54 protein-coding genes, 1 other RNA gene and 1 pseudogene (1 of these 56 running past the window's edge) are annotated in these 54,870 nt (G+C 68.8%); 42 read left to right on the forward strand and 14 right to left on the reverse strand.

Going from position 1 to position 54,870, the window contains the following annotated elements; all coding sequences use genetic code 11:
- The 5 genes from ACPYIS_RS05205 to ACPYIS_RS05225 form a co-directional block, all read left to right on the forward strand.
- Positions 1-477 carry the 3' portion of a LysR substrate-binding domain-containing protein gene (locus tag ACPYIS_RS05205; protein WP_424859840.1) on the forward strand. Its footprint begins 441 nt before the window's first position, so only the last 477 of its 918 coding nucleotides appear in the window; the start codon falls outside the window, past its left edge; it ends in the stop codon at positions 475-477.
- Positions 478-568: 91 nt separating this feature from the next.
- On the forward strand, positions 569-1,471 hold the full coding sequence (locus ACPYIS_RS05210; RefSeq protein ID WP_299018669.1) for an amino acid ABC transporter substrate-binding protein: 903 nt from the start codon (positions 569-571) through the stop codon (positions 1,469-1,471).
- An 86-nt stretch (positions 1,472-1,557) separates the two neighbouring features.
- Entirely contained in the window at positions 1,558-2,313 is a 756-nt protein-coding gene (locus tag ACPYIS_RS05215; protein ID WP_299018671.1) for an amino acid ABC transporter permease, read from the forward strand.
- Between the two features lies 1 nt (position 2,314).
- The gene (locus tag ACPYIS_RS05220; protein ID WP_424859839.1) at positions 2,315-2,986 is read left to right on the forward strand and encodes an amino acid ABC transporter permease; all 672 of its coding nucleotides are present in this window, start codon (positions 2,315-2,317) and stop codon (positions 2,984-2,986) included.
- A gap of 54 nt (positions 2,987-3,040) precedes the next feature.
- Positions 3,041-3,778, forward strand: coding sequence for an amino acid ABC transporter ATP-binding protein (locus ACPYIS_RS05225; RefSeq protein WP_299018682.1), 738 nt, complete (start codon positions 3,041-3,043; stop codon positions 3,776-3,778).
- A 76-nt stretch (positions 3,779-3,854) separates the two neighbouring features.
- Here the strand turns inward: ACPYIS_RS05225 and ACPYIS_RS05230 are convergent, their stop codons facing one another.
- The 5 genes from ACPYIS_RS05230 to ACPYIS_RS05250 are packed head-to-tail and all read right to left on the reverse strand — an operon-like array spanning position 3,855 to position 6,989.
- Positions 3,855-4,844: a sulfurtransferase gene (locus ACPYIS_RS05230; protein ID WP_299018674.1), complete on the reverse strand. Its 990-nt coding sequence runs from the start codon at positions 4,842-4,844 to the stop codon at positions 3,855-3,857.
- Between the two features lie 34 nt (positions 4,845-4,878).
- Entirely contained in the window at positions 4,879-5,508 is a 630-nt protein-coding gene (locus ACPYIS_RS05235; protein WP_424859838.1) for a DUF6969 family protein, read from the reverse strand.
- Positions 5,509-5,537: 29 nt separating this feature from the next.
- On the reverse strand, positions 5,538-5,783 hold the full coding sequence (locus tag ACPYIS_RS05240) for a hypothetical protein (RefSeq protein ID WP_299018678.1): 246 nt from the start codon (positions 5,781-5,783) through the stop codon (positions 5,538-5,540).
- Positions 5,784-5,816: 33 nt separating this feature from the next.
- On the reverse strand, positions 5,817-6,473 hold the full coding sequence (locus ACPYIS_RS05245; RefSeq protein ID WP_424859837.1) for a DUF6691 family protein: 657 nt from the start codon (positions 6,471-6,473) through the stop codon (positions 5,817-5,819).
- Between the two features lie 3 nt (positions 6,474-6,476).
- A complete protein-coding gene (locus ACPYIS_RS05250) occupies positions 6,477-6,989 on the reverse strand; it encodes a YeeE/YedE thiosulfate transporter family protein (protein WP_424859836.1) in 513 nt (170 codons plus the stop codon).
- An 86-nt stretch (positions 6,990-7,075) separates the two neighbouring features.
- On the opposite strand from ACPYIS_RS05250, the gene pyrC reads away from it, so the two are divergent.
- The 3 genes from pyrC (at position 7,076) to htpX (ending at position 9,991) form a co-directional block, all read left to right on the forward strand.
- Positions 7,076-8,122, forward strand: coding sequence for a dihydroorotase (gene pyrC / locus ACPYIS_RS05255; protein WP_424859835.1), 1,047 nt, complete (start codon positions 7,076-7,078; stop codon positions 8,120-8,122).
- 38 nt (positions 8,123-8,160) lie between these two features.
- Positions 8,161-9,051, forward strand: coding sequence for an endonuclease/exonuclease/phosphatase family protein (locus ACPYIS_RS05260; protein WP_424859834.1), 891 nt, complete (start codon positions 8,161-8,163; stop codon positions 9,049-9,051).
- A gap of 70 nt (positions 9,052-9,121) precedes the next feature.
- Positions 9,122-9,991 (forward strand): protease HtpX, encoded by an 870-nt coding sequence (gene htpX, locus ACPYIS_RS05265; RefSeq protein WP_299022506.1) that lies wholly within the window; start codon positions 9,122-9,124, stop codon positions 9,989-9,991.
- A 63-nt stretch (positions 9,992-10,054) separates the two neighbouring features.
- Here the strand turns inward: htpX and ACPYIS_RS05270 are convergent, their stop codons facing one another.
- Positions 10,055-11,917: an NAD(P)/FAD-dependent oxidoreductase gene (locus ACPYIS_RS05270; protein WP_424859833.1), complete on the reverse strand. Its 1,863-nt coding sequence runs from the start codon at positions 11,915-11,917 to the stop codon at positions 10,055-10,057.
- 87 nt (positions 11,918-12,004) lie between these two features.
- Between ACPYIS_RS05270 and rnpB the strand changes: the two genes are divergently transcribed.
- An RNA gene (rnpB, locus tag ACPYIS_RS05275) (RNase P RNA component class A) lies at positions 12,005-12,342 on the forward strand.
- Here the strand turns inward: rnpB and ACPYIS_RS05280 are convergent.
- Positions 12,337-14,016, reverse strand: coding sequence for an MBL fold metallo-hydrolase (locus ACPYIS_RS05280; protein WP_424859832.1), 1,680 nt, complete (start codon positions 14,014-14,016; stop codon positions 12,337-12,339). The two genes, rnpB and ACPYIS_RS05280, sit on opposite strands and share 6 nt — an antisense overlap.
- Before the next feature lie 118 nt (positions 14,017-14,134).
- Between ACPYIS_RS05280 and ACPYIS_RS05285 the strand changes: the two genes are divergently transcribed.
- The 32 genes and pseudogenes from ACPYIS_RS05285 (at position 14,135) to ACPYIS_RS05440 (ending at position 46,422) form a co-directional block, all read left to right on the forward strand.
- Positions 14,135-14,806, forward strand: a complete 672-nt coding sequence (locus tag ACPYIS_RS05285; protein ID WP_409934446.1) for an OmpA family protein — start codon at positions 14,135-14,137, stop codon at positions 14,804-14,806.
- Complete coding sequence (dapF, locus tag ACPYIS_RS05290; RefSeq protein WP_299022457.1) at positions 14,806-15,684, forward strand: diaminopimelate epimerase; 879 nt, start codon at positions 14,806-14,808, stop codon at positions 15,682-15,684. The genes ACPYIS_RS05285 and dapF overlap by 1 nt, the downstream gene beginning before the upstream one ends.
- Positions 15,685-15,737: 53 nt before the next feature.
- Positions 15,738-16,451 (forward strand): DUF484 family protein, encoded by a 714-nt coding sequence (locus ACPYIS_RS05295; RefSeq protein ID WP_424894987.1) that lies wholly within the window; start codon positions 15,738-15,740, stop codon positions 16,449-16,451.
- Entirely contained in the window at positions 16,435-17,460 is a 1,026-nt protein-coding gene (locus ACPYIS_RS05300) for a tyrosine recombinase XerC (protein ID WP_299022453.1), read from the forward strand. The genes ACPYIS_RS05295 and ACPYIS_RS05300 overlap by 17 nt, the downstream gene beginning before the upstream one ends.
- A 73-nt stretch (positions 17,461-17,533) precedes the next feature.
- Entirely contained in the window at positions 17,534-17,962 is a 429-nt protein-coding gene (locus ACPYIS_RS05305; protein ID WP_299022451.1) for a DsrE family protein, read from the forward strand.
- A gap of 163 nt (positions 17,963-18,125) precedes the next feature.
- A pseudogene (locus ACPYIS_RS05310) lies at positions 18,126-18,254 on the forward strand (helix-turn-helix domain-containing protein); the annotation flags it as partial.
- A gap of 187 nt (positions 18,255-18,441) precedes the next feature.
- Positions 18,442-18,939: a hypothetical protein gene (locus tag ACPYIS_RS05315; protein ID WP_299020737.1), complete on the forward strand. Its 498-nt coding sequence runs from the start codon at positions 18,442-18,444 to the stop codon at positions 18,937-18,939.
- 2 nt (positions 18,940-18,941) lie between these two features.
- Positions 18,942-19,571: an IS607 family transposase gene (locus tag ACPYIS_RS05320; RefSeq protein WP_299020734.1), complete on the forward strand. Its 630-nt coding sequence runs from the start codon at positions 18,942-18,944 to the stop codon at positions 19,569-19,571.
- Complete coding sequence (locus tag ACPYIS_RS05325; RefSeq protein ID WP_299020731.1) at positions 19,565-20,788, forward strand: RNA-guided endonuclease InsQ/TnpB family protein; 1,224 nt, start codon at positions 19,565-19,567, stop codon at positions 20,786-20,788. The genes ACPYIS_RS05320 and ACPYIS_RS05325 overlap by 7 nt, the downstream gene beginning before the upstream one ends.
- A 45-nt stretch (positions 20,789-20,833) precedes the next feature.
- Positions 20,834-22,018 (forward strand): class I SAM-dependent rRNA methyltransferase, encoded by a 1,185-nt coding sequence (locus ACPYIS_RS05330; RefSeq protein ID WP_299020725.1) that lies wholly within the window; start codon positions 20,834-20,836, stop codon positions 22,016-22,018.
- Between the two features lie 21 nt (positions 22,019-22,039).
- Complete coding sequence (locus ACPYIS_RS05335; protein WP_424859830.1) at positions 22,040-23,110, forward strand: CobW family GTP-binding protein; 1,071 nt, start codon at positions 22,040-22,042, stop codon at positions 23,108-23,110.
- A gap of 21 nt (positions 23,111-23,131) precedes the next feature.
- A complete protein-coding gene (gene dksA, locus ACPYIS_RS05340) occupies positions 23,132-23,983 on the forward strand; it encodes an RNA polymerase-binding protein DksA (RefSeq protein ID WP_424859829.1) in 852 nt (283 codons plus the stop codon).
- A gap of 47 nt (positions 23,984-24,030) precedes the next feature.
- Positions 24,031-25,719: an STAS domain-containing protein gene (locus ACPYIS_RS05345; RefSeq protein ID WP_424859828.1), complete on the forward strand. Its 1,689-nt coding sequence runs from the start codon at positions 24,031-24,033 to the stop codon at positions 25,717-25,719.
- A gap of 5 nt (positions 25,720-25,724) precedes the next feature.
- Positions 25,725-26,303, forward strand: a complete 579-nt coding sequence (gene hslV / locus ACPYIS_RS05350) for an ATP-dependent protease subunit HslV (RefSeq protein ID WP_299020714.1) — start codon at positions 25,725-25,727, stop codon at positions 26,301-26,303.
- An 8-nt stretch (positions 26,304-26,311) separates the two neighbouring features.
- Positions 26,312-27,619, forward strand: a complete 1,308-nt coding sequence (gene hslU, locus ACPYIS_RS05355; protein WP_424860139.1) for an ATP-dependent protease ATPase subunit HslU — start codon at positions 26,312-26,314, stop codon at positions 27,617-27,619.
- Positions 27,620-27,855: 236 nt separating this feature from the next.
- Positions 27,856-28,284, forward strand: coding sequence for a division/cell wall cluster transcriptional repressor MraZ (gene mraZ / locus ACPYIS_RS05360; RefSeq protein ID WP_299020681.1), 429 nt, complete (start codon positions 27,856-27,858; stop codon positions 28,282-28,284).
- A 16-nt stretch (positions 28,285-28,300) separates the two neighbouring features.
- A complete protein-coding gene (gene rsmH, locus ACPYIS_RS05365; RefSeq protein ID WP_424859827.1) occupies positions 28,301-29,248 on the forward strand; it encodes a 16S rRNA (cytosine(1402)-N(4))-methyltransferase RsmH in 948 nt (315 codons plus the stop codon).
- Positions 29,239-29,529 (forward strand): cell division protein FtsL, encoded by a 291-nt coding sequence (gene ftsL, locus ACPYIS_RS05370; protein ID WP_299020687.1) that lies wholly within the window; start codon positions 29,239-29,241, stop codon positions 29,527-29,529. The genes rsmH and ftsL overlap by 10 nt, the downstream gene beginning before the upstream one ends.
- Positions 29,530-29,552: 23 nt before the next feature.
- Positions 29,553-31,289 carry a peptidoglycan D,D-transpeptidase FtsI family protein gene (locus ACPYIS_RS05375; RefSeq protein WP_299020699.1) on the forward strand — a complete coding sequence of 579 codons (1,737 nt, stop codon included), beginning with the start codon at positions 29,553-29,555 and terminating at the stop codon, positions 31,287-31,289.
- Positions 31,286-32,848, forward strand: coding sequence for a UDP-N-acetylmuramoyl-L-alanyl-D-glutamate--2,6-diaminopimelate ligase (locus tag ACPYIS_RS05380; RefSeq protein WP_424894986.1), 1,563 nt, complete (start codon positions 31,286-31,288; stop codon positions 32,846-32,848). Before ACPYIS_RS05375 ends, ACPYIS_RS05380 begins: the two co-directional genes overlap by 4 nt.
- Before the next feature lie 11 nt (positions 32,849-32,859).
- Positions 32,860-34,293: a UDP-N-acetylmuramoyl-tripeptide--D-alanyl-D-alanine ligase gene (locus ACPYIS_RS05385; RefSeq protein WP_424894985.1), complete on the forward strand. Its 1,434-nt coding sequence runs from the start codon at positions 32,860-32,862 to the stop codon at positions 34,291-34,293.
- Positions 34,283-35,461, forward strand: a complete 1,179-nt coding sequence (gene mraY, locus ACPYIS_RS05390; RefSeq protein ID WP_299020694.1) for a phospho-N-acetylmuramoyl-pentapeptide-transferase — start codon at positions 34,283-34,285, stop codon at positions 35,459-35,461. Before ACPYIS_RS05385 ends, mraY begins: the two co-directional genes overlap by 11 nt.
- Entirely contained in the window at positions 35,458-37,014 is a 1,557-nt protein-coding gene (locus tag ACPYIS_RS05395; RefSeq protein WP_424859825.1) for a Mur ligase family protein, read from the forward strand. The genes mraY and ACPYIS_RS05395 overlap by 4 nt, the downstream gene beginning before the upstream one ends.
- Before the next feature lie 92 nt (positions 37,015-37,106).
- Positions 37,107-38,309: a putative lipid II flippase FtsW gene (gene ftsW, locus ACPYIS_RS05400; RefSeq protein ID WP_424894984.1), complete on the forward strand. Its 1,203-nt coding sequence runs from the start codon at positions 37,107-37,109 to the stop codon at positions 38,307-38,309.
- A complete protein-coding gene (murG, locus tag ACPYIS_RS05405; RefSeq protein ID WP_424859823.1) occupies positions 38,306-39,391 on the forward strand; it encodes an undecaprenyldiphospho-muramoylpentapeptide beta-N-acetylglucosaminyltransferase in 1,086 nt (361 codons plus the stop codon). The genes ftsW and murG overlap by 4 nt, the downstream gene beginning before the upstream one ends.
- On the forward strand, positions 39,388-40,830 hold the full coding sequence (gene murC / locus ACPYIS_RS05410; RefSeq protein WP_299021930.1) for a UDP-N-acetylmuramate--L-alanine ligase: 1,443 nt from the start codon (positions 39,388-39,390) through the stop codon (positions 40,828-40,830). Before murG ends, murC begins: the two co-directional genes overlap by 4 nt.
- A complete protein-coding gene (locus ACPYIS_RS05415) occupies positions 40,827-41,819 on the forward strand; it encodes a D-alanine--D-alanine ligase (protein WP_424859822.1) in 993 nt (330 codons plus the stop codon). The genes murC and ACPYIS_RS05415 overlap by 4 nt, the downstream gene beginning before the upstream one ends.
- A 1-nt stretch (position 41,820) precedes the next feature.
- Positions 41,821-42,672, forward strand: coding sequence for a cell division protein FtsQ/DivIB (locus ACPYIS_RS05420; RefSeq protein WP_299019173.1), 852 nt, complete (start codon positions 41,821-41,823; stop codon positions 42,670-42,672).
- 7 nt (positions 42,673-42,679) lie between these two features.
- On the forward strand, positions 42,680-43,909 hold the full coding sequence (ftsA, locus tag ACPYIS_RS05425; protein ID WP_299019175.1) for a cell division protein FtsA: 1,230 nt from the start codon (positions 42,680-42,682) through the stop codon (positions 43,907-43,909).
- A gap of 20 nt (positions 43,910-43,929) precedes the next feature.
- Positions 43,930-45,156: a cell division protein FtsZ gene (gene ftsZ, locus ACPYIS_RS05430; RefSeq protein ID WP_299019177.1), complete on the forward strand. Its 1,227-nt coding sequence runs from the start codon at positions 43,930-43,932 to the stop codon at positions 45,154-45,156.
- Between the two features lie 139 nt (positions 45,157-45,295).
- Positions 45,296-46,219 (forward strand): UDP-3-O-acyl-N-acetylglucosamine deacetylase, encoded by a 924-nt coding sequence (gene lpxC / locus ACPYIS_RS05435; protein ID WP_299019179.1) that lies wholly within the window; start codon positions 45,296-45,298, stop codon positions 46,217-46,219.
- A 26-nt stretch (positions 46,220-46,245) separates the two neighbouring features.
- Complete coding sequence (locus ACPYIS_RS05440) at positions 46,246-46,422, forward strand: hypothetical protein (protein WP_299019181.1); 177 nt, start codon at positions 46,246-46,248, stop codon at positions 46,420-46,422.
- A 25-nt stretch (positions 46,423-46,447) separates the two neighbouring features.
- Here the strand turns inward: ACPYIS_RS05440 and ruvC are convergent, their stop codons facing one another.
- From ruvC to ACPYIS_RS05475, 7 genes are all read right to left on the reverse strand, one after another.
- On the reverse strand, positions 46,448-46,996 hold the full coding sequence (ruvC, locus tag ACPYIS_RS05445) for a crossover junction endodeoxyribonuclease RuvC (RefSeq protein ID WP_299019183.1): 549 nt from the start codon (positions 46,994-46,996) through the stop codon (positions 46,448-46,450).
- Between the two features lie 28 nt (positions 46,997-47,024).
- On the reverse strand, positions 47,025-47,765 hold the full coding sequence (mtgA, locus tag ACPYIS_RS05450) for a monofunctional biosynthetic peptidoglycan transglycosylase (RefSeq protein WP_299019185.1): 741 nt from the start codon (positions 47,763-47,765) through the stop codon (positions 47,025-47,027).
- On the reverse strand, positions 47,765-48,643 hold the full coding sequence (locus ACPYIS_RS05455; protein WP_424859821.1) for a TonB family protein: 879 nt from the start codon (positions 48,641-48,643) through the stop codon (positions 47,765-47,767). The genes mtgA and ACPYIS_RS05455 overlap by 1 nt, the downstream gene beginning before the upstream one ends.
- A 24-nt stretch (positions 48,644-48,667) precedes the next feature.
- Positions 48,668-50,746 carry a ribonuclease catalytic domain-containing protein gene (locus ACPYIS_RS05460; protein WP_425973960.1) on the reverse strand — a complete coding sequence of 693 codons (2,079 nt, stop codon included), beginning with the start codon at positions 50,744-50,746 and terminating at the stop codon, positions 48,668-48,670.
- A 121-nt stretch (positions 50,747-50,867) separates the two neighbouring features.
- Positions 50,868-51,539 (reverse strand): 7-cyano-7-deazaguanine/7-aminomethyl-7-deazaguanine transporter, encoded by a 672-nt coding sequence (locus ACPYIS_RS05465; RefSeq protein WP_299019074.1) that lies wholly within the window; start codon positions 51,537-51,539, stop codon positions 50,868-50,870.
- A 93-nt stretch (positions 51,540-51,632) separates the two neighbouring features.
- A complete protein-coding gene (gene radA / locus ACPYIS_RS05470; protein ID WP_424859819.1) occupies positions 51,633-53,042 on the reverse strand; it encodes a DNA repair protein RadA in 1,410 nt (469 codons plus the stop codon).
- Positions 53,043-53,048: 6 nt separating this feature from the next.
- Positions 53,049-53,675, reverse strand: a complete 627-nt coding sequence (locus tag ACPYIS_RS05475; RefSeq protein ID WP_424859818.1) for a YqiA/YcfP family alpha/beta fold hydrolase — start codon at positions 53,673-53,675, stop codon at positions 53,049-53,051.
- Positions 53,676-53,699: 24 nt separating this feature from the next.
- Between ACPYIS_RS05475 and rodA the strand changes: the two genes are divergently transcribed.
- Positions 53,700-54,857, forward strand: coding sequence for a rod shape-determining protein RodA (gene rodA / locus ACPYIS_RS05480; protein WP_424859817.1), 1,158 nt, complete (start codon positions 53,700-53,702; stop codon positions 54,855-54,857).
- Positions 54,858-54,870 lie beyond the last annotated feature (13 nt).

Here is a 54,870-nt window from a genome sequence, read left to right on the forward strand (position 1 = left end):
CACCACGCCTCCCAGCCCATCGAGCTCGACGGCACCCGCTACGAGATGCTGCCGCTGGGGCGCGAGGTTCTGGCCCCCTTCAGCCGCCCCGGGCCCGATGGGCAGCCGTTGATGCGCCTGCCGGGCACGGCGCGCGCCCCGGTGCCCTACCTGGCCTATGCGCCGGGGGCGTATCTGGGCCGGGTCGTGGACTGGGTGCTGCGCCAGGCGGGTGAGCCCGCGCACCTGGACCGCGTGTACGAAACCGACATGGCCGAGAGTCTGAAGGCGATGGCCATCGAGGGCCATGGGTTGGCCTTTTTGCCCACCAGCGCGGTGCAGCCGGCGCTGGCCGATGGCCGGCTGGTGCCGGCGGCACCTGCTACCGGATGCTGGCAGGGTGAGCTCGACATCCGCCTGTATCGGGCGCGCGGGGCGCGGCCCAAGGCGGCTGCGCAGCGGTTCTGGGACGACGTGTGGCGCTTGGCCGGCAGCTAGCCGGTGAGACGGCAGGGTTTTTCCCGTCCGCTGGCATGGCGAATGCTTGTAAGATTCGCGTCACCAACCACCACTCTGAAAGGACTGCCGCATGAAAAAACCATTGCTGGCACTGGCTCTGACGGCCTTGGCGGCCACCGCTGCCCTGGCGCAGGCCAACGATACCCTGGGCAAGATCAAGTCTACCGGCACGGTCACCATGGGCGTGCGCGAATCGTCGGGCGTGCTCTCGTACACGCTGGGCGATGGCAAGTACACGGGCTACCACGTCGAAATATGCCAGCGCGTGCTGGGCGACATCCAAAAGCAGCTCGGCTTGGCCAAGCTCGACATCAAATACCAGCCGGTCACGTCGCAAAACCGCATTCCGTTGGTGCAAAACGGCACCGTCGACATCGAGTGCGGCTCCACGACCAACAACCAGGCGCGCCAGCGCGACGTGGCGTTTGCCGTGACCACCTTCATCGAGGAGGTGCGCATCGCGGTCAAGGCCAACTCGGGCATCAACTCGATCAAAGACCTCAACGGCAAGAACGTGGCCACCACCACTGGCACCACGTCGGTGCAGACGCTGCGCCGCCACGAGCGCGCCGGTGGCGTGGACTTCAAGGAGGTCTACGGCAAGGATCACGCCGACAGTTTCTTGCTGCTGGAGTCGGGCCGTGCTGACGCCTTCGTGATGGATGGCTCCTTGCTCGCAGGGCTGATCGCGCGCTCCAAGAACCCGTCTGACTTCAAGATCGTGGGTGAGGTGCTCAGCGTCGAGCCGATCGCCATCATGTTCCGCAAGGACGATCCGGCCTTCAAGAAGGCGGTCGATGACTCCATCATCGCCATGATGAAGTCGGGCGAGCTGGCCAAGATCTACGACAAATGGTTCATGCAGCCCACCCCGCCCAACGGCGTGCGCATGAACATGCCCATGAGCGACGCCCTCAAGGCGGCGATTGCCAACCCCAACGACCGACCGATGGAGGCCTACCAGGCCAAGTGACGGCCTGACGAAGGCGGTGCACACGCAACCCCGGGCACCCCACGGTGCCCCGGGGTCTTTTGTTTGGTTTCTTGGGAGCCTTCCGCATGCAATGGGATTGGCAAGTCTTCTGCGAAGACACCCTCACGCGCGAGCTGCAGCCGCGCTGTTTCGGGCAGGGGGGTGACATCACCTACCTGGAATGGATGCTGTCGGCCTGGGGCTGGACGGTGTCGGTGTCTGTGTTGGCGCTGGTGTTGGCGCTGGTCACGGGCAGCCTGATCGGCACGCTGCGCACGCTGCCGGGCGCGCCGTGGCTGGTGCGCCTGGGCAATGCGTGGGTGGAGCTGTTTCGCAACATTCCGCTGCTGGTGCAGATTTTTTTGTGGTATCACGTGATCCCGGCGCTGGTGCCGGCGCTCAAGGGGGTGCCCGGTTTCGTCCTGGTCGTGGTGGCCCTGGGACTGTTCACCTCGGCGCGCATTGCCGAGCAGGTCAAGTCCGGCATCCAGTCGCTGCCGCGCGGGCAGCGGGCCGCGGCGCTGGCGCTCGGGCTGACGCAGGCGCAAGCCTACCGCTACGTGCTGCTTCCCATGGCGTTTCGCATCATCATCCCGCCACTGACCAGCGAGACGATGAACATCTTCAAGAACTCGTCGGTGGCGTTTGCGGTGTCCGTGGCCGAGCTGACCATGTTTGCGATGCAGGCGCAGGAGGAGACCGCGCGCGGCATCGAGATTTACCTCGCGGTCACGGGGCTGTACATCGTGTCGGCCTTCACCATCAACCGGGTGATGGCGGCTATCGAGCGCCGCGTGCGCGTGCCCGGTTTGATCGCCGCCGGCGGCGCGGGGGGGCACTGAGATGCTCGACAACCTCGACTGGTCCTTCTACAACTGGGACGTGCTCAGCGGCTTCGTGCTCAAGGGGCTGCAGTTCAGCGTGATGCTGACGGTGGTGGCCACGCTGGGCGGGGTCGCGTTTGGCACGGTGCTGGCGCTGATGCGGCTGTCGGGCCGTCCGTGGCTGGCGTGGCCGGCTACGGTGTACGTCAACGGCATGCGCAGCATCCCGCTGGTGATGGTGATCCTGTGGTTCTTCCTGCTGGTACCGCTGGTCATCGGTCGCCCGCTGGGGGCGGAGTGGTCGGCGGTGATCACCTTCATCGCGTTCGAGGCGGCGTATTTCAGTGAGATCGTGCGTGCCGGTATCCAGTCCATTCCGCGTGGCCAGGTTTATGCCGGCCAGGCGCTTGGGCTGACCTACGGGCAGAACATGCGCTACGTCATCTTGCCGCAGGCGTTTCGCAACATGCTGCCGGTTTTCCTGACGCAGACCATCATCCTGTTTCAGGACACGTCGCTGGTGTATGCGATCGGGGCGTATGACTTGCTCAAGGGCTTCGAGGTGGCGGGCAAGAACTACGGCCGCCCCATCGAGGCGTATCTCGCGGCGGCCGTCGTGTACTTCGTGATCTGCTACAGCCTGTCGGCGCTGGTCAAGCGGTTACATGCGCGCATCGCCATCATCCGCTAAACGGCGCTGTTGCCCCCTTTCGTCGTAAAAAAGGACGTCGTCATGGAACGACCGATGATCGAACTGAAAAACGTCTCCAAATGGTACGGCCCGGTGCAGGTGCTCAGCGACTGCTCCACCACGATCCACAAGGGTGAAGTGGTGGTGGTCTGTGGCCCGTCGGGCTCGGGCAAGTCCACGCTCATCAAGACCATCAACGCGCTCGAGCCCATCCAGAAGGGCGAAATCTGGGTCAACGGACAGCCGGTGCACGACCCGAAAACCAACCTGCCCAAGCTGCGCGCGCAGGTGGGGATGGTGTTTCAGCATTTCGAGCTGTTTCCGCACCTGACGGTGACCGAAAACCTGACGCTGGCGCAAATCAAGGTGCTCGGCCGCTCGCCGGAGGACGCGAAAAAGCACGGCTTGAAGTACCTGGAGCGCGTCGGGTTGCTCGCGCACAAGGACAAGTATCCGGGCCAACTCTCGGGCGGTCAGCAGCAGCGCGTGGCGATTGCGCGCGCGCTGTCGATGGACCCGATCGTGATGCTGTTCGACGAGCCTACCTCGGCGCTGGATCCGGAGATGGTGGGAGAGGTACTGGACGTGATGGTGAGCCTGGCGCAAGAGGGCATGACCATGATGTGCGTGACGCACGAGATGGGGTTTGCGCGCAAGGTCAGCCACCGCGTCATCTTCATGGACGTGGGCGGCAAGATTTTGGAAGATTGCCCGAAGGAGGAGTTTTTCGGCAACCCCGAGGCGCGTCAGCCGCGCACCAAAGACTTCCTCAACAAGATCCTGTCGCACTGACGGTTGTGGCGTGACGCGGGTGGCCAAGAAAAAGGCCGCCCGCGGGCGGCCTTGGGCTGTGGGTGGCCAGGGGCGCTCACATGGCGGCGGGCACGGGTGCCGTCATGGCGCGCTTTTCCAGCGTCCACTGGTGCAGCGAGCCGTCGTAGTTGCGCGCTTGGGGGTTGCCCAGCACTTCCGACAGCACGAACCACGGCAGCGACGAGTCGTTGCCGCTGTTGCAGTAGGTGATGACGGGCTTGGACGGATCGATCCCCTGCGCCTGGAAGACGGCGCGGTAGATCTCGGGCGTCAGCAGCCGGATGACGCCGCCGCGCGTGACGAACAGCGTCTCCAGCGGTACGTTGCGCGCCGCCGGGATATGCCCGTACCCATACACGTAGTCGCGCTTGAACAGACCCAGGTACATCGACGGCGCGCGGGCGTCGAGCAGCTGCACGTCTTTCTTTTCCATGGCAGCGGCGACGTCGGGCGAGTCGGCCACATAACGGGCAAAGCGGTCGGCGCTGGCCTTCCAGGTACCAGCCATGGTCGTGGGTGCGCCTTTGCTCCAAGGACGCCCTTCTAGCAGCCAAGCGACCATGCCCCCGTCGAGCATGGCCACCGGCGTGTCGGCGTAAGCCTTGAGCAGGATGATCAGGCGCGCGGCGTCGTTGAAGTCGGCGATTTTCTGCCCTTCGGGCACGACCACGATCGGCTTGTCGGCCAGGATGCCCGCCGCTTGCGCCACGCGCTCGAACGCAGCTTTTTCGGGCAGCAGGTACTTGACCTTGTTGCCGGCGATGTCACGTTCGGTGCGCAGCTCTTTGGCCAGGAACAGGCGCGAGTCGGGAATGTGGCCGCCAAACTCGTCCAGGACCTTCTTGCCGTCCTTGGTGGTTTCGAACTCGGGCTCACGGGTGAAGCTCTTGGGGTCGTTGCGGATCTCGACCACCTGCACCTTGTCCAGATGGTCGGCCAGCCACTGGGTGCTGACTACCGGGCCGGGCAGGATGCCTTGCGCCCAGGCGCTGGCGGCCAGCAGCCCGGCGCCGACGGCGGTCGCGAGTCGTTTCAGGGTTTTCATGGGTTGTCCTCCTCGAACGTGGGTTTGCATAGGGTCAGGTCAGGCCCAGCCGCTGCAGGCGCGCGGGTAGCGATGCGCTGCAGTGGCTGAGGATGTCGATGCGGCGGTCTTCTAGCACCGCTTCTAGGCGCTGGTGCCGCGTGTAGGGGGCGAGCGCGGCATCGCGCGCCTGCAGCAGGGCAGCCAAGTCGTCGCTAAACAAATGCACCATCGCCGTCAGCCAGCGTGCCAGCGGGGCCAGCCGCCCGCGCGTGTGCAGGGCGAACGTGGGCAGGCGATCGATCAACGCTGCCGCTGGCTCCCAGCGCCCCGCCGTTACCCAACGGTTGGTGGTGAACCAGTGCAACGGCTGGCCGCGCGTATCCAGCGCCAGCGCCACCAGGTGCACGTGCATGTCGGGCTGCGGGCCGTCCCAGAACAAATGAAAGTGCCCGTGCTCGGGCGGCTGGTCCGGCCCCCAGCGCGTGGCACCGTCGTGGGCGTGGTAGTAGGCGCGCGTGGCGTGTCGGGTGTCCACCACATCGCGCGCCGGGTAGTGGCGCAGCTCCACGAAGCGCTTGGCCCCGGCCAGCGCGGCCTGGGCCAGCGTCTGGCCGCGGCGCGCGTAGGCCAGCGGCACTTGCAGCGCCACTTCGGCCCACGGGGTCCACGCAGCAGCGTCCATGCACTGTCAAGGGGCGGGCAGGGGTGGCGTCAGCGCTTGGGCGCGCACGGGTTGGCCGGCGCGCAAGGGTTGTCCCCCTCGGTGCGCTTCTTTTTCTTTTTCTTTTCGCCGGGCGCGCAGGGGTTGCCCGGTGCACAGGGGTTGCCGGCGCTGCTGGCGGCCGGTTTGCCGTCGGCTTTGGGCGCTGGCTGCGCCATCGCGGCGGGGGCAACCAAACTGGTCGAGACCAGCAAGGCGGTCAGGGTTTGGGCAAGGGTCGTCGTTTTGGTTTTCATCGAACACACTCCGTGATGGTGTCGGTCAAGGGATCAGCCGTGCGCCGAGCGCGCGCCTGGCGGGGTATCGGTGGCCTGCGTCGGGGTGCAGCTGGGTTGGCCACAGACCGCTTCATCGGCCGAGATGGGGCCGCCGTGGCGGGCTTCGAACCAGCGGCCCAGGTAGTACACGCCGACCAAGGCGGCGCCCATGGCCACGATGATCCACCACGGTGAGATGCCCCACGCGTCGTGCAGCGTGTCGGCCGATTCGACTTCGCCCATGGCCATGAGGGCCTCGATGGTGGGCCCGTACAGGCCGGCGAAGGCAAACGTGCCCACGATCAGGCCGACGAAGAAAACCAAGGCGTCCAACCGACCCGAGGCCACCCCCACGACCGAGGTGCCGGGGCAGTAGCCACCGATGGCAAAGCCAGCCCCCACCAGCACGCCGCCCACGGCCGAGGCCACCATCAGTGACGTCGGCACGAAGACGGCGTCGATGTCGAGCACACCGAGCGCGGCCAGCCCCTGCAGTCCGGCGGCTGCGACCACGATGGCGGTGAACATCACCTTGAGCACGGACCAGTCGCGCAACGTGAACTGCCCCGTCAATTTGCACGGGCTGCCAAAACCGGCGTTCTCCAGGATATAGCCAAAGGCCACGCCGACCAGCAGGGCGGACCAGACGGTTTCGGTCATGGGAAACATGGTTCAGACTCCTTTGACCCAGCGGCTGACGATGAGCCCGGTGACGAAAAAGGCGCCGAGAAAGACGAACGCCGCGATGGACAGCGTGGCGGCGCCCGACAGGCCCAGGCCGCTGGTGCAGCCCGCTGCCACGCGCGCCCCGAAACCGGCCAACAGCCCCCCGATGAGCGCGGTCGCCACCCGCTTGCCGGTGCCGACGCGCTGGGCGCCGTCGAATTGCACGCGCAGCCGCCCGGCCATGAAGGCCCCGAGCAGCGCCCCGGCGAACACCCCCAGCACCTGCCAGGTGATCCAGCCGTCGAGGATGTCGGGGCGCGCCATGGCGCCCAGGTAGGGGTTGGCCTGTATGGCCTCGGGCGCGACCTGCAGGCCCAGCCAGGCGCTCAGCCGGGTGGTAAAGCCGGTGGCGCCCAGTCCGTGCCCGGTGAGGATGAACGTGGCCAGCAACGTGATGCCGAGCGCCACGCCGGCCAGCCACGGATTCCAAAAAGGTTTGGGAGAGGTGGTGGTCTGCATCGTCTGTTTCCGGATATGAACAATACCGGGTTGAGTATAGGGGCGGGTTTGGGGAAAGACAAGGGGCGGTGCGACAATACCCTTCCATGACGACCCGCGACTCTCTGACCCTCACCCGACCCGACGACTGGCATGTGCACCTGCGTGACGGTGCGGCGCTGGCCACGACCGTGCCGCACACGGCCGCGCAGTTCGGGCGTGCCATCGTCATGCCCAACCTCAAGCCGCCGGTGACCACGGCGGCGCAGGCGCGGGCGTATCGCGAGCGCATCCTCGCCGCCGTGCCACCAGGGGTGTCGTTCGAGCCGCTCATGACGCTGTACCTGACCGACCATCTGCCGCCGGACGAGATCGCGCGCGCGCGCGAAGCCGGCGTGGTGGCCTGCAAGCTGTACCCGGCTGGCGCCACCACCCACAGTGACGCGGGCGTGACGGACATCCGCAAGACCTACCGCACGCTGGAGGCGATGCAGCGCGAGGGGCTGCTGCTGCTCATCCACGGCGAGGTCACGGATGGCGAGATCGACATCTTCGACCGCGAGGCGGTGTTCATCGAGCGTGTGCTCGAGCCGTTGCGACGCGATTTTCCAGGCCTCAAGATCGTGCTGGAGCACATCACCACACGCGAGGCGGCACAGTACGTGGCCGACGGCGGGCCGAATCTGGCCGCCACGATCACCGCGCATCACCTGCTCTACAACCGCAACGCCTTGTTCACGGGGGGCATTCGGCCCCACTATTACTGTTTGCCCGTGCTCAAGCGCGAGATACACCGCCAGGCGCTGGTGGCGGCAGCCACCAGTGGCTCGCCGCGCTTCTTTCTGGGCACCGACAGCGCCCCGCACGCGGCGCACCTGAAGGAGCACGCGGTGGGTTGCGCGGGCTGCTACACCGCGCCCGCCGCCCTGGAGCTGTATGCGCAGGCGTTCGAGGCCGCGGGGGCCTTGGATAAGCTGGAGGGTTTTGCGAGCTGGTACGGGCCGGATTTCTACGGCCTGCCGCGCAACCGCGGCACGCTCACGCTGCGGCGTGAGCCGTGGGTCGTGCCGCAGGGCTACCCGTTGGGGGACGCCGTGGTCAAGCCCCTGCGCGCGGGCGAGACGCTCGCTTGGCGCGTCGTGCCCGCGGCCTGAGCGGGGGCCGCCCGCGCCACGGGCACAAGGAGGCGCCGATGCGACTGTTGAGCTGGAACGTGCAGTGGTTTTGCGGCATGGATGGCCGCGTGGACGTGGCCCGCGTGCTCGCGCACGTGCTGGCGTGGGGGCAGCAGCCCGATGTGATCGCCCTGCAGGAGGTGGCGCAGGGATACCCGGGTCTGGTGGGCCACGACGGCGCCGACCAGTTGGCGCAGGTGCGGGCGGCGCTGCCGGGGTATGAGGTGTTTTACGCCCCGGCGCTGGACGAATGGCGCCCCGGGTTGGCGCAGCGTCAGCGCTTTGGCAACTTGATCGCCACCCGCCTGCCCGTTTGGCGCGTGCAGCATGTGGCGCTGCCGTACCCGGCCGACCCGTGCGTGCCCTCGATGCCGCGCGTACTGGCGGCGCTGACGGTGCAAGCCCCCTGGGGGCCGCTGCGTGTGGGCAGCACCCACCTGGCGTATTACAGCCTGCGTCAGCGCACGGCGCAGGCGCGCGCCCTGCTGGCCTGGCAGCAGGAGGCCGCCGAGCTGGCGGCCCATCCCCCCATCCTGGGCGAGGAGCGCGCGGATACCCCTTTCCAGACGCGCCCGCACGCGGCGGATGCGGTGCTGATGGGCGACTTCAACGCGGCCCCGGACGATCCGGCGTATGGCGTGCTGACGGGCGCTGTCAGTCCCGTTGGCCAGCCCCTGTGGTGGGACGCCTGGCGGCTGTGTCGGCCTGAGACCGCGCAGCCGCCCACTTTTCGCGTGCACGAGGATGGTGTCCATCCGGTGACGTGCGACTACGCGTTCGTCAGCGCCGGCCTGCGCGCGCGCGTCATGCGCGTGCAGATCGATTCTGCTACCCTGTGGTCAGATCATCAGCCGTTGCTGGTGGAACTTCGGGGCGCCGACGGAATCGCAGGCCACGCCCACGGTTGAAAACGGGTCGCCGTGGCCCCATCTCGATAGCACCGCAACCACCACCCCTGTTACGCTGACTGGAGATCCCATGAAACGCATTTTGCTGCTGGTTCTGACCAACCTCGCCGTCATGGCGGTGCTGTTGATCACCACCCGCATCCTCGGGGTGGATCGGTTCCTGACCGCCAACGGGCTGGATGTGACGGCGCTGGCCGTCTTCTCGCTGGTGATCGGCTTTGGTGGCGCGTTCATCTCGCTGCTCATCAGCAAGCCCATGGCCAAGTGGAGCACGGGCATGGTCATCATCGACCAGCCGCGCAACGCGGACGAGGCGTGGCTGCTGGCCACCGTGCGCAAACTCGCCGACAAGGCCGGCATCGGCATGCCCGAGGTCGGCATCTATGAGGGTGAGCCCAACGCGTTTGCCACGGGCGCGTTCAAGAACGACGCGCTGGTGGGTGTATCCACCGGGCTGCTGGCCAACATGACGCGCGAGGAAGTGGAAGCGGTGCTGGCGCACGAGGTGGCGCACATTGCCAACGGCGACATGGTGACCATGACGCTGATCCAAGGCGTGATGAACACGTTCGTGGTGTTCTTGAGCCGCGTCATCGGCTACGTGGTCGACAGCTTCTTGCGTCGCGGGGACAGCGAGTCCTCCGGCCCGGGGATCGGCTATCTGGTCACCAGCATCGTGATGGAGGTCGTGCTGGGGTTCCTGGCCGCCATCATCGTGGCGTGGTTCAGCCGCCAGCGTGAATTCCGCGCGGACGCGGGGGCGGCCATGCTGATGGGGCGCAAGCAGCCCATGATCAACGCACTGGCGCGCTTGGGTGGCTTGGAGCCCGGTGCGTTGCCGCAGGGGATGCAGGCACTGGGCATTACCGGCAGCCTCGGCAAGCTGTTCGCCACCCACCCGCCGATCGAGGAGCGCATCGCCGCCCTGCAGGCGTTGTGAGCGGCAGCAGGCCGACCCGACGTTGGGCGCCCAGAGATGGGCGCCCTTTCGTTTGGTGCACCGTCAACCGTAGGCGACGCCGGCGTGGACGGTGCGGTCGGGTGGCGGGGCAGGCACGCCGAGCAAGTCGCAGCCCAGTGCCTCGGCCACGCGGATGCCATCGACCGCGGCCGACAGAATGCCACCGGCGTAGCCGGCGCCTTCGCCTGCGGGGTACAGCCCGCGGGTGTTGAGGCTCTGGTAGTCGGCCCCGCGCGTGATGCGCAGCGGCGACGAGGTGCGCGTCTCGACCCCGGTCAGGACGGCGTCGGGGCGGTCGTAGCCCCGGATCTGGCGGCCAAACGCCGGCAGCGCCTCGCGCATGGCGGCCACCGCGTAGGCGGGCAGTACCGTCGCCAAATCGCCCGGGGTGACGCCGGGCCGGTACGAGGGCAGCACGTCGCCCCAGCCGCTGGAGGGGCGCCCGACCAAAAAGTCGCCGACTTGCTGGCCCGGGGCCCGATAGCCACCCCCGCCCGCATGGTAGGCGGCGCGCTCGAGTTGGCGCTGCAGCACGATGCCCGCCAGCGGATGGGTGACGCCGCGGCTGACGCAGTCCCGGGCTTGCGCGGCGTAGCGATCGCCGCGTTCGGCGCCGAACGCGGCGTGCCAGGCGTCGCGGTCACCCTGCGGGTAGTCGGCGGGCCCGATGCCCACGACCAACCCGGCGTTGGCGTTGCGCTCGGCGCGTGAATATTGGCTCATGCCGTTGGTGACGACGCGTTCGGGCTCGCTGGTGGCGGCCACGACCGTGCCGCCTGGACACATGCAAAAGCTGTAGACCGCGCGGCCGTTGGCGGCGTGGTGGACCAGCTTGTACGCCGCTGCGCCCAGCAGCGGGTGCCCGGCGTGTCGTCCCCAGCGCGCGCGGTCGATGAGGGATTGCGGGTGCTCGATGCGCACCCCGATCGAAAACGGCTTGGCCTCCAGAAAGACGCCGTGCAGGTGCAGCTGCTCGAAGGTGTCGCGCGCGCTGTGGCCCAGCGCCAGCAGCACGCGCTGCGCGGGTAGCGTGATCTCGCTACCGTGCGCCAGATCGCGCACGCGCAACCCTTGCAGGTGCAGACGGCCATCGCTGTCGCGTTCCACGACGAAGTCCGTCACCTGCTGCTCGAAACGCACCTCGCCCCCCAACGCCACGATGCGTGCGCGCAACGCCTCGACCACTTTGACGAGCTTGAAGGTCCCGATGTGGGGATGGGCGTCGTAGAGGATTTCCGGCGGGGCACCGGCGTCGACGAAGGCGCGCATGACACGCCGGCCCAGGTGGCGGGGGTCTTTGATCTGGCTGTAGAGCTTGCCGTCGGAGAACAGTCCCGCACCGCCTTCGCCGAATTGCACGTTCGACGCCGGGTCGAGCACGCCACGCCGCCACAGACCCCAGGTGTCCTGGGTGCGCCGGCGCACTGGGCGGCCACGCTCGAGCACGAGCGGGCGCAACCCCATCTCGGCCAGCGTCAGCGCGGCGAAGATGCCGCACGGGCCAAACCCCACCACCACCGGCCGCTCGCCCGCTGACGGTACCCAGTCTTGCGCGGCACGGGCCGGCGGGTGCCACGCCATGTCCGGCGTGGGCTGTACGTGCGGGTGGCGCGCCAGGCGCTGCAGCAGCGTCGCTTCCTGGGCGGGGTCGGCCAGCGCCACGTCGACGATGTAGACCGCGCGCAGGGCGGCGCCGCGTGCGTCGAAGCTGCGCTTGTGCACCTGCAGCGCCGCAATGGCGCCGGGCGCGATGCCCAGCGTCTGCGCCGCCAGCGCGCGCAGGGCATCCAGCGGGTGGGGCGGCGGCGCACGGTCGGCGTCGGTCTCGGCGGGCGCATCGGCGGCCCGGCGCACTTCGACCGGCAGCGCCTCCAGCGGGAGTTTCAGTTCGGCGATACGGATCATGTCGGGTCCTCGGGGCCCGTGGTCATCGGGCAGCGGTGCCGATGATACGCGTGCAGCCAGCCCGGCGTTGCGGGATAATAGCGGTGTGAAGTCTGCCAGACCGTCGCTGGCGCAAGGCCCGCAAGGGTGCGCTGGAGGAACGTCCGGACTGCAAAGGGCAGCGTAGGAGGTAACGCCTCTCCACCGCGAGGTGCGGATCAGAGCCACAGAGACGAGCCGGTTCAGACCGGGGTGAAACGCGGCAATCTCTACGCGCAGCAACACCAAGTAGGCCAGCCTGGGGGCAACCCCTGCCCGTGGCCCGCGGGCCGTGCTGGCGGGTAGGTGGCACCGAGCCGACCGGGTGACCGGCGGCCCAGAGGAATGACGGTCACGCCGGGGGCAACCCCGGCGCACAGAATCCGGCGTATCGGCAGGCTTCACCCATTTTCAGGGTTTCCGGGGCGCGCGGCGAGGCCCCGCAGCCGCTGTACGTGCGCCAGCAGCGAGCGCCGGGCCACCGGCCACAGCGACTCGGGCACGTCATCGTAGGCGTACCGCACCCACGTGTCCAGATCCCCGTCGGGGTATTGCGCCAGGACGCGCGCGATCTTGGCCTCGCGTTGCAGGCGGTGGGCGTGCAGCCGCTCGATGGCGCGCGCTGCGTCGCCCAGCACGTACCCGTGGGCGGGCAGAATGTAGCGGATGCGGAAGGTGTCGCAGGCGGCGCGCAGGCGCTGCAGCGACGCCAGGTAGGCATCCATGTTGCCATCGGGTGGGTCGATGACGGTGGTGCTGCCGTTGAGGATGTGGTCGCCGCTGAACAGCAGGCCGTCTTCTTCCAGTACCAGGCACAGGTGATTCGCTGCATGGCCGGGGGTGTGCAGCACGCGCAGGGTGTGTCGGTGGCTGCCATCCGGAGCGTGCAGCACGAGCGTTTCGCCGTCGGCCAGGGCACGTTCGGGCTGGAAACGGCTGTCGGGGCGCGTGGTCGGGGCGCTGGGCAACCCGAGCACCGCTGGCGTAGGCCGGCCAGCGGCGGTGCACAGCGCCTGCAGCGGGTAGGCGCCCGGTGCGTGATCAGGGTGCGAGTGGGTGCAGACGATGGCGCGGATGTCGCCCCCGGCGGCGTCGAACAGGCGTTGCAGGTGGGCCTCATCGTGGGGCCCCGGGTCGATGACGAGGTGGCCGGTCTCGGGCTCGCCGACCAGGTAGCTGTTGGTGCCCGGGCCGGTCATGGTGCCCGGGTTGGGGGCGGTCAGGCGTTGCACGTGCCGCAGCAGGGCGACGGGGGCGTCGTGGCGCCAGTCCAGGTGGTGTTCGAGCTGGCCATCGGGGCAGGTCAGCTCCAGCTCGCCAAACGGGGGTTCGTGTTCCATGAAGCGCGCCTCGCGCCCCTGCCACCAGCCGGCGCGCGGACAACTGACCCACTGCGGGCCGCCGTGCGCCGCGCAAGCCTCGAGCAAGGCGGCGCTGTCGGCGTGCCGCTGCAGGTATTGCAGCGTGCGCACCGTGGGATAGACCAGCGGGAAGTCGCCCGCCGCGTGCCGCTGCAGCGCCGCCTGGGGTGTGATCCAGACGGGCTCGAATTGCTCGTGGTCATCGGCCAGCGGTGTTTGGCCCGGCGGCATGGGGGCGACGAAAAACGGCACGTCGAAGCGAATCGGCAGGTCGCGGTCCGTGATCCAGTGCGCGAGCCACCACAGCTCGTCCAGCGCCAGCGTCAGCCCGCGGTTGTGGCATTGGGGTAGCAGCGGCTGGTGCCGTTGCAGGCGCGCGAGCGTGTCGGGGGATGCCCACCGACCGTGGGCGTCTCGTGCCAGCAAGATGCCCAGTTCCTCGAAGGTCTCGCGCACGGCGGCCAGCAATGCGGGGCGCACGGCCGCCTCCTGGTCGCGCCGCCAGGCCAGGGCGGGGTCGTCGATGGCCGCCCGGTCCGCCTCGTCGATCGCCCCGCCGGGGAAGACGTAGGCCCCTGGCGCGAAGCGGGCGCGCGCCGAGCGCCGGGTCATCAGTATTTCCAGCCCCTGCGGGCCATCGCGCACCAACAGCAAAGTGGAGGCCGGCCGCGGCTCGGCGGGCGGTGCGGGCGGACGCAGGCGCAGATGCGGTCGGACCATGGTGGGTGTCGAGTGTGACCGTTGGTAACAAAGCCGCGGGCAGGGTGGCCTTGCGCGCGAAGCTGGCGCACAATGGTAATGAATCGCGCCTTGGGGCGCGCAAGACAAGGAGACGGTGATGACGATTCGACGGACATTCATGCGCGGATCGATGGCGATGGCCGCGGCCAGTGCCGTGCTGCTGGCGGGCTGTGCCAATATGTCGGAAGAGCAAAAGTCCGGCACCGCTAAGGGCGCGATGATCGGCGCGGCGGCGGGGGCCGTGCTGGGCGCGGTGACCGACGGCAGCAAGGGCGCGGTGCGCGGGGCGGCGATCGGGGCCGGGGCCGGGGCGCTGGGCGGCTACGTCTGGTCCAGCCGCATGGAGCAGCAAAAGCGCGAGATGGAAGCCGCCACCGCGGGCACCGGCGTGGCCGTGACGCAGACGGCGGACAACCGGCTCAAGCTCGAGATCCCGAGCGACATTTCGTTCGACGTCGGCCGTGCTGACATCAAGCCCAACTTCCGCTCCGTGCTCGACACTTTTGCCGAGGGCCTCAAGCGCAACCCGGCGGCGCGCGTGACCATCGTCGGCCACACCGACAGCACGGGCAGCGACGCCATCAACAACCCGCTGTCGATCAATCGCGCGGCAGCCGTGCGCGACTACCTGGTCACGCGCGGGGTGGCGATCCAGCGCATCGCCATCGATGGGCGTGGCTCGCGCGAGCCAGTGGCCAGCAACGACACCGCCGAAGGCCGCGCGCGCAACCGCCGGGTGGAGATCTTCGTCGCGGAGCAGGCGAGTTGATGCGGGTGCCGTTTACCAAGATGCAGGGGGCGGGCAACGATTTCATCGTGCTTGACGAGACGCGCACGCGCTATCCCCTGAATGAAGCGCAGATCCGCTGGCTGGCCGACCGGCATTTCGGGGTCGGTGCCGACCAGATCCTGCGCGTGCGGCCCGCGCCGCACGCGGGCGTGGATTTCGAATACGTGATCCACAACGCCGACGGCGGTGAGGTGGAAAACTGCGGCAACGGCGCGCGCTGCTTTGCGCGCTATGTGCACGATGCCGGGCTGACGCAGGCCCGGTCGGTGCGGGTGCAGACCCGCGCCGGGGTGCTGACGCTGTTGCGTCAAGACGACGGGCGCGTGACAGTGGACATGGGCGCGCCCGTGTTCGAGCCGGCGCGCGTGCCGTTCGACACCGCAGGGCTCGTGCCACGGGCCGAAGGGGACTGGTGCCGCTGGCCGCTGACCCCACCGGACGGCGGCCCCGAGTGTTGGCTGGCCGTGTTGTCGATGGGCAACCCCCATGCCGTGCTGCGTGTCGACGACGTGGACAAGGCCCCGGTGGCGCAGTGGGGGCCGTGGATCGAGTCGCATCCGCGCTTCCCGCGCCGGGTCAACGCGGGTTTCGTGCAGGTGCTCGATCGCGGGCGCGCCCGGCTGCGCGTGTACGAGCGTGGCGCCGGCGAAACGCTGGCCTGCGGCACGGGGGCCTGTGCCGCGGTGGTGGCGGGTATTCGTCTGGGGTGGTTCGACGAGCGCGTGGACGTCGATTTGCCGGGGGGGCGCTTGACCATCGAGTGGCCGGCGCACCAGGGGCTGCACAGCACGGTGCGCATGACCGGTCCGGCCGAGCCGGTATTCAGCGGCGTGGTGGATGTGCCGGATAGCTGCTGATGCGCGACAATCCGCGTCAAGCCGCCTTGGCGCGGCGACCGCAGGAGACGCCCTTGAATCCCACCGCCCCGCTGCAACCGATCACCGAAGACGATATCGTCCAGTTTCTGGTCAACAGCCCCGATTTTTTCGAGCGGCATGCGGATGTGCTGGCCTCGGTGCAGCTGACCAGCCCGCACGCGGGCAGGGCCGTCAGCCTGTTGGAGCGCCAAGTCGAGATCCTGCGTGAGCGGCTGCGGCAGCTCGAGCTGCGCACGGCCGAGATGATCCGCCACGGACAGGACAACACCGCGCTGCTGCAGCGGCTGCACCGTTGGACGTGTGGGTTGCTCGCGGTCGACGCGCCCGACGCGTTGCCGGCGGCGGTGATCGAGGGCTTGCAGCGCGAGTTCGACGTGCCCATGGTGGCGCTCAAGGTTTGGGGCGTCGATGTGCCGTGGACGAATGCCCCGTTTGCCCAGGGCGTCAGTGACGACGCCCGCGCGTTCGCCTCGTCACTGCCGCAACCCTACTGCGGGGCCAATCCGGGTGTGGAGGCGGTGCAGTGGCTGCCCGATCCGGCGGCGGTGGCCTCGGTGGCGTTGCTGCCGCTGCGCCGCGCGGTACAGCAGCCCGCCTTTGGGCTACTGGTCTTGGGTTCGCCCGATGCACGGCGCTTCCAGGCCAGTGCCGGCACCGACTTTCTGGCGCGCATCGGCGAGCTGGCCGCAGTCGCCCTGGGCCGCCTGTTGCCCCCGGGAGATGGGGCCGATGGATGCAGTCGCTGACGACGCCGCGCGGGTGGCGGCATACCTGACCCATGTGCGGGTCGAAAAACGCTTGGCCGCGCGCACCGTGGCCCTGTACGAACGCCACCTGCAGGACTTGTGCCATCGCGCCCACGCGCAAGGGTTGACGCTGGGCGCCGTGCGCGCCTCGCATGTGCGGCGCTGGGTGGCGCAGCTGCACGCGGCGGGGCGCGCGCCACGCGGCATTGCGCTCGTGCTGTCGAGCTGGCGCGGTTTTTACGACTGGCTCGGCCGGCAGGGAGGCATCGCGCAGCATCCCTTGCAGGGCGTGCGCGCGCCCAAGGCGGCGCGTCCTTTGCCCAAGGCGTTGCCCGTGGAGGCGGCCCTGCAACTGGTGCAGGGCGCGCCGCCGCCCGCGCCCACCGCGTCGCCGCAGGCGCAGGCCGAGGCGCAGCGCGACCACGCCATGGTCGAACTGCTGTACGGCTGCGGCCTGCGCATCGGCGAGCTGCTCGGGCTCGATCTGCAGCCCGGGCGCGACGGTGGCGGCTGGATCGACCTGGCCGCGGGCGAGGTGCATGTCGTGGGCAAAGGCGGCAAGCGGCGCAGCGTGCCGATGGGCCCACCGGCCGTGGCGGCGTTGACGGCGTGGCTGCGGGTGCGCCCGACGTGGGTGCGTGGCACCGACCCTGGGGCGGTCTTTCTGGGCGCGCGTGGCGAGCGCTTGACGCCGCAAGTGGCGCGCCGCCGTTTGGCGGCTTGGAGTGCCCAGACGGGCGTGGGTGTGCACGTGCACCCGCACGTGTTGCGCCACAGCTTTGCCAGCCACGTGCTGCAGTCCAGCGGCGACCTGCGCGGGGTACAGGAGCTGCTCGGGCACGCCAGCATCGCCAGCACGCAGGTCTACACCCGGCTGGACTTCCAGCACCTGAGCCGCATCTACGAAGCGGCGCATCCGCGCGCGCGCCGAACGGCGCCGGCCCCCACCGAGCGGGGATGCGCCGAAACCCCTGCCAGGGGTGATGGTTCGGGAAACCCCGGGGTGTAGCCGGTTGGTATTTTGCGCCACAATCGTCGCGCTGGCTGGGGGTGCGCCCAGTCGATCGTTGGATGCATAGATCATGACGTGGTTGTGGCGTTGGTTGACCGTATTCGTCGTTTCGCTGACCCTGGCGTCAGCCGCCCGCGCGGCCGAGCCGATCAAGGTCGTGTACCACCTGAGCGAAGGCATCCCGCAAGCTTCGCGGGCGATTGGCAATATCCGCAACCACCTCGCGGCCGATCCCTCGGCCAAGATCGTCGTCGTCACGCACGGCTTGGGGATCGACTTTCTGCTCGAGGGGGCAACCAACCAGCAAGACCAGCCGTTTGCCGGTGCGGTGGCGGACTTGGCCAACAAGGGGGTCGAGTTCCGCGTCTGCAACAACACGCTGGTGGCGCGCAAGATCGACGCGGCCAAGCTGCTGCCGGAGGCGAAGATCGTGCCCTCAGGCGTGGCCGAGGTGGCGAAGTTACAGGCACGCGAGGGCTTCGTGTATCTGCGTCCCTGAGCGGGGGCGGTGGGCGGGGCGAACAGCTTAGATAAAAGTGCATGCATAAGCTCAGAAACCTTTGGCACTCCTGTGAACCAAGAGGAGTGCCATGCAAATCCACCGCGGTGGGTACCGCATCCGGGGGTTTTACCGGGTAGCGGCTCTGGGGCATCTTTGGGACATGACACCCAAAGATGCCCACAGACGCCTTGAAATTCTTCGTTTCTTCGACAAGCACGGACTGGCCGCGACCCGTGACGCCTTCGGTGTCTCGCGCCGCACCCTCTACCGCTGGAAAGCCGCCCTCAAAGCCCAAGGCGGCAACCCGGCTGCCCTGGCCGCACAATCCTGCGCTCCACGAAAGCGCAGGGTGCCCAAGACCGACCCGCGCCTGGTGAGCGAAATCCGGCGGCTACGCACCCTCCACCCCACCAAGGTCAAAGCCCAAGCCCTGGAGGTGCTGGCCTGCTCTACCCGCGAGCGCAGTCGCTTGCGGCATGCCCCGCTACATCGTCACCTTCATCGATCCAGTTTCACACTTTGCTTTTGCCGTGGGGCTACCCTCCAAGCACGCCCGGTACACCGCCCGCGCCCTCGAACGGGGCCTGTCCCTGCTGCCCCAGAGCCCCACGACGGTGCTGTCCGACAACGGCAGCGAGTTCGAAGCCGACTTCGCCCAGCTCCTTGAAGGAGCGCGGCGTCAAGCGCTGGTACACCTACCCCAAAACGCCCGGACGCCCGCCCACGCCGAGCGCTTCCATCGCACGATCCAGGAGTCCTTCGTGGACGACCACGAGGAGTTGCTCTTTACCGACCTCGCCCTCTTCAACCGCAAGCTCGCCGACTGGCTCGTCTTCTACAACGCTTCAGCGTCCGCACCACACCCTCGGCCAGCGTTCACCGCTATCCTTCTTCTTGCAACATCAACCCGAGTGCCAAAGGTACTGGACTCATATAAAAAGTTGACTGTTATTGCGCAGAAGTGTATATTTTGATCATGTCTCGCAAGATGGTCAGCATTCAAGAGGCCGCCGAGTTCGTGGGCGTGTCGCCGCAGACTCTGCGCCGCTGGGAGCGCGAAGGTCGGCTTTTGCCCGATGAACGCACGCCGGGTGGCCGGCGTCGCTACGACCTTGCGCGGCTTCGGCCAGAGCAATTCCGCGCAGCGGAAACGGCGCGGCGCACCATCGCCTACGCACGGGTCTCCAGCCACGACCAGAAAGACGACCTAGAGCGGCAAAAGCAGGTGCTCGAACGCTACTGCGCCCGCCAAGGCTGGACGTTCGAGGTCATTGCCGACCTGGGTTCCGGCATGAACTATCACAAGAAGGGCCTCAAGCGCCTGCTCGATGCAATCATCGACGGGCAGGTCGGGCGCTTGGTCATCACGCACAAAGACCGGCTGCTGCGCTTGGGCGCGGAACTGGTGTTTGCCATCTGCGAGGCGAAGAACGTCGAAGTCGTGATCCTCAACCAGGGCGAGGACACGACGTTCGAGGAAGACTTGGCAAAAGACGTGCTGGAGATCATCACCGTCTTCAGTGCCCGGCTCTATGGCAGCCGCTCCCGCAAGAACCAGAAGCTCATCGAAGGCGTGCGGGCTGCCGTGGAGGCTGCGCAATGCTGATTGCCCACCGCATCGCGCTCGATCCGAACAACGCACAGGCGACCTACTTTGCCCGTGCGTGCGGTGTTGCGCGCTTTGCCTACAACTGGGCACTAGTCGAGTGGAAGCGCCAGTACGAGGTATGGAAAGCCAACCCTAGCCTGCCCAAGCCATCGCAGCAGTCCTTGCGTCGACAGCTCAACGCCATCAAGCGTGAGCAGTTCCCTTGGATGCTGGAGGTGACCAAGTGCGCTCCGCAGATGGCAATCATCCAGTTGGGGCAGGCGTTCCAGAACTTCTTTGCAGGCCGTGCCCGCTATCCGCAGTTTCGCAAGAAGGGCGTGCATGACCGCTTCACGCTCACCAACGACCAGTTCAGCATCGACGGCTGTCGCATCCGCATCCCCAGTCTGGGATGGGTGCGCATGCGCGAGCCGTTGCGTTTCGCTGGCAAGCTCATGTCGGCCACCATCTCCCGTGTGGCCGACCGCTGGTTTGCCAGCATCACCGTGGACACATCCGACACGTCGCACCTGCCCAAAGCCGAGAACCAAGGCGCGGTAGGCGTCGATCTGGGTGTGTCGGCACTCGCCGCGCTCTCGACGGGAGAGATGTTTCCCAGCCCGAAGCCCCACAAGGCGCTGCTGGACCGATTGCGAAGGCTCTCGCGCAGCCTGAGTCGCAAGCAAAAAGGCTCGGCCAACCGCAAGAAGGCCAGAGCCAGACTGGCAAAGCTGCATGCCAGGATCGTCAACATCCGCGCGGACGCGCTGCACAAGCTCACGACAGACCTCACGCGCCGGTTTCACACCATCGGCATCGAGGATCTGAACGTGCGCGGCATGGCAAAGAACCGCCATCTGGCCCGCTCCATCATGGACATGGGATTCTTCGAGTTCCGGCGGCAACTGCAATACAAGGCCGCGATGCGCGGCGGGCAGGTGGTGGTGGCAGATCGCTTCTTTGCGAGCAGCAAGACGTGCTCGGCGTGCGGGCACAGGCTCGATGATTTGCCGCTGTCGGTGCGTGAATGGACGTGCCCGGACTGTGGAATCATCCATGATCGCGATGTGAATGCCGCCAGGAATCTCCTGGCGTATGGCCTGGCCGCCCTAAGCGGCCCTACGGCGAGTTCCGCCGGATGTCAAGCCTGTGGAGAGGCAGGCTCTGGCCTTGGGCGCAAGCTCAAGACGAAACCAGCCTCTGTGAAGCAGGAAGTCAGCTTCGTTCCTGCGTGAGCAGGAATGAGTAAGTCTGATGGAACGGTGGGACAATCCATCCCCATGAAGACGATTCGACTGAAAGCGGGCAAGGAGCGCTCGCTACTGCGCCACCACCCGTGGGTGTTCGATGGCGCGATCGAGCGCGGTCAGGCGGATGCCGGCGAGACCGTGCGGGTGGAGAGCGCCGACGGGCGCTTTCTGGCCTGGGGCGCGTATGCGCCGCGCTCCAAGATCCGCGTGCGCGTCTGGAGCTTCGACGAGGCCGAGCGCATCGACGGCGCGTTTTTCGAGCGGCGTCTGCGCGCTGCGGTCGAGCTGCGCTCGCGGCTGGCCATCGACAGCGACGGCGTGCGGCTGGTGCACGGCGAGTCCGATGGGCTGCCGGGCTTGGTCGTGGATCGCTACGGCGAGACGCTGGTCGCGCAGTTTGGCAGCAGCGGCGCCGAGCGGCACAAGGCCGCGATCGCCGACGCGCTGTTGCGGGTGACGGGCCTGACGCGACTGTACGAGCGTTCCGACGCCAGCGTGCGCCAGCGCGAAGGGCTGCCGCCGGTGACGGGCTGGCTGCGGGGTACCGGCCCCACCGAGTGCGTGATCCAAGAAAACGGCTGGCGCCTGAGTCTGGACGTGGCCGAGGGACACAAGACGGGCTACTACTTGGACCAGCGCGACAGCCGGCGCGATTGCGCGCACCTGACGCGCCGCTTTGGGGTGGCGGAGGTGCTCAACTGTTATTGCTACACCGGGGGGTTCACGGTGGCGGCACTCGCCGGTGGGGCGCGCCACGTGACGTCGATCGACTCCTCCGCCCCGGCACTGGCGCGCGCGCAACGCAACGTGGCGCTCAACGGCTTCGAGGCGGCACGCTGTACCTTTTTGGACGCCGATGTCAACGCGAGTCTGCGCGCCTTCGCGACCGAGGGGCGGCAGTTCGACCTGATCGTGCTCGATCCGCCCAAGCTCGCGCCGTCGGCGACGCACCTGGAGCGCGCCGCGCGGGCATATAAAGACGTCAATCGGCTGGGCTTCAAGCTACTGCGCCCGGGTGGTTTGCTGCTGACGTATTCGTGTTCGGGCGCGGTGGGGGTCGAGTTGTTTCAGAAAATCATCGCCAGCGCCGCGCACGAGGCGGGGGTGGACGCCACCATCGTGGCGCGGCACGGCGGTGCCCCCGACCATCCGACCGGGCTCGCCTTTCCCGAGGGCGAGTACCTCAAGGGGCTGGTGCTGTGGCGCCGGCCTTGACACCTGCTCTACACTGATCCCATGGCACTCATTCCTGCAACCATCCTCACCGGTTTTCTGGGCTCGGGCAAGACCACGCTGCTCAAGCGCGTGCTCACCGAGGCGCACGGCCAGCGCATCGCCGTGATCGAAAACGAGTTCGGCGCCGAAAACATCGACAACGAGATCCTGGTGGCCGACACCGAGGAACAAATCGTGCAGATGAGCAATGGCTGCGTGTGCTGCACCATCCGCGAAGACCTGCGCAGCACGCTGTCGCTGCTGGCGGCCAAGCGGCGCAAGGGCCTGCTGGCGTTCGATCGCGTGATCATCGAGACCACCGGGCTGGCCGATCCGGGGCCGGTGGCGCAGACGTTTTTCATGGACGACGAGATCGCCGAGAGCTACCTGCTCGACGCGATCGTGACCTTGGTGGACGCCAAGCACGCCCCGCAGCAGCTCGACGAGCGGCAGGAGGCGCGCCGCCAGGTGGGCTTTGCGGACCAGATTTTCATCAGCAAGGCCGATCTGGTAACGCCCGAGGCGCTCGATGCGCTCATCCATCGCCTCAAGCACATGAACCCGCGCGCGCCCATCGAGCCGGTGCACTTCGGCCAGGTGCCGCTGTCCAAGGTACTCGATTTGCGCGGCTTCAACCTCAACGCCAAGCTCGAGATCGACCCGGACTTTCTGCAGGCCGACGGGCACGCGCACGACCACGAGCACGACGACCACCGCCACTGCGACCATGAGCACGGCCATTGCGCGCACGAGCACGGGCATGGCCATGGCCACGGCAAGCACCATCACCACGACGACGATGTCCAGAGCTTCGTCTGGCGCAGCCAGCGTCCGTTCGATCCGTACAAGCTGGAGGACTTCCTGGGTGCGGTGGTGCAGGTCTGGGGGCCGAAGCTGCTGCGCTACAAAGGGGTGTTGTACATGCAGGGCACCGACCGCAAGGTCATCTTTCAGGGCGTGCACCAACTGATGGGCAGCGACCTCGGGCCGGTGTGGAAGCCGGGCGAGACGCGCGAGAGCAAGATGGTGTTCATCGGCATCGACCTGCCGCGCGACATCCTGGTGCAGGGGTTGGAACAATCGCTGGCGTGACGCGCGTCGGCCTGCTGCCACATGCGGGGCCAGCGCAGCCCCGACTGCGCTTACAATCGGCGCCCATTCGGTCGGGTGTGCCCAGGCGGCGGGGAGGCCGCCAGGGTGTCGCCGCTCAGCGTCCGCACCCGTTCAGACCAGAGGAGATGCGCCGTGAAGAACCGTTCGCCATCGAGCGAGGTCCCGTCCTCCGATGCCGCCTCGGCCGCCCCGTCCGACGGGGGCGGTGGTGAGGCCAAGCCGCGCGCGGCGCGCAAACCGTCGGTGGCGGCCTCGCGCCGCGCCGAGAAGGCCGCCATGCATGCGCAGACCACCGAAGCGGTGGCGCCCACGCACGACCCGCGCGCGGCCAAGGCCAGCTATGCCCCCGAACCTGCCATGACGACCACCGTTGCCCCGACGACCGCCTCCGCCCTGCGCAAAGATCCCGCCCGGGCCGATAACTGGAAAAAGCTGCCCGTCGAGCAGCTGACCGACGCCGACATCCTGGCCATGCCCGACAGCGAGTACATGAACGATGTGCAGCTGGCGTATTTCCGCCGCAAGCTGCTCGCGCTCAAGGCCGACATCCTCAGCAATGCCGGCGAGACCACCGAGCACCTGCGTGAAGACACGGTGGTGGTGCCCGACCCGGCCGACCGCGCCACCATCGAGGAAGAGCACGCGCTCGAGCTGCGCACGCGCGACCGCGAACGCAAGCTGCTCAAAAAGATCGAGCAGGCGCTGGCGCGTATCGACAGTGGCGACTACGGTTATTGCGAAGAGACCGGCGAGCCCATCGGGGTCGGACGGCTGCTGGCGCGGCCGACGGCGAGCCTGTCGATCGAGGCCCAGCAGCGACGGGAACTCAAGCAAAAGCTGTTTGGCGACTGACGCGCCAACGGGCTGGCGAGCCCGGCGTTTTTGCGAGGGTGCACCCCATGCCTGACCAGCCCACGACGCCCACCAGTGCTGGCTGGTGGCGGCAGCTGTGGCAGCGCTGGTGGCGCCCGGGCGCGCGCCGCGATGGCGGTGTTGCCGGGCTGGACGAGGAGCGGCGCGCCCTCAAGGCGGCCATTTTGCGCAAACGGCGCAACGATCGCGTGCGCCACCAGGAACTCGATGAGCTGCGCGAGCTGATGAGGGTGCGGCCGGCGGCAGGCACTGCGTCCGAGCCGGTGGCTTCGCCGTCCAGCAGTAGCCACGCCCGCAGTGGCTGGCACCGCTCTGGGCCGGACAAATCCCGCACCATCGAGCAAATCGCGCGCATCGAGGCCCAGATGGCGCAGCACTGGATGCCCCGCGCCACGGACGCGCCGGGTCTGCGCATCGGCGCGCCGGGAGACGCCCGAGCGGGACCGATCGTCAGTGGCCATTTGCAGGCGCGTGCCGGGGCTCCTCGCATGAGCATCGACTTGGTGGCGCACGAGACCACCCCCCCGGAGGCGGCGCTGGAAACGTGGCTCGCGCATCCGGTGTTGACCGAGGCAGCGGTGCGATTCGCCAACGGCCGGCTGGACGAGGCGCGGCGCGCACTGGAGGCCCTGCAGGCGCAAGAAGTGCGTTCGCCGCTGGCCCGCGTGGCGGGGCGCATGCTGCTCGATCTGTTGTGGGCGGCGGGCGACGTCGAGGGGTTCGACGAATGGGCCGCAGAGTGGGCGGATCGTTTCGGGCAGCCGGTGCCGCGCTGGCCTGTGGTGCTGCCGCCCGCGGCAGCGGCGACGCCCGCCTCCATGCCGGCCGAGCCGACGGGGGCGCCGGTGGCGTGGGTTTGCCCGCCCCTGCTCGATGCGGCCGCCGTCGAAGCGATGGCGCAGCGGGTGGACGACGCCGACGGCGTGGTGTGGCTGGACTGGACGGATCTGCTGTCGGCCGATATCGAGGCTGCCGAACGGCTGGCGACGGTGTTGGCCCAGTGGGCCCAGCGGCCACTCGTCATGCGTTGGCGCGGCTGCGCCGTGCTGCGGCGACGCTTGAAGGCCAGCACGCCGTCCGGGCGGCGCGAGAATCACCCCGTGTGGTGGCGCCTGCGGCTGGCGGCCCTGCACCTGATGGGGCGGCGCGACGAATTCGATCTGGTCGCGCTCGACTGGTGTGTGACCTACGGCGAGCTACCCCCCACCTGGCGGGAGCCGGTGGCGCGGGTCGAGGCCACGGACGCCTGGCCCGAGCTGCCGCCAGCGCCCGCGCCATTGGCTCCGGCCCAGCCCGCGGCGTCACTGGACGAGGTCGCTGCGTGGCCCGAGCTTGCCACGTCGGCACTGCCGGCGGCCGAGTCCGAGTTTCCCGCTGTACCCACGGTGCAGGCATCGGGTTGGTCGGTGCCCACGCACGGCCCCGAGGCCGCCCCCGTGTTGCGGTTGGAGGGGGTGCTGCTCGGCGACATCGCCGCGGTGCTGGCCGCGTGGGATGCGGCGCTTCGAGACGCCGACGTGCAACGGCGGCTCGTCCTCGATGCCCGGCGGCTGCAGCGGGTCGATTTCGCGGCCGCGGGGGCCTTGCTGCAGTGGCTGTTGGCGGCACGCGGGCGCGGCGTGTGGGTCGAGTTCGACGGCGTGAGCCCGCTGTTGGCGGTGCTCTTCCATGTGGTCGGCATCGACGAGTTGGCCACCGTGCGCCTGCGACAATAGCGGGCATGGAAAGCCCCTCGTCCTCTTCTGCCGTCTTTCACGGCACCACCATCGTCAGTGTGCGGCGCCCCGATCCGGCCGACCCCGGCCGCGTGCAGGTCGCCATGGGCGGCGACGGCCAGGTCACGCTTGGCCACATCGTGGTCAAGGGCAGTGCGCGCAAGGTGCGCCGGCTCTACCGCGACCAGGTGTTGGCCGGTTTTGCGGGCGCGACGGCCGACGCCTTCACCCTGTTCGAGCGGTTCGAAGCCAAGCTGGACAAGCACCAGGGCCACCTGCTGCGCGCCGCGGTCGAGCTAACCAAGGACTGGCGCACCGACCGCGTGCTGCGTCGGCTGGAGGCGATGCTGGCCGTGGCCGATCGCAGCACCAGCCTGGTCATCACGGGCAACGGCGATGTGCTCGAGCCCGAGCGCGGTATCGTGGCTATCGGCTCCGGTGGCGCCTACGCGCAGGCGGCGGCGCTGGCGCTGCTCGACCACACGGCGCTGCCGGCCGAGGCCGTGGTGCGCGAGGCGCTGCGCATCGCGGGCGACCTGTGCATCTACACCAACCAACACCACACCGTGGAGGTGCTGTCGTGAGTGCTGCCATGACCCCGCAGGAGATCGTCTCCGAGCTCGACGAGCACATCGTAGGCCAGCAGGCGGCCAAGCGCGCGGTGGCCATCGCGCTGCGCAACCGCTGGCGGCGCCAGCAGGTCGACCCCAAGCTGCGCGCCGAGATCACACCCAAGAACATCCTGATGATCGGCCCGACCGGCGTGGGCAAGACCGAGATCGCGCGGCGGCTGGCCCGGCTCGCTGGCGCGCCCTTCATCAAGGTCGAGGCCACCAAGTTCACCGAGGTCGGCTACGTCGGCAAGGACGTCGACAGCATCATCCGCGACCTGGCCGACATCGCCGTCAAGCAAACGCGCGAGGCCGCGATGGCGCGCGTGCGCACGCGCGCCGAGGATGTGGCCGAAGACCGCATCCTGGATGCGCTGCTGCCCCCGCCGCGCGACGGCGACGTGGAGCGCGACGGCGCGGCGCGCCAGGTGTTTCGCAAAAAGCTGCGTGAGGGTCAGCTCGACGACAAGGAAATCGATATCGAGCTGGCGGCGAGCCAGCCGCAGTTGGAGGTGATGACGCCCGCCGGCATGGAAGAGATGGCCGAGCAGATCAAGGGGCTGTTCGGTCAGCTCAACCTGGGGCGGCGCAAGACGCGCCGCCTGCGCATCGCCGAGGCACGCCGCCTGCTCATCGAGGAGGAGGCCGCCAAGCTCGTCAACGAGGAGGACATTCGTGCCGAGGCGATCCATAACCTTGAGCAAAACGGCATCGTCTTCATCGACGAGATCGACAAGGTGGCCACGCGCAGCGAGGTCGGCGGCGCCGACGTGTCGCGCCAGGGCGTGCAGCGCGACCTGCTGCCGCTGGTGGAGGGCACCACCGTCTCCACCAAATACGGGCCGGTCAAGACCGACCACATCCTCTTCATCGCCAGCGGCGCGTTTCACCTGAGCAAGCCCAGTGACCTGATCCCGGAGCTCCAAGGGCGCTTTCCGATCCGGGTGGAGCTGCAGCCGCTGTCGGTGCAGGATTTCGAGGCGATCCTGACCCAGACGCACGCCAGCCTGGTGCGCCAGTACCAGGCACTGTTGGCCACCGAAGGGGTGCAACTGGTGTTTGCCGACGACGCCATCCGGCGCATCGCCACCATCGCCTACGAGGTCAACGAGCGCACCGAAAACATCGGGGCGCGCCGTCTGGCCACGGTCATGGAGCGGCTGCTCGACGAGATCAGCTTCGACGCGGTGCGCCACAGCGGCCAGACCGTCACGGTGGATGCCGCCATGGTCGACGCCCGGCTGGGCGAGCTGGCCCGGCACGAGGATTTGTCGCGCTTCATCCTCTGACCGGCGCCGCGCGCGAGGGCGCCGCGCTTCTTGACAAGCTGCTTGCACGCTGCCTTGTAAGCATTTGATTCGGCGTCTGTTTTTTAAGGCCGATTGGGGTGCCCAATTGGCCTTAACTCTTTGATTTCACGAGAAAAAACCCGCGGCGGACTTGTCGTGCGGAGGTTTTTGGTGCTAAAGTGGGAGCTAGTGCAAAAAAGTGGTGAAAAGTGGTTTTTCACGGCGGGATCTGATCCGTGTTCCAAGGCGCCTCGTCCCTCAGTCTCGATGCCAAAGGTCGGCTCTCGGTGCCGACCCGGCATCGCGACGTCCTCAGCGCCACGGCGGGCGGTCTGCTCACCATCACCAAGCACCCGCACGGCTGTCTGATGATCTTTCCCCGCCCGGAGTGGGAGGCGTTTCGCCAGCGCATCGCGCAGCTGCCCATGTCGGCGCAGTGGTGGAAGCGCATCTTCTTGGGCAATGCGCAGGACGTCGAGATGGACGCCCAGGGGCGCGTGCTGATTGCGCCCGAGTTGCGCGCGGCGGCCGGCATCACCAAAGAGGCCATGCTGCTGGGCATGGGCAATCACTTCGAACTCTGGGATGCGGCCACGTACGCGGCCCAGGAGGCCGAGGCCATGAAGGGCGAGATGCCCGAGGCCTTCCAGGACTTTTCGTTCTGAGGAGCGGGCGGTGCCGATGACCCATCCCCATCGCACCGTCCTGTTGAACGAAGCGGTCGAGGCCCTTCAGATCCAACCGGACGGTCACTACATCGACGCGACGTTTGGCCGCGGCGGTCACAGCCGCGCGATTTTGCAGCGCTTGTCGCCGCGGGGGCGCCTGACGGTGTTCGACAAGGACCCCGAGGCGATTGCGGTGGCCCAGGCGCTGGCGGCGACCGACCCGCGGGTGGCGGTGCGGCACGAGGGCTTTGCGGCCCTGGGCACGCTGCCGCCGGCCAGCGCGGACGGACTGCTGATGGATTTGGGGGTCAGCTCGCCGCAACTGGACGATCCGGCGCGCGGCTTTTCCTTCCGCCACGACGGGCCGCTGGACATGCGCATGGATCCCACGCGCGGGTTCAGCGCCGCCCAGTGGCTGGCCACGGCCAGCGTGGCCGAGATGACGGAGGTGTTTCGTGAATACGGCGAAGAGCGGTTTGCTGCATCGGTTGCAAAGGCGATTGATCGTCGCCGACAGGAACGGGGGCCTGTTCGAACCACCGCCGAGCTGGCCGAAATCGTGGCTGGCGCGGTCAAAACCCGCGAGCCGGGCAAGGACCCTGCAACGCGCACATTTCAGGCTATTCGGATTTACGTCAACGCCGAGCTTGAAGAGCTGCAACAGGCGCTGAAGGCGTCGCTCGTGCTGCTGCGCCCGGGCGGGCGGCTGGTGGTGATCAGCTTCCACTCGCTGGAAGACCGCTGCGTCAAGCGCTTCATGGTGGCGCACGCGCGGCCATCGGTCGATCGCCGCGCTCCCGTGGTCGAGCCGCCGCCCGCGTTGCTGGCACACGTCACGCGCACCCTGCCGTCCCCGGCAGAGGTCGAGGCCAACCCGCGTGCGCGCAGCGCCGTGATGCGCGCGGCCACCCGCACCGCTGCACCGGCGCCAGCCGATACGAGGGGGCCGCGATGCGCTTGAACCTCGTGCTGTTGCTGGCGCTGTTGGCCAGCTGTTTCTATCTGGTGACGCTGCAGTACGACTCGCGCCGCCTGTACGTTGCCAACGAGCGTGCGCGCGCCGAGGCCAACCGCCTGGCCGCCGAGCACGAGCGGCTGGTGGCGCAGCAGCGTGCGCTGGCCGCCCCGTCGCGTGTGCAGCAGATGGCACAACGCCAGTTGCAAATGCGTCCCGCGCACCCGGGCATCACCGAATACGTGACGTTGGCGACCACCGTGGTCGAGCCGGGGGGGCAGCCGTGAGCCGCAAGCCGACGCCCGCCCCGGTGCCGCGCAGCATCGCCTACGGGAGCAGTCCGCTGTTGACCAGCGCCACGCCCGTATGGCGCAGCCGCTTCATCGTCGCCATGCTGGCGCTGGCCTTTGCCGGGCTGGCGGCGCGGGCGGCGTACGTGCAGGTCATCGGCAACGACTTCTTCCAACGCCAGGGCGAGGTGCGCTATGCCCGCACGCTGGAGCTGCCCGCCAGCCGCGGCCGCATCCTGGACCGCAACGGCATGATTTTGGCCACCAGCGTGGTGGCGCAGAGCGTCTGGGCCGACCCCGAGGACGTCGATCCCAACCACCCCCGATTGCGCGAAGCGGCACGGTTGCTGGAGATGCCGCTGGCCGAACTCCAGCGCCGGCTGCAGGTGGGTGAGCGAAACTTTGTCTGGATCAAGCGCCAGGTGGACGAGCCGGTGGCGCGTCAGGTGCAGGCGCTGGGCATCAAGGGCCTGTACCTGCGCAAGGAGTACAAGCGCCAGTACCCGCAGGGGGAAGCGCTGGCGCACGTGGTGGGTTTCACCAACGTCGAAGACCGTGGCCAAGAGGGGGTCGAGTTGGCGTTCGACCGCGAGCTCAGCGGTCGTCCCGGTTCGCGCCGCGTGATCAAGGATCGGCTGGGCCGCATCGTCGAGGATGTGCGCGACATCGTGCCGCCGGTCGATGGCCGAGACCTGCAGCTGTCGATCGACGGCAAGGTCCAGTACTTTGCCTACCAGCGCCTGAAAGACGCGGTGCTACAGCACAACGCCCGCGGGGGCAGTGCGGTGGTGCTGGATGCGCACACGGGCGAGGTGCTGGCGTTGGCCAACTACCCCAGCTACAACCCCAACGACCGCCGCAGCTTGACCGGCGAGCAACTGCGCAACCGGGCGCTGACCGACAGCTTCGAGCCTGGCTCGACCATGAAGCCGTTCATCGCCGCGCTGGCGCTGGACAAGGGGCTGGTCACGCCCGAGACACCGATCCCCACCGCTCCGGGGCGGCTGCAGATGGGGGGCTTCACGATTTCCGATGTGCACCCCTATGGCGTGTTGACGGTCAACGAGGTGATTCAGAAGTCCAGCAACGTCGGCACGGTAAAGATGGCCATGCAGTTGCAGCCGCGCGACATGTGGGAGGCTTACACCCGCGCCGGCTTCGGGCACAAGCCACCAGTACCGTTTCCGGGTGCCACCAGCGGCCGACTGCGGCCGTACAAAACGTGGCGCCCGATCGAGCAGGCCACCATGAGCTATGGCTATGGGTTGTCGGTGTCGCTGCTGCAGCTGGCGCAGGCCTACACCGTGTTCGCGCGCGATGGCGAGCTGGTGCCCATCACCCTGTTGCGCACCGACCAGCCCGCGCATGGCGTGCGCGTGTTCAGCGAGCGCCATGCGTTGGCGGTGCGGCACATGCTGCACATGGCCGCCGGCCCCGGCGGCACGGCGCAACTGGCGCAGACGGTGGGTTACTCCGTGGGGGGCAAGACCGGCACCGCGCGCAAGCAGGAGGGCAAGGGTTACGCCGCCCGCAAGTACCGCAGCTTTTTCGTCGGCCTGGCGCCCATCGATCAGCCGCGCGTGGTGATCGCGGTGATGATCGACGAGCCCAGCAACGGCGTGATCTACGGTGGCGCCGTGGCGGCGCCGGTGTTTTCGGACGTCGCCCAGCAGACGCTGCGCCTGCTGGGGGTGCCGCCTGACATGCGTGTGCAGCCGCAGATCGTGGCCGATGCCATCGAGGAGGATCCGGTGTGAGCGCGCTGCCATCCTTCGAGTCGCTGGATGCCCTGTTGGCGTGGTTGCGCGCGTGCGGCGCCACTGGGCTGTGCGCCGACAGCCGCGCGCTGCGGCCCGGCGACGCTTTCATCGCTTGGCCCGGGGCGGCGGTCGATGCGCGCCGGTTCGTGCCCGCTGCGCTCGACGCGGGCGCCGTCGCGGCGGTGGTGGAGGCCGAGGGCCTGGCCGAGTGGCAGCAAGCGCACCCCGAGGCGGCATTCGATCGAGGCGAGCCAGGGTCGGCTCGGGTCGCGACCTTCCGCGGCCTGCGCGGCGTGGTCGGCGCCCTAGCCAGTGCTTTTTGGCACGCCCCCAGCCAAGCGCTGGACGTGGTGGCGATCACCGGCACCAACGGCAAGACGTCCACCGCGTGGTGGACGGCGCAGTGGCTGCAGGCCGCGGGAGTCGAGGCAGCACTGATCGGCACGCTGGGCATGGGACGCCCCGGTGCGGCGTTGGTCCCCACTGGCCTGACGACGCCCGACCCCGTGACCCTGCAACGTGCCCTGCGCACCTTTGCCGACGACGGCGTGCGTGCCGTGGTGATGGAAGCATCGTCGATCGGCATCGAAGAAGGGCGGCTCGACGGCACTGCCGTGCACACCGCGGTCTTTACCAACCTGACGCAAGACCACTTGGACTACCACGGCACGATGGCGTCTTACTGGGCCGCCAAGCGCCGCCTGTTCGACTGGCCGGGGCTCCAGGTGGCGGTGGTGTGCGTGGACGACCCGTATGGTCACGAATTGGCGCAGGCGCTCGCGTGCCGCACGGGTGAGGCGGGCGTGGAACTCTGGACCGTGGCCACGCAGCCCGAGACGCCGGCCCGCTTGCGCCTGCTGCAGCGCGAGTGGCGCGCGCAGGGCGTGCGCTTTACGGTCGCCGAGGGCGAAGCGCGCGCGACGTTCGAATTGCCCGTCGTGGGCGACTACAACGTCGCCAATTTGCTGGCGGCCATGGCCGTGCTGCGCAGCCGCGGCCTGTCCTGGCCCGTCATCGAGCGCAGCAGCCGGGCACTCGGGGCCGTGCCGGGCCGCATGCAGTCCGCCTGGAGTGCCGACGACGGCCCCGACGAGGGCTTGCCGCTGGTGCTCATCGACTATGCGCACACGCCCGACGCGGTGGCCAAGGCGCTGCAGGCGGTGCGCGCGCTGGCGGTGCGCCGGGGCGGACGCCTGTGGTGCGTGCTGGGCTGCGGTGGTGACCGTGACCCGGGCAAGCGCCCGCTCATGGCCGCCGCTGCCGAACGCGGCGCCGATCGGGTCGTACTGACGAGTGACAACCCGCGCAGCGAGGACCCGCTGCATATCCTGGCCCAGATGCGTGCGGGGCTGGCCGATCCTGCCGCCGCCATCGTCGAGCCCGACCGTGCCGCAGCCATCCGCTGGACGGTACAGCACGCTGCCGCTGCCGACGTGGTGCTGCTGGCGGGCAAGGGGCACGAGGACTATCAGGAAGTGGCCGGCGTGCGCCGACCTTTTAGCGATCGCGCCCATGCGCACGCGGCGCTGCGCCAACGCCGGGAGGCACAGGGATGACCGAGATGCCGATGAATCCGGCCCCCGCGCCCATGCACGGCTTGGGGGAGCTACTGGGGTCGCTGCCCGGCGCGCGCGCCGTGGGCGACGTGGCGCCGCTGGCGCCGCTGCGCGTGCACACCGACACGCGCACGCTGCAGGCCGGCGATTTGTTCGTCGCGTTGCGCGGCGAGCGTTTCGACGCACACGACTTCTTGCCACAGGCGGCGGCAGCGGGTGCCGTCGGCGCGCTGGCCGAGCATGGACTGGCCGCCGCGGGGCTCAGCGGCGTGGAGGTGCCCGACAGCCGCACGGCGCTCGGCGCGCTGGCGACCGCGTGGCGGGCGCGCTGGTCAGGGGGGTTGATTGCCGTCACTGGCAGCAATGGCAAGACGACGGTGACGCAGATGACGGCCGCCATTTTGCGCGCCGCAGTGGGCGAGGCGGCGCTGGCCACGCACGGCAACCTGAACAACGACATCGGTGTGCCGCTGACGCTGCTGCGCCTGCGACCCAGCCACCGGCTGGCGGTGGTCGAGCTGGGCATGAACCATCCCGGCGAGATCGCCCACCTGGCTGCGATGGCGCAGCCCACGGTGGCACTGGTCAACAACGCGCAGCGCGAGCACCAGGAGTTCATGGCCAGCGTCGAGGCCGTGGCGCGAGAAAACGGCGCGGTGCTCGCCGCCCTGCCTGCGCAAGGCACGGCGGTCTTTCCGGCGGACGATGTCTACACCCCCCTGTGGCGCACGCTTGCGGGTGCGCGTGCCACGTTGTCTTTTGGCGAGCACGGTGCCGATGTGCAGCTCATCGGCGCCGAGTGGATCGACGGCGCGTGGTCGCTGCGCATCCACACGCCACAGGGCGCGTTCGAGACACGCTTGCGCATCGCCGGTCGGCACCACGTGCGCAACGCCTTGGCGGCCACGGCGTGCGCGTTGGCGGCCGGGGTGCCGTTGGCGGCGATCGCGGCGGGTTTGGCTGCCTTCGAGCCGGTGGCGGGCCGCTGCCGCACCCGGGTGTTGACGCTGCACGGTGCGCGCTGGACGGTGGTCGACGACACCTACAACGCCAATCCAGACTCGGTGCGCGCTGCCATCGATATGTTGGCCGCCTTGCCGGGGCCGCGCTGGCTGCTGCTGGGCGACATGGGCGAAGTGGGCGCGCAAGCCTTGGCCTTCCATCGAGAGGTGCTGCAGCACGCGCTGGCACAGGGCATCGAGCGCGTGTGGCTGCTGGGCGACTGGATGGGCCGAGCCGCGGCGACGCTGGATACCGCACCGCTGCGCCTGCAGCACTTTGCCACGGCCGAGGCGCTGCTGTCGGCGCTCACGGACGCCGTGCCCGCCGGCGGGGGCAGTGTGTTGGTCAAGGGATCGCGCTTCATGCGCATGGAGCGGGTGGTGGCGGCACTGGCCGCCATGCACGCGCTCGCGGACGAGGAGGAGGCCCCCCATGCTGCCTAGTCTGGCACAGTGGCTGCAGGGCATTTGGCCCGAGCTGGGCTTTCTGCGGGTCTTTCAGTACCTGACGTTTCGCGCTGTCATGGCGGCCATGACGGCGCTGCTGGTCGGTGTGACGGCGGGGCCGTGGTTCATTCGGCGCCTGACCGCGCTCAAGATCGGCCAGCCCGTGCGCGCCTACGGCGTGCAGAGCCACCTCAGCAAGAGCGGCACGCCCACCATGGGAGGGGTGCTGATCCTGTTTGCCATCACGGTCGCGACGCTGTTGTGGTTCGAGTGGTCGAACCGTTTCGTGTGGATCGTGCTGGCCGTGACCTTGGCGATGGGGGCCATCGGCTGGGTGGACGATTGGCGTAAGGTGGTGCGTAAAGACCCGGAGGGTATGCGCTCGCGCGAGAAATATTTCTGGCAGTCCGTCATCGGCCTGGTGGCGGCGTTCTATTTGGTGTTTGCCATCTCCGAGAGCTCCAACGCGCGGGTGTGGGCATTGTTCGTCGAGTGGGTCCGCTCCGGTTTTCAGGTCGAGCTGCCGCAGCAGGCCGGACTGATGGTGCCGTTTTTCAAAGAGATCAGCTACCCGCTGGGGGTGACCGGGTTTGTGATTCTGACCTACCTGGTCATCGTGGGCTCGAGCAACGCGGTCAACCTGACCGATGGCCTGGATGGCTTGGCCATTATGCCGGTGGTGATGGTGGGCTCGGCGCTGGGCGTCTTTGCCTATGTGACGGGCAACGCGGTGTTTGCGCGCTATCTGCTGCTGCCCTACATCCCAGGCACGGGCGAGCTGTTGGTCTTTTGCGCCGCCATGGCCGGGGCGGGCCTGGCCTTTCTGTGGTTCAACGCCTATCCCGCGCAGGTATTCATGGGCGACGTCGGTGCGCTGGCGCTGGGTGCCGCCCTGGGCACGATCGCCGTTATCGTGCGCCAAGAGATCGTGCTGGCGATCATGGGCGGCATCTTCGTCGCCGAGGCGCTGTCGGTGATGCTGCAGGTGGCGTGGTTCAAATACACCAAACGCCGCTGGGGCGAGGGCCGGCGCCTGTTCAAGATGGCGCCGCTGCATCACCACTTCGAAAAATCCGGCTGGCGCGAGACGCAGGTCGTCGTGCGCTTCTGGATCATCACCATGCTGTTGTGCCTCATCGGCCTGTCCACCCTCAAGCTGCGATGAACACGACCGTCTGGACCCACGACCTGCTGCCCGGTGTGCGCGAGCGCGATGTGCTCGTGCTGGGGCTGGGTGCCTCGGGGCGGGCGCTGGCGCGCTGGCTGCACGCTGCTGGGGCGCGCGTGACCGTGGCCGACACGCGCGCCGAGCCGCCGCAGGCCGACGCGCTGCAGGCGGTGGCCCCGGGCAGCACGCTGCTGCGTGGCGTCGCGTTCGACGCCGATCTCTTTGCGCGCGCGCCCTGGGCGCTGGTGGCGCGCAGCCCGGGCATCGCCCCCGCGCAGCTGGCGCCGCTGCGCGACGCCGCGGCCGCCGTGGGCGTGCCGGTGCGCGGTGAGCTGGACCTGTTTGCTCACGCCCTGCGCACCCTCGCCGAGGCGCGGGCCTACCGCCCCGCGGTGCTGGCTGTCACCGGCACCAACGGCAAAACCACCACCACTGCGCTCACCGGCCACCTGCTGCGCAGCATCGGCTGGGACGTGGCCGTGGCCGGGAATATCGGCCCGACCCTGCTCGACACCCTGGCCGATCGGCTTGCCGCCGACGCACTGCCGCGGGTCTGGGTGCTGGAGCTGTCGAGTTTTCAGCTCGACGGGGTGGAGGGCTTCGAGCCCACGGCGGCCGTGGTGCTCAACGTGACCCAGGATCACCTGGACTGGCACGGCACCCTGCAGGCCTACGCGGCCGCCAAGGCGCGCATCTTCGGCCAGCACGGGCAGATGATCCTCAACCGCGACGATCCCATCGTCGCGGCCTGGCAGCCGCCCCCGCCCGAGCCGGTGCGTGGTCGCCGTGCGCCGCCGGTGCCGGCACGGGCGTGGACGAGTTTCGGTGCCGGGCTGCCACAGCGCCCGGGCGAATGGGGGCTGGAGACCGTCAACGGCATCACTTGGCTGGTGCGTGCCCGGCCCGACGACGATGCGCCGGTGCGTGGGGCTGCAGCAGCAGCGGCCGATTCGCTGCCGCTGCAGCGGCTCATGCCCGCCGAGGCGCTGCGCATCCAGGGCCGCCACAATGCCACCAATGCGCTGGCGGCGCTGGCGCTGGCCACGGCGGCGGGCGCGCCGTTGGCGCCACTGCTGCACTCGCTGCGCGACTACCGCGGCGAGCCGCACCGGGTCGAGTCCGTGGCCATCGTCGGCGATGTCGAATACATCGACGACAGCAAGGGCACCAACGTCGGCGCCACGCTGGCTGCCATCGAAGGGCTGGGGCCACAGCGTCGCTTGGTGGTGATCTTGGGCGGGGACGGCAAGGGACAGGATTTCGCGCCGCTGGCGGCGCCGGTGCGCCGTTACGCGCGCGCGGTCGCGCTGATCGGCCGCGACGCCCCCGCCATCGAGGCCGCGCTGGCCAACACGGACGTGCCACGGGCCCGGTTCGACGATTTGCCAGCCGCCGTGCGCTGGTGCGCGGCCCAGGCACAACCCGGCGACGCGGTGCTGCTGTCGCCTGCGTGTGCCAGTCTGGACATGTTTCGCGATTACGCGCACCGGGCCCAGGTGTTCGTGGACGCGGTGCGTGCGCTGCAGCACGACGAGGGGACACCCGCATGAGCGTGATCGATCGTTGGCAGCGGTGGCAGGCATCCACACGAAAGGTACTGGCGCGGTGGCTGCCAGGCGGGGGGCACGCCAGCGGCGGGACCATGACCGCTGACCTGCCCGTGCGCCTGATGCGTCGCGACTGGGCGCGCGCGCCCGCGCCGGCGGCCAGTGCCAGCGGCATCGACCAGCCCCTGCTGTGGGTGATCGTGGCGCTGCTGTGCTGGGGGCTGGTGATGGTGTACTCCGCCTCCGTCGCGCTGCCGGACAACCCGCGTTTTGCGAACTACAGCCCGACTCACTTTGTGCTGCGGCATGCGCTGGCCATCGGCATCGGCGCGGTGGCCGCCACGGTCGTATTCCAGATTCCCACCGAGCGCTGGCAGCAGTGGGCCAACCCGCTGTTCGTGCTCGCGCTGGCGTTGCTGGTCATCGTCCTGGTGCCGTTCATCGGCAAGGGCGTCAACGGCGCACGGCGCTGGATCCCGCTGGGGTTCATGAACTTCCAGCCGTCGGAGCTGGCCAAGTTCGCCGTCGTGCTCTACGCCGCCAGCTACATGGTGCGCCGCATGGAGGTCAAGGAGCAATTTTTCCGGGCGGTGTGGCCGATGGCCTTGGCGGTCGGTCTGGTGGGGGTGCTGCTGTTGGCCGAGCCCGACATGGGCGCGTTCATGGTGATCGCGGTCATCGCCATGGGTATCTTGTTCCTGGGCGGGGTCAACGCGCGCATGTTCTTCCTCATCGCGCTGGTGGTGGTGGCGGCGTTTGCGATCGTGGTGCTGACCAACGAATGGCGGCGCGAGCGCATCTTCGCCTACCTCGATCCGTGGAGCGAGCAGCACGCACTCGGCAAGGGGTATCAGCTCACGCACGCGCTCATCGCCCTGGGCCGTGGCGAGTGGTTCGGCGTCGGGCTGGGTGCCAGCGTCGAGAAGCTGCACTGGCTGCCCGAGGCGCACACCGACTTTTTGCTCGCCGTCATCGGCGAGGAATTCGGCTTCGTGGGCGTGCTCACGCTCATCGTGCTGTTCATGTGGCTGACGCGTCGCATCATGCAGATCGGGCGGCAGGCCATCGCGCTGGACCTGGTGTTTGCCGGGTTGGCCGCGCAGGGCGTGGGCCTGTGGATCGGGTTTCAGGCGTTCATCAACATTGGCGTCAACCTGGGTGCCCTACCCACCAAGGGGTTGACGTTGCCGCTGATGAGCTACGGCGGGTCGGCCATTCTGATGAACCTGGTGGCGCTGGCGTTCGTGCTGCGGGTGGACTGGGAAAACAAATTGCGCATGCACGGGAGGCGGGCATGACGGCGCGTTGCGCACTGGTGATGGCGGGCGGCACCGGGGGCCATATCTTTCCCGGGCTGGCGGTGGCCGAGGCGCTGCGCGCCGAGGGCTGGCGCGTGCACTGGCTGGGCGCACCCGGCAGCATGGAGGCGCGTCTGGTGCCGCCGCGCGGCTTTCCGTTCGAGCCCGTGGATTTTGGCGGCGTGCGCGGCAAGGGACCGCTGACGCTGGCATGGTTGCCCGTGCGCCTGCTGCGTGCGTTTTGGCAAGCGTGGCGCGTGGTGCGCCGGGTGCGGCCGGACGTGGTCGTCGGCCTGGGCGGCTACATCACCTTCCCCGGCGGGATGATGGCCGTGCTGGCTGGCCGGCCCCTGGTGCTGCACGAACAGAATTCGGTGGCAGGACTGGCCAACCGGGTGTTGGCGCAGGTTGCCGACCGGGTGTTTTGCGCCTTCCCCGGCGCGCTGCCTGGTGGCCAGTGGATCGGCAATCCGTTGCGCGCCGCGTTTTTGCAGCAGGACCCACCGGCACGGCGGTTTGCCGGGCGGCAGGGGCCGCTGCGGCTGCTGGTGGTCGGGGGCAGCCTGGGAGCGCAGGCGCTCAACGAGACCGTGCCCCGCGCACTGGCCCTGCTGCCGCCATCACAGCGGCCGATGGTGTGGCACCAAAGCGGCGAGCGGCACCTGGACGCGTTGCGTGCGGCCTACGCGCAGGCCGGGGTAGAAGCGCAATGCGTGGCCTTCATCGACGACACCGCGCGCGCCTTTGCCGACGCCGACGTGATCATCGCGCGCGCGGGGGCCAGCACCGTGACCGAAATTGCCGCGGTGGGCGCCGCGGCGCTGTTCGTGCCGTTTCCGCATGCGGTGGACGACCACCAGACCGCCAATGCCCGCTTTCTGAGCGACGACGGCGCAGCCTGGCTGCGTTCGCAGTCGGAACTGACGCCCGAATGGCTGGCCGACTGGCTGCGTGGCCTGACGCGCCAGGACCTGGCGCAGCGCGCCGAGCGTGCCTGGGCGCACCGCCAGACCGGCGCCGTGGATGCCATGGTGCGCGCCTGTACCGCGTTGGCTGCCAAGCAGACTCAAACCCCGACATGAAACACGCGATTCGACACATTCACTTCGTGGGCATCGGCGGTGCCGGCATGAGCGGCATCGCCGAGGTGCTGCTCACGCTGGGGTACACCGTCTCGGGCTCCGACCTTGCCGACAATGCCGCCACGCGTCGCCTGCGTCAGTTGGGTGCGCGTGTGCTCATCGGGCACGACGCCGCGCACATCGAGGGCGCCGACTGCGTCGTCGTCTCCAGCGCGGTGCAGCCCAGCAACCCCGAGGTGCAGGCTGCGCAGGCGCGCATGCTGCCGGTGGTACCGCGCGCGGTCATGCTGGCCGAGCTGATGCGCATGAAAAAAGGCATCGCCATCGCCGGCACGCATGGCAAGACGACCACCACGAGTTTGGTCGCCAGCGTGCTGGCCGCCGCGGGGCTCGATCCCACCTTCGTGATTGGCGGACGGCTCAACAGCGTGGGGGCCCACGCCCGACTCGGCCAGGGCGAATACATCGTGGTGGAGGCCGATGAATCGGACGCCTCGTTCCTGAACCTGCTGCCGATCATGGCCGTGGTCACCAACATCGACGCCGACCACATGGACACGTATGGCCACGACTTCGGTCGCCTGCAGCAGGCGTTCGTGGACTTCCTGCACCGCATGCCGTTTTATGGCGCGGCGGTGGTGTGTATCGACGACCCGCACGTGCGCGCGCTGCTGCCGGCCATCCAGCGCCCCATCACGCCGTATGGGTTGAGCGACGACGCGCAGGTGCGCGCGCTCGACGTACGGGCGGTGGGCGCGCAGATGCATTTTCGCGTGCAGCGGCGCAACGGCATCGATCTGCCCGATCTGGACGTCGTGCTGAACCTGCCCGGCGAGCACAACGTGCGCAACGCACTGGCCGCCATCGCGGTGGCGGTGGAGCTGGGCGTGCCGGATGCGGCGGTGCTGCAGGCGCTGGCAGAGTTCAAAGGGGTGGGACGGCGCTTCCAACGCCATGGCGAGGTGGCGCTGCCTGCCGGCGGGCACGCCACGGTGATCGACGACTACGGCCACCATCCGGTGGAGATGGCCGCGACCATGGCCGCGGCGCGTGGTGCCTACCCGGGCCGGCGGCTGGTGCTGGCGTTTCAGCCGCACCGCTACACCCGCACGCGCGATTGCTTCGAGGACTTCGTGCGCGTGCTGGGGCAAGCCGACGCCGTGTTGCTGACTGAGGTGTACGCCGCCGGTGAGCCCCCGATCGTGGCGGCGGATGGCCGCAGCCTGGCGCGCGCGCTGCGCGTGGCAGGCCGGGTGGAGCCGCAGTTCGTACCCGACGTGGCCGAGCTGCCGCAGGCCATCCTGCAACACGCGCGCGACGGGGACGTGGTGCTGTGCATGGGGGCGGGCTCGATTGGCGCGGTGGCGGCCCAGGTGGTGGCGCTGGCGCAGGCACAGACGCTGGCGACCCCCACCCTGGCCGGGGAGGCGACGACATGACGCGCCACGACACGATGCCCGATCCGCGCGCCTTTGGCAAGGTCGCGGTGCTCATGGGTGGCCGCTCGGCCGAGCGCGAGGTCTCGCTCATGTCCGGGCAGGGGGTGCTGCAAGCGTTGCGCAGCGCGGGCGTGGACGCGCACGCCTTCGATCCCGCCGAGCGCTCGCTGTGGATGCTGGCGCAAGAGGGGTTTGCGCGCGCCTTCATCGCGCTGCACGGGCGCTATGGCGAAGATGGCACCGTGCAAGGCGCGCTGGAGCTGATGGGCATCCCCTACACCGGCTCGGGCGTGCTGGCGTCGAGCCTGGCCATCGACAAGACCATGACCAAGCGCCTGTGGCGCGCCGAAGGGCTGCCCACGCCGGACTGGCGCCTGGTCGGCAGCGTCGAGGAGACGCAGGCGGCGTTCGACGCGCTGGGCGCGCCGATGATCGTCAAGCCGGCGCGCGAGGGCTCCACGATCGGCCTGACCAAGGTCACCGCCCGGGGGCAGTGCGCCGATGCCTACCTGCTGGCGGCGCGTCACGATGCACAGGTGCTGTGTGAGCAGTTCATCGCCGGTGACGAAGTCACGTGCGCGGTGCTGGGCAGCGGCCGCGAGGCGCAGGCACTGCCGCTCATTCGCATCGTGGCGCCCGGTGGCAACTACGACTACGAGCACAAATATTTCAGCGACGAGACGCGCTACCTCATCCCCAGCGGTCTGCCCGCGCACGAGGAGGCGGCCATCCAGACCTTGGTACTGGCGGCCTACCGCGCATTGGGCTGCCGCGGCTGGGCGCGCGCCGACGTGATGATCGACGCCGCCACGCGCCGTCCCTATTTGCTGGAGATGAATACCTCGCCCGGCATGACCGGGCATTCGCTGGTACCCATGGCCGCGCAAGCCGTCGGGCTGGACTACGGTGCGCTGTGCCTGCGCCTGCTGGCGGCGGCCACGTTGGACAACCCGCCGTCCGCCGACACCGCGTCTGGAGGAGAGCGCTGAGATGGCGACGCGCGCCGCGACCCCTCCCACGCCCATGCCGGCCGATGTGCGCTGGATGAACGCCGTGGCCGCGGCGCTGTGGGCGCTCGCCGCGGGGGCCGTCGTGGTGGCGCTGGGGGTGTGGGTGGCGCGGCATCCGCTGTGGACGCTGCAGGCCATCACCCTGCACGGCGACTTGACCCACCAAAACGCGGTGACGGTGCGCGCGCTCGTGGTGCCGCACCTGCGCGGTACCTTCCTGACGCTGGATCTGGCCGAGGCCCGCGCCCGCTTCGAGGCGCTGCCGTGGGTGCGCGAGGCCGTGGTGGAGCGCGAGTTTCCGAACCGTCTGCGCGTCACACTGCGCGAGCACGAGCCGCTGGCGTGGTGGGGTGAGGCCGGTGGGGGGCGCTTGGTGAGCGTGCGTGGTGAGGTGTTCGAGGCCGACCCCGACGACCCCGCCGCCGACCAATGGGGCGTGCTGTATGGGCCCGCAGGCGAAGCCGAAGCCGTGGTGGCGATGTACCGCCGCCTGTCGCCCCTCGTCGAGCGGTTGGGGCGTGACGTCGGACGGCTGGAGCTGTCGGGCCGCGGCAGTTGGCGGCTGACGCTCGACAGCGGCGCGCCGATCGAGCTTGGCCGCGGCGAGGCCGAGGTCGTCGAGCGCCTGCAGCGCTTTGCCACCACCCAGGCCGCGCTGCGCGCCCGCTACGGCGCGCGCGACATCGTCAGCGCCGACCTGCGCTACCCCAACGGATACGCGCTGCAGCTGCGCGGCGTGTCCACCCAGCCCGACGCCCCCGCAAGCCCGCGAGCGCGTGCCCCCGCCACCGCACGGCCCGCGCCCGCGTCTGCCCGTCAACCCACCCGCTGAACGCATCATGGCCAAGGAATACAAGGACATCGTGGTCGGACTCGACATCGGCACCGCCAAGATCATGGTGGTGGTGGCCGAAGTCCTGCCAGGTGGCGAGCTCAAGCTCGCCGGTCTGGGTGTCGCCCCCAGCAATGGTCTCAAGCGCGGGGTGGTCGTCAATATCGACGCCACCGTGGCCAGCATCCAGCAGGCCCTCAAAGAAGCCGAGCTGATGGCCGACTGCCGCATCGCGCGTGTCTACACCGGCATCACCGGCAGCCACATTCGCGGCATCAACTCCAGCGGCATGGTGGCGATCAAAGACCGCGAGGTCAGCCCGGCCGACGTCGCGCGCGTCATCGAGACGGCCAAAGCGATCAATATCTCCACCGACCAGCGTTTGCTGTTGGTCGAACCGCAGGAATTCATCATCGACGGCCAAGAGGTCAAAGAGCCGATCGGCATGAGTGGCATCCGGCTCGAGGCCAAGGTGCACATCGTCACCGGCGCCCAGAGCGCTGCCGAAAACATTCTCAAGTGCGTGCGCCGCTGTGGCTTGGAGGTGGACCAGCTCATGCTCAATCCGCTGGCGGCGGCGCAGGCCGTACTGACGGAGGACGAAAAAGAGCTGGGCGTGGCGCTGGTGGACATCGGCGCGGGCACCACCGACGTGGCGATCTTCGCCGGCGGTGCCATCCGCCACACGGCGGCCATCCCCATCGCGGGGGATCTGATCACCAACGACATCGCGATGGCGCTGCGCACCCCCACCAAGGATGCAGAGGACATCAAAGTCGAGAGTGGCTGCGCCAAGCAGTTGCTGGCCGATCCGGATCAGCAGGTGGAAGTCCCTGGCCTCGGGGATCGCGGGCCGCGCCTGCTCAGCCGCCAGGCGCTCGCCGGTGTGATCGAGCCGCGCGTGGAGGAGATTTTTGCGCTGGTGCAAGCCGTGATTCGCGAATCGGGGCACGAGGAGCTGCTCTCCAGCGGCATCGTGCTCACCGGTGGCAGCGCAGTCATGCCTGGCATGGTCGAGCTGGGCGAGGACATTTTTCTCAAACCCGTGCGGCGCGGCGTGCCCCAGTACGCCGGTGCCCTCGGGGACATGGTCGCGCAGCCGCGCGCGGCCACGGTGATGGGTTTGCTCGAGGAGGCGCGCCTGGCGCGCCTGCGCGGGCACAAGGTGGCGCAGAAGGCGGGCTCGGTCGGGGGCTTGCTGACGCGCGTCAAAGAGTGGTTCGTCGGCAATTTCTGAACACAGGCAAGGAGCGTTCCATGAGCATCGAGATGATCGAAGTCGAAGAATTCAACCGCGGCACGCAGATCAAGGTGATCGGCGTGGGTGGTGGCGGCAGCAATGCCGTCGAGCACATGATCCAAAGCCGGGTGCAGGGCGTGGAGTTCATTTGTGCCAACACCGACGCGCAGGCGCTGGCGCGCTCGTCGGCGCACCGGTTGATCCAGCTCGGTCGCACCGGGCTGGGTGCGGGCAGCAAGCCCGACAAGGGCCGCGAGGCGGCGTTGATGGCCGAAGCCGACATCCGCGAGGCGATCGAGGGTGCGCACATGCTGTTCATCACCGCCGGCATGGGCGGCGGCACCGGCACCGGCGCGGCCCCCGTGATCGCCAAGATGGCCAAGGAAATGGGCATTTTGACCGTGGGTGTGGTGACCAAGCCCTTCGACTGGGAAGGCGGCCGGCGCATGGCCAACGCCGAGGAGGGCCTGGCCGAGCTGGAGCAAAGCGTCGATTCGCTCATCGTCGTGCTCAACGACAAGCTGCACGAGGAGCTGGGTGAGGACGTCACGCAAGACGAAGCGTTTGCCGCCGCCAACGACGTGCTCAAGAACGCCGTCGGCGGCATCGCCGAGATCATCAACGTCGAGGCGCTGGTCAACGTCGACTTCGAGGACGTGCGTACCGTGATGGGCGAGCCCGGCAAGGCCATGATGGGCACGGCGGTGGCCAGCGGTCCGGATCGTGCGCGCATCGCCGCCGAGCAGGCCGTGGCCTGCCCGCTGCTGGAGGGCGTGGACATGCGTGGCGCCAAGGGCGTGCTGGTGCTCATCAGCGCGGCCAAGGGGTCGCTCAAGCTGTCCGAATCCAAGCTGGCGATGAATACCATTCGCGCCTTTGCCGCGCCGGACGCGCACGTCATCTACGGCACTGCGTACGACGAGTCGCTGGGCGATGCGCTGCGCGTGACCGTGGTCGCCACGGGCCTGAACCGCAACGGCCAGCGCCAGCCGCTGACCGTGGTGCAATCCCAGCCGCACCAGGGCCTGCGCACGGGGACCGACAACATGCCGTTCATCCCGACGCTGAACCAGGCGGTGCCGACGGGGGCCGCCGGCACGGGCGGTGGCGCGGCCACGGCGGGCAATCCTGCCGTGCCCAGCGTCTGGCGCACCCGCAACGCGGCTGCGCGCGTCGAGGCGCTGGCTTCCAGCGGCATGGACGACTTCGAAATCCCTGCCTTTCTGCGCAAGCAGGCGGACTGACCGCGCGCATACGCCTGGAACGCCTCGATCAGCCGGTGGGCCGTCTTGCCGACGCGGCTCACCGGCGCGCGCCCTGCGCGGCGGCAGGGCATGACCGACCGGATGGGCGCGGATCCGACCCCGCGCCTACAATGCCGACATGATTGCGCAACGCACCCTCAAGACCCTCACGCGCGCCGTGGGCGTGGGCCTGCACAGCGGTGAGCGGGTCGAGCTCACGCTGCGTCCCGCGGCGCCCGATACGGGCATCGTTTTTCGCCGGGTCGATTTGGCCGATCCGGTGGACATCCCAGTCAGTGCCACGGCGGTGACCGATACGCGGCTGGCCTCCACTTTGTCACGCGATGGCGTGCGCGTGCACACCGTCGAGCACCTCATGAGCGCCTGCTGTGGCCTGGGCATCGACAACCTCATCATCGACATCACGGCCGAGGAGGTCCCGATTCTGGACGGCTCGGCGGCCTCGTTCGTCTATCTGTTGCAAAGCGCAGGCATCGAAGTGCAGCGCGCGCCGCGACGCTTTTTGCGGGTGACGCGCCCGGTGGAGGTGCGCGAAGGCGAGGGCCGCAGCCTCAAATGGGCGCGGCTGGAGCCGTACCACGGGTTTCGGCTGCAGTTCGAAATCGAGTTCGATCACCCCGCCGTCAGTGCGACCGGGCAGTGTGTCACTTTCGATCTGGGCAGCGGGCAGTACGCGCGCGAGATCGCGCGTGCGCGCACCTTTGGCTTCACGCGCGATGTGGAGCACATGCGCTCGCAAGGGCTGGCCCTGGGCGGCGGGCTGGACAACGCCATCGTGCTCGACGACGTTAAGGTCCTCAACGCCGACGGCCTGCGCTACGACGACGAGTTCGCCAAGCACAAAATCCTCGACGCGATGGGTGACCTGTACCTGGTGGGGCGGCCTCTGCTGGCCGCCTACAGCGCCTATCGGGGCGGGCACGCGCTCAACAACCGGCTGCTGCGCGCGCTGCTGGCGCAACCGGACGCGACCGAGATCGTCACCTTCGAAGACGAGCGCCGTGCCCCGCCGGGCTTTGCCCAACTGGCCTTGGCGCGCTGACGCCCCACGCCGCTGGAGTCCGCGCCGTGTTCATCTTCCGCTTCCTGATGTTTGCCCTGCTGGGCGGGGCGGCGTTGTGCTTTGCGTTTTATTTGGGCACCGGGCGGCGGCACTATCTGCGCTGGGGCCTCGTGATTCTGAAGTGGACGGTCATCGCCGCCTTGGCCTTCTTTGCCGTGTTGATCTTGTCGCGCATCGGGTAGCGGTGGGCCGTGCCGAGCGGGCGACTCAGTAATGGCGTCCGTCCTTGTAAGCCGCATGGGTGCGCGCGCGCAACGGCGCCACCTCGCGGATGGCTTGGGTGGTGCGGGCCACCTGCGCGTGTGTGATGCACAGGCCCAGCGCGTCCGCCGCGTCCTTGCCGGGTAGCCCCGGCAGGTCGAGCAGCCGGCGCACCATCTCCTGCACCTGGGCTTTGTGCGCCTTGCCGTAGCCGACGACGGCTTTTTTGAGCTGCAGCGCGGTGTATTCGGCCACTGGCAGGTCGTTGGCCACCAGCGCCGTCAGGCAGCAGCCGCGCGCCTGGCCCAGGATGAGCGTGGCCTGCGGGTTGACGTTGACGAATACGATCTCCAGCGCCGCCACCGTGGGCTGGTAGCGCCGCACCACTTCGCCAATGCCGTCGAACAGCGTGCGCAGCCGCTGCGGCAATAGCGCTCCACCGTCGGGGCTGGTGCGGATGGTGCCACTGGCGACGTAGCGCAGGTGGGGGCCCTCGGCGTCCACCACGCCAAAGCCGGTGGCGGTCAGGCCAGGGTCGATACCAAGAATGCGCATGGCGCGATCTTAGCCGGGCGGCCCACCATCAGGGCACCCGAACGGCGCCCATGCGCGCCAGAATGGTTTGCGTGCGGCTCTCGAGATAGCCCGAACCGAGCCGCGCCCCGTAGCGCTTCGGGGCGGGCAGCAGCACCGCCAGTCGGGCTGCCTCGGCCGGCGTTAGGCGGGCGGCGGGCTTGCGGAAGTAGTGCTGGGCGGCAGCCTCGGCGCCGAAGATGCCATCGCCCCACTCCACCGCGTTGAGGTAGATCTCCAGAATGCGGCGCTTGTCCAGCGTGGCCTCCAGCATCCAGGTCAACAGCAGCTCCTGCCCCTTGCGCCACAGCGTGCGCTCGCCGGAGAGCAGCAGATTCTTGGCCAGTTGTTGCGTGATGGTCGAGCCGCCCGCCAGCCGTGCTGGGCGCACGGGGCCGCTGCTGGCGCGGCGTTGCGCCTGCGCCATTCGGCGTTCGTTGCGCTCGCGCGCGGCCTGTACCGCCTCCCAGTCCACGCCGAAATGCTCGACGAAGCCGGCATCCTCGGCGGCGATGACCGCGCGCTTGAGGTGCGGCGAGATCTGGTCGTAGGGTACCCAGCGCTGGCGCCAGCGCTGCCAGCCGCCGTCTTCTTGCCACAGCCGCCACGCCTCGGAGCGCTGAAACGCGGTGCTCTGCGGATCCACCACCGCCATGAGCGCGATGCGTGCGACAAACCAGACTTGCAACAGCAGCGCCGCCAGCGCGATCCAGCCCAGCACGTGCCACAGCGCGCGCCCGACTCGCCCCATCAGCGGGATTCCCCTAGCTGCGTCTGCAAGCCCGCCTCGCGTGTGAAGCGGAAGCGGGAGACGACGACGATCTGGTCGGCACGCTGGCGCATGGCCTGATTGAAGCGCGCAAACTGCAGGCTGCGCACGATGGCCTGCGCGCGCTCGTCCAGATACGGATTCCCCGAACCCTGTACCACCTCGGTATCGAGCACGCGGCCGTCGTGGTTGACGGTGATGACCATGGTCAGTTCGCCGTACAGCTTGCGCCCGCCCTGCTCGGGAAACTGGGCCGTGCCGCGGTCCTCGATGCGCCGGCGCAGCTCGTCGTAGTACAGGGCATAGACCGCTTCGCGGGTGGCCGGGCTGATGTAGCGGCGCCGTGGGCGGGCGTTTTCTTCTTCGATGCGCTTTTCGATTTCGGCCAGCGCCTTTACCAGCGCCTGCCGGCGTTGCTCGCGCGCCTGGGCCTGGGCCACATCCGCCGGCGGCGCCGCGCTCAGTTGCGCGATTTCTCGCCGCAGCTGGGCCAGCAGGCGGTTTTGTTGCGCCTTCATGGCCTCGATGCGCTGCTCCTCCTCGTCCAGCGCGTCACCCGCGCGCATCCGCATCGCCGGCGGCAGCGGCGATTGGGCGCGTCCGCGCTCGGCGTCGCCGCCACCGGCCAGGTTGGCTTGCGCGATGGCCTGCGCCCGCTCAGGCGCTTGGTCGCCGCGGGCGTTGACCAGAATGACTTCCAGCGGCGTGTCCTGCAACACACGCTCGGGCCGCAGTGGCGGCACGAAGCGCACCGTCAGCACCACCGCGTGCACCGCCACTGAAAACGCCAGCGCCCACGGCAGTGGGTCGGCGCGCACGCGGGCGCCGAGGGTGGCAAAGGCGCTGGCACGGGCCGTCATCGGCAGCGATCTCCCGATGCCGTCCTAACGCGGCGTCTCGCCCGCCGCCCCTTGGGGACCGGCATCGGTTTCGCCGTCATCCACGGCCACGGCGATGGTCAGCGGGGCGGCGAGCGCGTCGTCGGGCTCGCCCTCCAGCGTGTCCTCGACCTCGGCCACGGGTTCGGTGTCGCCCAGCCGCTCGATGACGGTGCCCGTGACTTCCAGCGTCAGCTCGTCGATCGCGCCCAGCCGCACGCGCACGCGCTCACCGCGCTGCAGCCCGTCGGTGCCCAGCACCGCAAACACCAGTGGCAGCGTCTCGGCGCGCACCAGGTTGTCTTTCAGGAACGCCGCCTCCAGCTCGGTGATGCCGTGCTGGCGCAGGTAGCGCAGCGTCCAATAGCGCTCCATGCTGCTCTGGAACTGGGCGTAAGCGGTGTAGGCGGCGTCAAACGCGCTGATGATGGCCATCAGCGCCGCGTCCTTGGGCTTGAACGGCGCCGCCAGTGCGGCGGTGGCGCCGTGGCGCGCGCAGGCGATGAGCTGCCACTGGTTGACCAAATCGGTGTAGCGCCGCAGCGGCGAGGTGCTCCATGCGTAGCAGGGCACGCCGATGCCCGCGTGCGGCAGCGGCTTGGTGCCCATGCGCACCTTGATGCCAGGCGCCAGGCTCGCCTGGCTGCGGTAAATGCCGGGTACACCCAGCTCGGCCAGCCAGCCGCCCCAGGTTTGGTTGGCCAGGATCATCGCCTCGGCCACGATCAAGTCGAGCGGGGCGCCACGCGAGCGCGTGCCGATGATGACCGTCTCCTCGCCGGTGGGGCCGTCGGGGCCGACACCGTCGAGCTTGAACGTGTAGTCGGGGCGGGTGAAGGTCTCGGGCCGACCGCGGACCGCCTCGCGCCGTGCCTTGCACGCCTGCGCCAGCCGCCACAGAAACGCCAGCGTCGGCCGCAGCGCCTCCACCTCGGCGGGCACCGGGGCCCCCGCCGGGGCGCTGGGGTCTTCCAGCCACGCCGGGGTGATGGCCGCGTCGATCTGGTCGTGGCGCAGGTTGTGCGCGATCGGCACGCGCTCGAGGCGCGTGTGGTGACTGCGGATCTCCAGCGACGCCTCATCGAGCGTCAGATACAGCGACAGCGCCGGCCGGGCTGCGCCAGCCTCCAGCGTGTAGGTTCGCACCACCTCATCGGGCAGCATGGTGATCTTGTGCCCCGGCATGTACACCGTGGATAGCCGCTCGCGCGCCAAGCGGTCCAGCGCACTGTCGGGTGTGATCGCCAGGCCCGGTGCGGCGATGTGGATGCCCAGCGTCACGGTGCCGCTGCCCAGCCCCTGCACACTCAGGGCGTCGTCGATTTCGGTGGTGCTGGAGTCGTCGATCGAAAACGCGGCCACCCCCTCGGCCAACGGCAGGTCGTCGGGCGCGGGTGGCGCCGGCAGCGCGGGAAATCCCGTGCCGCGCGGAAAAAACTCGTGCAGGAAGCGCTGCCAGTGGAACTGGTAGGCGCTGGTGATGGCCCCGGCGCGTTGCAGCAGCGCCAGCGGCGCCAGGTGCGTCTCGCGCGCGGCGTGCACGACCGCCTTGTACTCGGGGGCATTTTTGTCCGGCTTGAACAGAATGCGGTAGAGCTGCGCGCGGATCGGCTCGGGGCAGCTGCCTGCTGCCAGTTCGGCGGCCCAGGCGTCGATTTGCGCCTGTAGGGCCTTCTTGCGCTCGATGGCGGCGAGCGCTTGTTGCAGCACGTCCGCGGGCGCCTTGCGAAACCGCCCCTTGCCCGCGCGGCGAAAGTAGTGGGGCGCTTCGTGCAGGCGCAACAGCATGGCGGTTTGCTGCGCCAGCGTCGCGCCGTTACCGAAGTAGTCACGCGCCAGCTCGTCGAAGCCGAAATCGGCCTCCGGTGCGAATTCCCACGCCAGGTCGAGGTCGATATCGCCGCTGAGCGCGCTGGCGTCGGCCAGCAGCGCCGCAGGGGTGGGTTGGGCAAAGGTCAGCAGCACATGGGCGGCCTTGACCTTGAGCCGCTTGCCCGACTCCAGCTCGATCTGGTGCGAGGCTTCGGCAGATGACAGGATACGGCCGGCGAGCAATTTGCCGGCATCTTCAAACAGGGCAAACAACGTGTGGACTCTCGTGCGGGCGCGCACGCCACACGGGCGGGCGCGCCGGTTGGGGTCGATGCGGCCCCACAGTGTACCGACTTGCCCACCGATTGCGGCACGCCGCGCGGTGCCTGCGCCGTCAGGCCGTGCGCACCGGCGGCGGTGGCGCGGGCAGCCAGCGCAGCAGCGCACGTAGCGCCGCGCCGTACAGCGGCAGCAGCGCCAGCAGGCTGAACGCCAGCTTGGTGGCGTAGTCCACCCAGGCGATTTCGACCCAGTGCTCGGCCATGAACGGGTCGGCGCTGCGCCAGAACGCGACCGAGAAAAAGACGAACGTGTCGAGCAGGCTGCCGATCACGGTCGAGGCGGCCGGGGCGATCCACCACTGTGGCAGCGCGCGCAGGCGGGCAAACACGGCGATGTCGGCCAGCTGCCCGACGACGTAGGCGATGAAGCTGGCCAGCGCAATGCGAAAGACGAAGGCATTGAACTCGCCGAGCGCCGCCCAGCCGTTGAAGCGGCCCTCGAAAAACAGCACCGAGACGACGTAGGACGCCACCAGTGCCGGCAGCATGACGCGCGCCACCACGCGCCGTGCGGCCGGTGCGCCGATCAGCCGAACCGTCAGGTCGGTGATGACGAAGATGAGCGGGAAGGTGAACGCCCCCCACGTGGTGTGCACGCCGAACAGCTGAAACGGCAATTGCACCAGGTAGTTGCTGGCGATGATGATGACGATGTGGAGGGCCACCAGCGTGGGCAGCCCCAGCCAGCCGGGCCGCTGGCCGGCGGCGATAGGGGTCGAGTGCATGAGAAGTCCTTTTTTTTTGCGATGACGATGGGGTGAGGGAACCCATCCGACGGGATGCGGAGCATACCCGAAATCGGCCCGAGATGATTTACCTCACCACGCGCGCACGATGTCGAGCGCTTCCTCGATGCGGCCGATCGGGTGCACCTCCATCGCGTCGAGCACCTCGCGCGTGGCGGCGTCGGGCTTGCGTGGCAGGTTGGCCGCCGGCACCAGCGCGACGCGAAAGCCCAGCTTGGCCGCCTCGCGCAACCGCTCCAGTCCCCGCGGCGCGGGGCGCACCTCGCCGGCCAACCCCACCTCGCCAAAGGCGACGAAGCGCGTCGGCAGCGCGCGGCCGCGCAGCGACGACTGGATGGCCAGCAACACCGCCAGGTCGGCCGCGGGCTCGGCGATGCGCACACCGCCCACGGCGTTGACGAACACATCCTGATCCGCGCACGCCAGCCCCGCGTGGCGGTGCAGCACGGCCAGCAGCATGGCCAGCCGGTCGCGCTCCAGCCCCACGGACAGCCGCCGCGGCGCGGCGCCCCCGCCGTCGACCAGCGCCTGGATTTCCACCAGCAGCGGGCGCGTGCCTTCCAACGTCACCAGCACGCAGCTGCCCGGTACCGGCTGGGGATGTTGGCTCAGGAACAGCGCGCTCGGGTTGCTCACGCCTTTCAAGCCGCGCTCGGTCATCGCAAACACGCCCATCTCGTTGACGGCGCCGAACCGGTTTTTGATCGCACGCACCAAACGGAAGCTGCTGTGCGTGTCGCCTTCGAAGTACAGCACGGTATCGACCATGTGCTCGAGCACGCGCGGGCCGGCCAGCGCGCCTTCCTTGGTCACGTGGCCCACCAGCACCAGGGTCGTGCTGCGCTGCCCGTCGCCGCCCGATTTGGCCAGTCGCGTCAGGTGCGCTGCACACTCACGCACCTGCGCGACCGACCCCGGTGCCGAGGCGAGCTGTTCGGTATAGACGGTCTGGATCGAGTCGATCACCGCTACTGCGGGCCGCTCGCGCTCCAGCGTGGCGACGATGCGCTCGAGCTGGATTTCGGCCAGCACCGGCACCTGGCTGTCGATAAGGCCCAGTCGGCGCGCGCGCAGCGCCACCTGGGCGCCGCTTTCCTCGCCGGTCACATACAGCGTGGGCAGCCCCGCACGTTGCAGCGCATCCAGCGCCTGCAACAGCAGCGTGGATTTGCCGATGCCGGGGTCGCCGCCGATGAGCACCACCGCGCCGGCGACGATGCCGCCGCCCAGCACCCGGTCGAGCTCAGGCAAGCCGGTGGGCGTGCGCGCCACGTCGGCGGCCTCGATGTCGCCCAGCCGCGTCAGCGTGCCGGTGCTGGCCAGCCCCTGGCGTAGGGCGCTGAGGCGGTGCCTGCCCGGGGCCGGCTCGGCCAGCGCCTCTACCAGCGTATTCCAGGCGCCGCAGTGCGGGCACTTGCCCAGCCAGCGCGGGCTGCTGCCGCCGCATTCGCTGCAAATGTAGGTGGTTTTGTCCTTGGCCATGCGGTCTCAAATCAGATGCAGGTGCGCCAGCACCGCGTCCAGGTGCGCCGCGAAGTCCGACAGCGCGTGATCGCTGCCGGGCACGATGCGCTGCGGGCTGCCGGGGTAGCGCGCCACCATCTCGCGCCAGTCCAAGACCTCGTCCCCGGTGGCGGCCACCAGCAGCACGCGCGCCGGCTCGGGCAGGGCACCCACTGCCAGCGCGCGCAGCTCCTGCACGTATTCGGGGCGAAAGAAAAAGCGCTCCTGTGGGTCGTGCCACGCGGTGTGCTCGCCGATGTGCCGAGCCAGGTCACGCGCCGGGTCCACCGCCGGGTTGAGCAGCACCGCGCGGCAGCCGGTCAGCGCCGCCAGCCGGGTGGCGTAAAAGCCGCCCAGCGAGGAGCCGATGACGCCCATCGCGCCCCGGGGCCAGTCTGCCACGCTGCGCTCGATCAAAGCCCAGGCCGCCGCGGGCGACGGCGGCAACTGGGGGCAGCACCAGGTCACGCGCGGGTGGTCGCGCGCGACGCGCTCGGCGACCATGCGCGCCTTGGTCGAGCGCGGCGACGAGCGAAAGCCGTGCAAGTACAGCAAATGGCTCACGGGCGCGAGCGCCGGCAGCGATGGACGGGGCGTTGGTGCGGATGCCATGGCGCGCAGCATAATCCATGCCCCATGGCTGTCGTCCTGCAAAAACCCCCGCTGCTGTCGCGTCTGGCGCCGCTGGTGCGCGGCTTTGATGGGCGGTTTTTACTCGCCGTGGCGCTGCTGGCGCTCATCGGCCAGGGGGTGATGTGGTCGGTGGCGTACGACATCCCCGGGCGCTACGCCGACCACCTGCGCAACCTGCTCATCGCGGCCGTGGTCATGTTTGCGGTCGCGCAGATACCGCCGCAGCGGCTGCAGGCGCTGGCGGTGCCCACCTACGCCGCCGGTGTCGTCCTGCTGGTGGCCGTGGAACTGTTTGGCGTCACGCGCAAGGGGGCGCAGCGCTGGCTCGACTTGGGCGTCATCACCATCCAGCCCAGCGAGATCATGAAGATCGCGATGCCACTGATGCTGGCGTGGTGGTTCCAGCGCCGCGAGGGGCGGCTGCAGGCGCGCGAATTCGCGGTGGCGCTGGGCTTGTTGGCCGTGCCCGTCGCGCTCATCCTCAAGCAGCCCGATTTGGGCACGGCGCTGTTGGTGGCGGCCTCGGGCTTGTTCGTCATTTATCTGGCCGGGCTGAGTTGGAAGCTGATCGTGCCGCCGCTGCTGCTGGGGGCCGTGGGCATCGTCACGCTGATCGTGATGGAGCCCCAGTGGTGCGCGCCGGGGGTCGATTGGGTGGTGCTGCACGAATACCAGCGCCAGCGCGTGTGCACGCTGCTGGATCCGACCCGTGACCCGCTCGGTAAGGGGTTTCATATCCTGCAGGGCCTCATCGCCATTGGCTCGGGCGGCCTGTGGGGAAAAGGTTTCATGCAGGGGACGCAGACGCACCTGGACTTCGTGCCCGAGCGCAGCACGGATTTCATCTTCGCGGCGTTTGCCGAGGAGTTTGGCTTCGTCGGGGTGCTGATATTGCTGGCGGCGTACACCTATTTCATCGCGCGCGGGCTGATGCTGGCGGCCGAGGCGTCCACCTTGTTTGGGCGCCTGCTGGCGGGAGCGCTGATATTGGTGCCGGCGGTCTACGCGTTTGTCAATATGGGCATGGTCAGCGGCATCTTGCCCGTGGTGGGCGTGCCGCTGCCGTTTTTGAGCTACGGTGGCACCGCCATGGTCACGCTGGGAGCCAGCCTTGGCATGATGCTGTCGGTGGGCCGCCACAAGCGCCTGATTCCCACTTGAGGGAGTGTCCCCG

Source organism: Tepidimonas sp. HKU78 (assembly GCF_049860815.1).
Lineage (GTDB): Bacteria > Pseudomonadota > Gammaproteobacteria > Burkholderiales > Burkholderiaceae_C > Tepidimonas.

What these genes read in the sequence shown, in the direction of transcription:
- mtgA (WP_299019185.1), bottom strand. Translation starts at nt 47,765, where the DNA reads ATGGGGCGAGTCGGGCGCGCGCTGTGGCACGTGCTGGGCTGGATCGCG.
- ACPYIS_RS05245 (WP_424859837.1), bottom strand. Translation starts at nt 6,473, where the DNA reads ATGTTTCCCATGACCGAAACCGTCTGGTCCGCCCTGCTGGTCGGCGTG.
- ACPYIS_RS05465 (WP_299019074.1), bottom strand. Translation starts at nt 51,539, where the DNA reads ATGCACTCGACCCCTATCGCCGCCGGCCAGCGGCCCGGCTGGCTGGGG.
- ACPYIS_RS05300 (WP_299022453.1), top strand. Translation starts at nt 16,435, where the DNA reads ATGGATGCAGTCGCTGACGACGCCGCGCGGGTGGCGGCATACCTGACC.
- ACPYIS_RS05215 (WP_299018671.1), top strand. Translation starts at nt 1,558, where the DNA reads ATGCAATGGGATTGGCAAGTCTTCTGCGAAGACACCCTCACGCGCGAG.
- ftsL (WP_299020687.1), top strand. Translation starts at nt 29,239, where the DNA reads ATGCGCTTGAACCTCGTGCTGTTGCTGGCGCTGTTGGCCAGCTGTTTC.
- ACPYIS_RS05395 (WP_424859825.1), top strand. Translation starts at nt 35,458, where the DNA reads ATGAACACGACCGTCTGGACCCACGACCTGCTGCCCGGTGTGCGCGAG.
- ACPYIS_RS05455 (WP_424859821.1), bottom strand. Translation starts at nt 48,643, where the DNA reads ATGACGGCCCGTGCCAGCGCCTTTGCCACCCTCGGCGCCCGCGTGCGC.
- hslU (WP_424860139.1), top strand. Translation starts at nt 26,312, where the DNA reads ATGACCCCGCAGGAGATCGTCTCCGAGCTCGACGAGCACATCGTAGGC.
- ACPYIS_RS05235 (WP_424859838.1), bottom strand. Translation starts at nt 5,508, where the DNA reads ATGGACGCTGCTGCGTGGACCCCGTGGGCCGAAGTGGCGCTGCAAGTG.
- htpX (WP_299022506.1), top strand. Translation starts at nt 9,122, where the DNA reads ATGAAACGCATTTTGCTGCTGGTTCTGACCAACCTCGCCGTCATGGCG.
- mraY (WP_299020694.1), top strand. Translation starts at nt 34,283, where the DNA reads ATGCTGCCTAGTCTGGCACAGTGGCTGCAGGGCATTTGGCCCGAGCTG.
- ACPYIS_RS05285 (WP_409934446.1), top strand. Translation starts at nt 14,135, where the DNA reads ATGACGATTCGACGGACATTCATGCGCGGATCGATGGCGATGGCCGCG.
- ftsZ (WP_299019177.1), top strand. Translation starts at nt 43,930, where the DNA reads ATGAGCATCGAGATGATCGAAGTCGAAGAATTCAACCGCGGCACGCAG.
- ACPYIS_RS05210 (WP_299018669.1), top strand. Translation starts at nt 569, where the DNA reads ATGAAAAAACCATTGCTGGCACTGGCTCTGACGGCCTTGGCGGCCACC.
- ACPYIS_RS05240 (WP_299018678.1), bottom strand. Translation starts at nt 5,783, where the DNA reads ATGAAAACCAAAACGACGACCCTTGCCCAAACCCTGACCGCCTTGCTG.
- dksA (WP_424859829.1), top strand. Translation starts at nt 23,132, where the DNA reads ATGCGGGGCCAGCGCAGCCCCGACTGCGCTTACAATCGGCGCCCATTC.
- ACPYIS_RS05335 (WP_424859830.1), top strand. Translation starts at nt 22,040, where the DNA reads ATGGCACTCATTCCTGCAACCATCCTCACCGGTTTTCTGGGCTCGGGC.
- ACPYIS_RS05260 (WP_424859834.1), top strand. Translation starts at nt 8,161, where the DNA reads ATGCGACTGTTGAGCTGGAACGTGCAGTGGTTTTGCGGCATGGATGGC.
- ACPYIS_RS05305 (WP_299022451.1), top strand. Translation starts at nt 17,534, where the DNA reads ATGACGTGGTTGTGGCGTTGGTTGACCGTATTCGTCGTTTCGCTGACC.
- ACPYIS_RS05325 (WP_299020731.1), top strand. Translation starts at nt 19,565, where the DNA reads ATGCTGATTGCCCACCGCATCGCGCTCGATCCGAACAACGCACAGGCG.
- ACPYIS_RS05230 (WP_299018674.1), bottom strand. Translation starts at nt 4,844, where the DNA reads ATGAAAACCCTGAAACGACTCGCGACCGCCGTCGGCGCCGGGCTGCTG.
- pyrC (WP_424859835.1), top strand. Translation starts at nt 7,076, where the DNA reads ATGACGACCCGCGACTCTCTGACCCTCACCCGACCCGACGACTGGCAT.
- ACPYIS_RS05330 (WP_299020725.1), top strand. Translation starts at nt 20,834, where the DNA reads ATGAAGACGATTCGACTGAAAGCGGGCAAGGAGCGCTCGCTACTGCGC.
- ACPYIS_RS05315 (WP_299020737.1), top strand. Translation starts at nt 18,442, where the DNA reads ATGCCCCGCTACATCGTCACCTTCATCGATCCAGTTTCACACTTTGCT.
- rodA (WP_424859817.1), top strand. Translation starts at nt 53,700, where the DNA reads ATGGCTGTCGTCCTGCAAAAACCCCCGCTGCTGTCGCGTCTGGCGCCG.
- ACPYIS_RS05420 (WP_299019173.1), top strand. Translation starts at nt 41,821, where the DNA reads ATGGCGACGCGCGCCGCGACCCCTCCCACGCCCATGCCGGCCGATGTG.
- dapF (WP_299022457.1), top strand. Translation starts at nt 14,806, where the DNA reads ATGCGGGTGCCGTTTACCAAGATGCAGGGGGCGGGCAACGATTTCATC.
- ACPYIS_RS05225 (WP_299018682.1), top strand. Translation starts at nt 3,041, where the DNA reads ATGATCGAACTGAAAAACGTCTCCAAATGGTACGGCCCGGTGCAGGTG.
- murC (WP_299021930.1), top strand. Translation starts at nt 39,388, where the DNA reads ATGAAACACGCGATTCGACACATTCACTTCGTGGGCATCGGCGGTGCC.
- ACPYIS_RS05320 (WP_299020734.1), top strand. Translation starts at nt 18,942, where the DNA reads ATGTCTCGCAAGATGGTCAGCATTCAAGAGGCCGCCGAGTTCGTGGGC.
- ACPYIS_RS05280 (WP_424859832.1), bottom strand. Translation starts at nt 14,016, where the DNA reads ATGGTCCGACCGCATCTGCGCCTGCGTCCGCCCGCACCGCCCGCCGAG.
- ftsA (WP_299019175.1), top strand. Translation starts at nt 42,680, where the DNA reads ATGGCCAAGGAATACAAGGACATCGTGGTCGGACTCGACATCGGCACC.
- ACPYIS_RS05345 (WP_424859828.1), top strand. Translation starts at nt 24,031, where the DNA reads ATGCCTGACCAGCCCACGACGCCCACCAGTGCTGGCTGGTGGCGGCAG.
- hslV (WP_299020714.1), top strand. Translation starts at nt 25,725, where the DNA reads ATGGAAAGCCCCTCGTCCTCTTCTGCCGTCTTTCACGGCACCACCATC.
- radA (WP_424859819.1), bottom strand. Translation starts at nt 53,042, where the DNA reads ATGGCCAAGGACAAAACCACCTACATTTGCAGCGAATGCGGCGGCAGC.
- lpxC (WP_299019179.1), top strand. Translation starts at nt 45,296, where the DNA reads ATGATTGCGCAACGCACCCTCAAGACCCTCACGCGCGCCGTGGGCGTG.
- ACPYIS_RS05220 (WP_424859839.1), top strand. Translation starts at nt 2,315, where the DNA reads ATGCTCGACAACCTCGACTGGTCCTTCTACAACTGGGACGTGCTCAGC.
- ftsW (WP_424894984.1), top strand. Translation starts at nt 37,107, where the DNA reads ATGACCGCTGACCTGCCCGTGCGCCTGATGCGTCGCGACTGGGCGCGC.
- ACPYIS_RS05270 (WP_424859833.1), bottom strand. Translation starts at nt 11,917, where the DNA reads ATGATCCGTATCGCCGAACTGAAACTCCCGCTGGAGGCGCTGCCGGTC.
- rsmH (WP_424859827.1), top strand. Translation starts at nt 28,301, where the DNA reads ATGACCCATCCCCATCGCACCGTCCTGTTGAACGAAGCGGTCGAGGCC.
- ACPYIS_RS05475 (WP_424859818.1), bottom strand. Translation starts at nt 53,675, where the DNA reads ATGGCATCCGCACCAACGCCCCGTCCATCGCTGCCGGCGCTCGCGCCC.
- ACPYIS_RS05415 (WP_424859822.1), top strand. Translation starts at nt 40,827, where the DNA reads ATGACGCGCCACGACACGATGCCCGATCCGCGCGCCTTTGGCAAGGTC.
- murG (WP_424859823.1), top strand. Translation starts at nt 38,306, where the DNA reads ATGACGGCGCGTTGCGCACTGGTGATGGCGGGCGGCACCGGGGGCCAT.
- ACPYIS_RS05385 (WP_424894985.1), top strand. Translation starts at nt 32,860, where the DNA reads ATGAATCCGGCCCCCGCGCCCATGCACGGCTTGGGGGAGCTACTGGGG.
- ACPYIS_RS05250 (WP_424859836.1), bottom strand. Translation starts at nt 6,989, where the DNA reads ATGCAGACCACCACCTCTCCCAAACCTTTTTGGAATCCGTGGCTGGCC.
- ruvC (WP_299019183.1), bottom strand. Translation starts at nt 46,996, where the DNA reads ATGCGCATTCTTGGTATCGACCCTGGCCTGACCGCCACCGGCTTTGGC.